Origin of the sequence: Aureimonas sp. ME7, assembly GCF_903970965.1 — a bacterium.
Taxonomy (GTDB): domain Bacteria; phylum Pseudomonadota; class Alphaproteobacteria; order Rhizobiales; family Rhizobiaceae; genus Aureimonas.
This window is the reverse complement of sequence record NZ_CAJCKW010000002.1, coordinates 555,720-604,596: the sequence shown is the minus strand read 5'-3', so window position 1 is coordinate 604,596 and position 48,877 is coordinate 555,720. Positions and strand designations below refer to the sequence as shown.

47 protein-coding genes and 1 riboswitch (1 of these 48 running past the window's edge) are annotated in these 48,877 nt (G+C 67.1%); of the genes, 22 read left to right on the top strand and 25 right to left on the bottom strand.

Annotated features, from left to right (window positions below):
• Window positions 1-444 precede the first annotated feature (444 nt).
• Window positions 445-1,638 (top strand): integrase, encoded by a 1,194-nt coding sequence (locus tag H7A85_RS06420; RefSeq protein ID WP_182085042.1) that lies wholly within the window; start codon window positions 445-447, stop codon window positions 1,636-1,638.
• 456 nt (window positions 1,639-2,094) lie between these two features.
• On the opposite strand, the gene H7A85_RS06415 is transcribed toward H7A85_RS06420, so the two are convergent.
• The 12 genes from H7A85_RS06415 to H7A85_RS06360 all read right to left on the bottom strand — a co-directional run bounded on the left by H7A85_RS06415 (window position 2,095) and on the right by H7A85_RS06360 (window position 13,080).
• Window positions 2,095-2,862, bottom strand: coding sequence for an SDR family oxidoreductase (locus H7A85_RS06415; protein ID WP_182085041.1), 768 nt, complete (start codon window positions 2,860-2,862; stop codon window positions 2,095-2,097).
• 427 nt (window positions 2,863-3,289) lie between these two features.
• Complete coding sequence (locus tag H7A85_RS06410) at window positions 3,290-5,215, bottom strand: methyl-accepting chemotaxis protein (protein WP_182085040.1); 1,926 nt, start codon at window positions 5,213-5,215, stop codon at window positions 3,290-3,292.
• A gap of 115 nt (window positions 5,216-5,330) precedes the next feature.
• Complete coding sequence (locus tag H7A85_RS06405) at window positions 5,331-7,520, bottom strand: chemotaxis protein CheA (protein ID WP_244631008.1); 2,190 nt, start codon at window positions 7,518-7,520, stop codon at window positions 5,331-5,333.
• 48 nt (window positions 7,521-7,568) lie between these two features.
• Window positions 7,569-7,931 (bottom strand): response regulator, encoded by a 363-nt coding sequence (locus H7A85_RS06400; protein ID WP_210270221.1) that lies wholly within the window; start codon window positions 7,929-7,931, stop codon window positions 7,569-7,571.
• Window positions 7,932-8,039: 108 nt separating this feature from the next.
• Window positions 8,040-8,384 (bottom strand): hypothetical protein, encoded by a 345-nt coding sequence (locus tag H7A85_RS06395; RefSeq protein WP_182085038.1) that lies wholly within the window; start codon window positions 8,382-8,384, stop codon window positions 8,040-8,042.
• Window positions 8,384-8,947 carry a chemotaxis protein CheD gene (locus H7A85_RS06390; RefSeq protein WP_182085037.1) on the bottom strand — a complete coding sequence of 188 codons (564 nt, stop codon included), beginning with the start codon at window positions 8,945-8,947 and terminating at the stop codon, window positions 8,384-8,386. Before H7A85_RS06390 ends, H7A85_RS06395 begins: the two co-directional genes overlap by 1 nt.
• Complete coding sequence (locus H7A85_RS06385; RefSeq protein ID WP_182085036.1) at window positions 8,944-9,333, bottom strand: response regulator; 390 nt, start codon at window positions 9,331-9,333, stop codon at window positions 8,944-8,946. Before H7A85_RS06385 ends, H7A85_RS06390 begins: the two co-directional genes overlap by 4 nt.
• Window positions 9,334-9,422: 89 nt before the next feature.
• Window positions 9,423-10,442: a chemotaxis response regulator protein-glutamate methylesterase gene (locus H7A85_RS06380; protein ID WP_182085035.1), complete on the bottom strand. Its 1,020-nt coding sequence runs from the start codon at window positions 10,440-10,442 to the stop codon at window positions 9,423-9,425.
• Window positions 10,443-10,470: 28 nt separating this feature from the next.
• The gene (locus H7A85_RS06375) at window positions 10,471-11,343 is read right to left on the bottom strand and encodes a protein-glutamate O-methyltransferase (RefSeq protein ID WP_182085034.1); all 873 of its coding nucleotides are present in this window, start codon (window positions 11,341-11,343) and stop codon (window positions 10,471-10,473) included.
• A 34-nt stretch (window positions 11,344-11,377) separates the two neighbouring features.
• Window positions 11,378-11,845, bottom strand: coding sequence for a chemotaxis protein CheW (locus H7A85_RS06370; protein ID WP_182085033.1), 468 nt, complete (start codon window positions 11,843-11,845; stop codon window positions 11,378-11,380).
• A 53-nt stretch (window positions 11,846-11,898) separates the two neighbouring features.
• On the bottom strand, window positions 11,899-12,699 hold the full coding sequence (locus tag H7A85_RS06365; RefSeq protein ID WP_280514907.1) for an Hpt domain-containing protein: 801 nt from the start codon (window positions 12,697-12,699) through the stop codon (window positions 11,899-11,901).
• Window positions 12,700-12,759: 60 nt separating this feature from the next.
• Window positions 12,760-13,080 carry an STAS domain-containing protein gene (locus H7A85_RS06360; RefSeq protein WP_182085031.1) on the bottom strand — a complete coding sequence of 107 codons (321 nt, stop codon included), beginning with the start codon at window positions 13,078-13,080 and terminating at the stop codon, window positions 12,760-12,762.
• Window positions 13,081-13,538: 458 nt separating this feature from the next.
• Between H7A85_RS06360 and H7A85_RS06355 the strand changes: the two genes are divergently transcribed.
• Window positions 13,539-13,943 (top strand): diacylglycerol kinase, encoded by a 405-nt coding sequence (locus tag H7A85_RS06355; RefSeq protein WP_182085030.1) that lies wholly within the window; start codon window positions 13,539-13,541, stop codon window positions 13,941-13,943.
• Here the strand turns inward: H7A85_RS06355 and H7A85_RS06350 are convergent.
• A complete protein-coding gene (locus tag H7A85_RS06350; RefSeq protein WP_182085029.1) occupies window positions 13,918-14,103 on the bottom strand; it encodes a DUF2256 domain-containing protein in 186 nt (61 codons plus the stop codon). The two genes, H7A85_RS06355 and H7A85_RS06350, sit on opposite strands and share 26 nt — an antisense overlap.
• Window positions 14,104-14,194: 91 nt before the next feature.
• Here H7A85_RS06350 and H7A85_RS06345 point away from each other — a divergent pair, with 91 nt between their 5' ends.
• A complete protein-coding gene (locus H7A85_RS06345; RefSeq protein ID WP_182085028.1) occupies window positions 14,195-14,887 on the top strand; it encodes an SDR family NAD(P)-dependent oxidoreductase in 693 nt (230 codons plus the stop codon).
• A 4-nt stretch (window positions 14,888-14,891) separates the two neighbouring features.
• Here the strand turns inward: H7A85_RS06345 and H7A85_RS06340 are convergent, their stop codons facing one another.
• From H7A85_RS06340 to H7A85_RS06320, 5 genes are all read right to left on the bottom strand, one after another.
• On the bottom strand, window positions 14,892-16,274 hold the full coding sequence (locus tag H7A85_RS06340) for a deoxyribodipyrimidine photo-lyase (RefSeq protein ID WP_182085027.1): 1,383 nt from the start codon (window positions 16,272-16,274) through the stop codon (window positions 14,892-14,894).
• Between the two features lie 44 nt (window positions 16,275-16,318).
• The gene (locus H7A85_RS06335) at window positions 16,319-17,431 is read right to left on the bottom strand and encodes a L,D-transpeptidase (protein ID WP_244630980.1); all 1,113 of its coding nucleotides are present in this window, start codon (window positions 17,429-17,431) and stop codon (window positions 16,319-16,321) included.
• Window positions 17,432-17,505: 74 nt separating this feature from the next.
• Entirely contained in the window at window positions 17,506-18,237 is a 732-nt protein-coding gene (locus tag H7A85_RS06330; protein WP_182085026.1) for an ABC transporter permease, read from the bottom strand.
• Entirely contained in the window at window positions 18,234-19,172 is a 939-nt protein-coding gene (locus H7A85_RS06325; protein WP_182085025.1) for an ABC transporter ATP-binding protein, read from the bottom strand. The genes H7A85_RS06330 and H7A85_RS06325 overlap by 4 nt, the downstream gene beginning before the upstream one ends.
• A complete protein-coding gene (locus H7A85_RS06320; protein WP_182085024.1) occupies window positions 19,169-20,380 on the bottom strand; it encodes an ABC transporter permease in 1,212 nt (403 codons plus the stop codon). Before H7A85_RS06320 ends, H7A85_RS06325 begins: the two co-directional genes overlap by 4 nt.
• A gap of 214 nt (window positions 20,381-20,594) precedes the next feature.
• Between H7A85_RS06320 and H7A85_RS06315 the strand changes: the two genes are divergently transcribed.
• The 15 genes from H7A85_RS06315 to H7A85_RS06245 all read left to right on the top strand — a co-directional run bounded on the left by H7A85_RS06315 (window position 20,595) and on the right by H7A85_RS06245 (window position 38,888).
• Window positions 20,595-21,728, top strand: coding sequence for an efflux RND transporter periplasmic adaptor subunit (locus H7A85_RS06315; protein ID WP_182085023.1), 1,134 nt, complete (start codon window positions 20,595-20,597; stop codon window positions 21,726-21,728).
• Window positions 21,725-24,874, top strand: coding sequence for an efflux RND transporter permease subunit (locus H7A85_RS06310; RefSeq protein ID WP_182085022.1), 3,150 nt, complete (start codon window positions 21,725-21,727; stop codon window positions 24,872-24,874). Before H7A85_RS06315 ends, H7A85_RS06310 begins: the two co-directional genes overlap by 4 nt.
• A 128-nt stretch (window positions 24,875-25,002) precedes the next feature.
• Window positions 25,003-25,944 carry a choline ABC transporter substrate-binding protein gene (gene choX, locus H7A85_RS06305; RefSeq protein WP_182085021.1) on the top strand — a complete coding sequence of 314 codons (942 nt, stop codon included), beginning with the start codon at window positions 25,003-25,005 and terminating at the stop codon, window positions 25,942-25,944.
• An 83-nt stretch (window positions 25,945-26,027) separates the two neighbouring features.
• Entirely contained in the window at window positions 26,028-27,548 is a 1,521-nt protein-coding gene (gene betC / locus H7A85_RS06300; RefSeq protein ID WP_182085020.1) for a choline-sulfatase, read from the top strand.
• Between the two features lie 163 nt (window positions 27,549-27,711).
• Window positions 27,712-29,022 (top strand): sn-glycerol-3-phosphate ABC transporter substrate-binding protein UgpB, encoded by a 1,311-nt coding sequence (gene ugpB, locus H7A85_RS06295; protein WP_182085019.1) that lies wholly within the window; start codon window positions 27,712-27,714, stop codon window positions 29,020-29,022.
• A gap of 77 nt (window positions 29,023-29,099) precedes the next feature.
• Window positions 29,100-29,984, top strand: coding sequence for a sn-glycerol-3-phosphate ABC transporter permease UgpA (gene ugpA / locus H7A85_RS06290; protein ID WP_182085018.1), 885 nt, complete (start codon window positions 29,100-29,102; stop codon window positions 29,982-29,984).
• Between the two features lie 4 nt (window positions 29,985-29,988).
• Window positions 29,989-30,837 carry a sn-glycerol-3-phosphate ABC transporter permease UgpE gene (ugpE, locus tag H7A85_RS06285; RefSeq protein ID WP_182085017.1) on the top strand — a complete coding sequence of 283 codons (849 nt, stop codon included), beginning with the start codon at window positions 29,989-29,991 and terminating at the stop codon, window positions 30,835-30,837.
• Window positions 30,837-31,904, top strand: coding sequence for a sn-glycerol-3-phosphate import ATP-binding protein UgpC (locus tag H7A85_RS06280; RefSeq protein WP_182085016.1), 1,068 nt, complete (start codon window positions 30,837-30,839; stop codon window positions 31,902-31,904). Before ugpE ends, H7A85_RS06280 begins: the two co-directional genes overlap by 1 nt.
• A gap of 80 nt (window positions 31,905-31,984) precedes the next feature.
• Window positions 31,985-32,074, top strand: a riboswitch (glycine riboswitch).
• Window positions 32,075-32,219: 145 nt separating this feature from the next.
• Window positions 32,220-33,533 carry a D-amino acid dehydrogenase gene (locus H7A85_RS06275; protein ID WP_182085015.1) on the top strand — a complete coding sequence of 438 codons (1,314 nt, stop codon included), beginning with the start codon at window positions 32,220-32,222 and terminating at the stop codon, window positions 33,531-33,533.
• A 107-nt stretch (window positions 33,534-33,640) separates the two neighbouring features.
• Window positions 33,641-34,255, top strand: a complete 615-nt coding sequence (locus tag H7A85_RS06270; protein WP_182085014.1) for an N-acetylmuramidase family protein — start codon at window positions 33,641-33,643, stop codon at window positions 34,253-34,255.
• Between the two features lie 52 nt (window positions 34,256-34,307).
• On the top strand, window positions 34,308-35,063 hold the full coding sequence (gene otsB / locus H7A85_RS06265) for a trehalose-phosphatase (protein WP_244630979.1): 756 nt from the start codon (window positions 34,308-34,310) through the stop codon (window positions 35,061-35,063).
• Window positions 35,064-35,065: 2 nt separating this feature from the next.
• Complete coding sequence (locus H7A85_RS06260) at window positions 35,066-36,517, top strand: trehalose-6-phosphate synthase (RefSeq protein WP_182085013.1); 1,452 nt, start codon at window positions 35,066-35,068, stop codon at window positions 36,515-36,517.
• 90 nt (window positions 36,518-36,607) lie between these two features.
• A complete protein-coding gene (gene eda / locus H7A85_RS06255) occupies window positions 36,608-37,249 on the top strand; it encodes a bifunctional 4-hydroxy-2-oxoglutarate aldolase/2-dehydro-3-deoxy-phosphogluconate aldolase (protein WP_182085012.1) in 642 nt (213 codons plus the stop codon).
• A 101-nt stretch (window positions 37,250-37,350) separates the two neighbouring features.
• Window positions 37,351-38,220, top strand: coding sequence for an alpha/beta hydrolase (locus H7A85_RS06250; protein WP_182085011.1), 870 nt, complete (start codon window positions 37,351-37,353; stop codon window positions 38,218-38,220).
• Window positions 38,217-38,888 (top strand): GNAT family protein, encoded by a 672-nt coding sequence (locus H7A85_RS06245; RefSeq protein WP_182085010.1) that lies wholly within the window; start codon window positions 38,217-38,219, stop codon window positions 38,886-38,888. Before H7A85_RS06250 ends, H7A85_RS06245 begins: the two co-directional genes overlap by 4 nt.
• Before the next feature lie 3 nt (window positions 38,889-38,891).
• On the opposite strand, the gene H7A85_RS06240 is transcribed toward H7A85_RS06245, so the two are convergent.
• The 5 genes from H7A85_RS06240 to H7A85_RS06220 all read right to left on the bottom strand — a co-directional run bounded on the left by H7A85_RS06240 (window position 38,892) and on the right by H7A85_RS06220 (window position 43,298).
• Complete coding sequence (locus H7A85_RS06240; protein ID WP_182085009.1) at window positions 38,892-39,332, bottom strand: hypothetical protein; 441 nt, start codon at window positions 39,330-39,332, stop codon at window positions 38,892-38,894.
• Between the two features lie 163 nt (window positions 39,333-39,495).
• Window positions 39,496-40,560, bottom strand: coding sequence for a hypothetical protein (locus tag H7A85_RS06235; protein WP_182085008.1), 1,065 nt, complete (start codon window positions 40,558-40,560; stop codon window positions 39,496-39,498).
• A gap of 149 nt (window positions 40,561-40,709) precedes the next feature.
• A complete protein-coding gene (locus H7A85_RS06230; protein ID WP_182085007.1) occupies window positions 40,710-41,693 on the bottom strand; it encodes a 2-hydroxyacid dehydrogenase in 984 nt (327 codons plus the stop codon).
• A 19-nt stretch (window positions 41,694-41,712) separates the two neighbouring features.
• Window positions 41,713-42,747: a LacI family DNA-binding transcriptional regulator gene (locus H7A85_RS06225; protein ID WP_182085006.1), complete on the bottom strand. Its 1,035-nt coding sequence runs from the start codon at window positions 42,745-42,747 to the stop codon at window positions 41,713-41,715.
• An 80-nt stretch (window positions 42,748-42,827) separates the two neighbouring features.
• Window positions 42,828-43,298 (bottom strand): MarR family transcriptional regulator, encoded by a 471-nt coding sequence (locus H7A85_RS06220; RefSeq protein ID WP_244630978.1) that lies wholly within the window; start codon window positions 43,296-43,298, stop codon window positions 42,828-42,830.
• Between the two features lie 92 nt (window positions 43,299-43,390).
• Here H7A85_RS06220 and H7A85_RS06215 point away from each other — a divergent pair, with 92 nt between their 5' ends.
• Genes H7A85_RS06215 through H7A85_RS06205 form a run of 3 tightly spaced genes read left to right on the top strand, consistent with a single transcriptional unit; the run spans window position 43,391 to window position 46,355 of the window.
• Window positions 43,391-44,197 carry a creatininase family protein gene (locus H7A85_RS06215; RefSeq protein WP_182085004.1) on the top strand — a complete coding sequence of 269 codons (807 nt, stop codon included), beginning with the start codon at window positions 43,391-43,393 and terminating at the stop codon, window positions 44,195-44,197.
• 44 nt (window positions 44,198-44,241) lie between these two features.
• The gene (locus tag H7A85_RS06210) at window positions 44,242-45,378 is read left to right on the top strand and encodes a GTP-binding protein (RefSeq protein WP_182085003.1); all 1,137 of its coding nucleotides are present in this window, start codon (window positions 44,242-44,244) and stop codon (window positions 45,376-45,378) included.
• Window positions 45,378-46,355: a WD40 repeat domain-containing protein gene (locus tag H7A85_RS06205; protein ID WP_182085002.1), complete on the top strand. Its 978-nt coding sequence runs from the start codon at window positions 45,378-45,380 to the stop codon at window positions 46,353-46,355. Before H7A85_RS06210 ends, H7A85_RS06205 begins: the two co-directional genes overlap by 1 nt.
• 33 nt (window positions 46,356-46,388) lie before the next feature.
• On the opposite strand, the gene H7A85_RS06200 is transcribed toward H7A85_RS06205, so the two are convergent.
• Both H7A85_RS06200 and odc2 read right to left on the bottom strand, forming a co-directional pair.
• Window positions 46,389-46,979 carry an N-acetyltransferase gene (locus H7A85_RS06200; protein WP_182085001.1) on the bottom strand — a complete coding sequence of 197 codons (591 nt, stop codon included), beginning with the start codon at window positions 46,977-46,979 and terminating at the stop codon, window positions 46,389-46,391.
• Window positions 46,980-47,126: 147 nt separating this feature from the next.
• On the bottom strand, window positions 47,127-48,260 hold the full coding sequence (gene odc2, locus H7A85_RS06195) for an ornithine/lysine decarboxylase (protein ID WP_182085000.1): 1,134 nt from the start codon (window positions 48,258-48,260) through the stop codon (window positions 47,127-47,129).
• A gap of 528 nt (window positions 48,261-48,788) precedes the next feature.
• On the opposite strand from odc2, the gene H7A85_RS06190 reads away from it, so the two are divergent.
• Window positions 48,789-48,877 carry the 5' portion of a LysR family transcriptional regulator gene (locus H7A85_RS06190; protein ID WP_182084999.1) on the top strand. The gene runs 838 nt beyond the window's last position, so only the first 89 of its 927 coding nucleotides appear in the window; it begins with the start codon at window positions 48,789-48,791; its stop codon lies off the right edge, out of view.

The window sequence follows — 48,877 nt, the reverse complement described above, 5'->3', positions numbered from 1 at the left end:
ACACGTCCACCTGCCGAAGTTTGGCGACGATCTCTTCCGGCTTGTGCTTCTTCTGTCCCATTCTCGTGTCCTCCATCAGCTCGAAAGCCTACTTCAGGGAGGACCACTTTTCAGGGGGCAGACCACTCGTCCGGCCGTGCCCCACGCCCATGGCGCCGCCGCCCGCGTTGCCGGTCTTGGACCTCTGGTGATGCAGAACACGCCGCCCCGCGGGGGCGAGATGTTCCAGCTCGTCGTCGACGTCATCGATCTGCGCCCGGGGTACATCGACAACGCCTCGGCCGACACGCTCATACCGCTGCAGGACGCCTTCTGGCTCCCGCAGCTGGAAAACGTCCCGGAGAAAGCCGTCTACGCGGCCATCCACTCCGGCTCCCTTATCGCCTCTCGGATCGGCCGCACGTTGTACGTGACGAAAGCCGATGTCCTCTCATGGAGTATCGCTTGCCGCGTCCAACCCTGCCAGCCCGCCTTGAGTGGGAACCGCCCAGGTACAACGCAAAGACGGGGCAGCTCACTCACAACGGCAATTGGGTCATCACCGATCGCGGCAAGCGACGTCGGACTGGATGCGGCAAGGAGGACCTTGCTGGGGCTCAGGCAAAGCTTGCCGACTACCTCGCGGAGCAGCACCAGGAGGCCGAGCCCGAGCCCAACTTAGCCGCGAGCCAGATCCTGGTCGCGGACGTCGTCGCATACTACGCCAAGGAGGCCGTGGTGGACGTCGCCAGGCCGAAGGAATTCCTCGCACGCCAGGAGCGCCTTCTGGCGTGGTGGGGGAGCCGCAAGCTGTCGGCCGTCAACGGCTTCACCTGCAAGGCTTATGCCCGCGCCCGCGGATCGCAGAGCGCGGCCCGTCGCGAGCTCGAGGATTTCAGGGCGGCGATCCGGCTCTACGCCGAGAATGGTCTCCTGCGCGAGAACGTGGTCGTCGTCCTGCCGTCGAAGCACCGGAGCCGCCTGACCTACTTCGATCGGGGACAGATGGCGACGCTCCTGTGGTACTGCTGGCGGGCCCGCGAGGTTCAGAAGGGCGTCGTCACGGACAAGCGCCACCGTCGCCACCTCGTCCCGTTCATCCTGACCGCTCTCTACACCGGATCGCGCTCGGCGAAGATCTGGAACGCCAGCTTCACGGTCCAGGAGGACGGTCCCTGGGTCGATCTGGAGCACGGTGTCTACCACCGGCTCGGAACGAAGGAGGTCGAGCAGTCGAACAAGAGGGCGGGCACCGTCCGCATCCCTGGGCGCCTCCTGGCTCACATGCGGAGGTGGCGCCGCGGCTCGTTGAAGGACGGCCGACGCGTCCAGCGCGAGTGGCTCGTGGAGTATCGCGGGCAGCCGGCCGACCCCCGGAAGGCCTTGTCGAAGGCGATGGACCATGTCTTCGGAGAGGGGCACCCCTACGTCCGCCACACTTTCCGGCACACGTGCGCGAGCTGGCTCCTGTGGGCAGGCGAGGACCTGAACGAGGTCGCGGGCTACATGAGCATGACCGTCGACGTCTTGATATCGACGTACGGCCACGACCATCCCGAGGCTAACATGGCCGTCGGGAAGGCGTTCACGGAGGGGCGCGCCGGCCATCGTCGCGGCCGCTCCCGGCGCGAGCGCGGCGCGGAGAGCGCGGTCGCCTGAGAGGGAACCGCGGAGGTTTCCGGTGGAAACACCGGGAACAAACCGGCATTCAGGGGGTCTCGACAACGGCCGGACCCCCTATGCTACAAGGGTTCGGGCTTGGCGGCGTCACGTTCGGGACGAGGGGGTCGCAGGTTCAAATCCTGCCACTCCGACCATTCTTCCGGTCACCAATCTGATTTCCTTCGCTAGTGTGACGCGTGCCGTGCCGGATCGGGCTTTACGCGGTCGGTATTCGTCGGACCGAGGTTTTCCGACATTCGCGCTTGTGGTGGCGGGTTTGCGCCTTCGGCCGCGATCGTGCCGCCGGTGGGGCAAGCCGAGGTTCGAAACCGACTGTGGTGGCGGCGTCGATGCGAACGGCGCGTGGGGATACGAGCGTTCGAACGGAGGGACGATTCGCAACGCGAGCCGCTGCGCTCGATATTTCGAGGAAGCAGCTGGAGAAAGGGACGATCAAAGTGTCGCGAGGACGCCGCCGTCGACGTAGAGGATCTGTCCGTTGACGAAGTCGGAAGCCCTGGAGGCGAGGAAGATCGCTGCGCCCTGCAACTCCTCGACCTTGCCCCAACGACCGGTCGGGGTGCGAGCCTTCAGCCATTCGGTGAACTTCGGATCGTCCACCAGAGCCTGGTTCAACGGGGTCTCGAAATAGCCCGGCCCGATGGCGTTGATCTGCAGTCCGTGCCGCGCCCAGTCCGTGCACATGCCCTTGGTCAGGTTGAGGACGGCACCCTTGGTGGCGGTGTAGGGGGCGATGGAATAGCGTGCGGCCTGCGCTTGGAGACTGGCGATGTTGATGATCTTGCCGTGGCCGCGGGCGATCATGTGCCGGGCGGCGGCCTGACCCGCGAAGAACACCGAATCGACGTTGGCGCGCATGATCTCGTGCCAGGTCTCGGGCGGATAGTCCTCCAGCGGCGAACGCCTCTGGATGCCGGCATTGTTGACGAGGACTTCGATCGGGCCGATGTCCCGTTCGACCCGGTCGATCCCCCCCGATACGGCCTTGTGATCGGTCACGTCGAAGACGGCGGTTTCGGTTTCGATCCCTTCCCCGCGTAGGGCCTCGGCCGCCGCCACCACGGCATCGGCGCGGCGCCCGTTCAGGACGATGCGAGCGCCGGCCCGCCCCATTCCCTGCGCCAGCGAGTAGCCGATCCCCTGGCTGGAGCCGGTAACGAGGACGATGCGCCCGGTCAGATCGAACAGTTTCAGGGACATGGAAAACCTCCGATACGCTTCCGGGCGCTCAGGCCGGCCCTGGGGCTGGGTCGTGTGCGGTTCCCGACCCCTTTTCATCTATCGGCACCGGCACGAGCGGTCCATCCGGTGCGGACGGATCCGAGCTTTCGTTTCCTTGGTTTGCCTCGCCGACGCGATCCGCTTGGAAGAGAGGCGCTTCGCCGGTGGGCGTCTCATTCCGATGCGGAGAGGACGACGAAATGCAGGTTCGGGCATCACGATCGGGCTCGCATGGCGCGAAACACCTCGCGGTCGCGATGGGGATGGATAGCGAACGCTCCAGCGGGAGGACGAGAAGGCTCGTTCCTCACATCCCGGTTTCATAGGGCTTCGAAACGAAAAGAGCCGGATCCCAACTGGGGATCCGGCTCCTTCGATGGTTCGAGAGGGGAAACGGGGGAGGGGATCAGAACTCTTCCCAATTGTCCGTCAGGGTCTTCAAAGCCGCGTTGCCCTGCGCGACCGGTCGCATCTGCACGGACGCACGCGGACGGGCCGAGGGGGCGGACGGAGCGTTCGCAGCGGGCCTGGCGCGCGAAGGGCGCTGGCTCGTCGCCAGTTTGAACTCGGAGATGAGACGGGCGAGTTCGTCGGTCTCGGTGGCAAGCGACTGCGCGGCGGCCGTCGCCTGTTCCACCATCGCGGCGTTCTGCTGGGTGACCTTGTCCATCTGGTCGGCGGCGGTCTGCACTTCCTTCAGCGACACGGCCTGCTCGCGGGCTCTGCGGGCGATCTCGGCAACGGTGCGGCTCATCTCGCCGACCTCGGCGATGATCTCGTCCAGCGAATGGCCCGAAGCCGACACCAGCTCGACGCCTTGTGCGACCTGGCTTCCCGACATCGAGATCAGTTCCTTGATTTCCTTCGCAGCCTCCGCCGAGCGCTGGGCGAGCCCACGCACTTCCTGCGCCACTACCGCGAAGCCACGCCCCGCCTCGCCAGCGCGCGCCGCCTCGACACCGGCGTTGAGCGCCAGGAGGTTAGTCTGGAAGGCAATCTCGTCGATGACACCGATGATCTTGCCGATCTTCTCGGACGACTGTTCGATCGTGCGCATCGCGCCGACGGCCTGGGCGACGATCTCGCCGCCCTTGGCGGCGTTGCGGTTGGCGCTTTCGGCGGTTGCCTGGGCGCGGCTGGCGTCCTGCGCGGTGTCGTTGACGGCGCGCGTCACTTCCGCGAGCGCGGCTACGGTCTGTTCGAGGCTCGCGGCCTGCTGCTCCGTGCGCTGGGCCAAGTCGTTGGAGGCGACGCTGATCTCGCCGAGACCGGTCCGGATCGAGCCGATGGAGGTGACCACGGAGCCGAAGGTGGTTTCGAGCTTTTCCACCGTGCCGTTGAACTGGTTGCGGATCGGCTCGTACTGGGCGGCGACGTTCTCTTCGATGCGCACCGTCATGTCGCCGTCCGACAGGCGTTGGAAGCCCGTTTCGATGGAGGATACGAAACCCTGCAGTTCCGCCGAGTTGCGACGTTCGATGACCGAGAGACGCTCGCGCTCGGCCGCCTGCTCGGTGCGCAGGGCGGCTGCCTCTTCCTCCACGCGAACCCGCTCGATCGCGGCCTGGCGGAAATTCTCGACCGTTGCCGCCATCTGGCCCACTTCGTCGCCGCGCTCCAGCGAGGGGACGATGACGTTGCGATCGCCGGCCGAGAGTTTTTTCATCGTATCGCGCAAGCGCATGATGGGAGCTGCGATGCTGCGCGTCAGCAACCAGCCCAGGAGCAGGCCGGCCAAGAGCAGCGCGACGACGCCGCCCATCATCTTGATGACGCCGCTCTTGAACTTGTCCGCCTGGGCCTGCGCTTCCGCATCGGACTGCGCCAAGAGTTCATTGATGTTGGCGTCCAGGGCGTCCTCGGCCGGGTCGACGAAGGCGTCCGATCGCTTCGAGGCGACAAGGTCGATGCCCTGCTGACGCGTATCGGGGGATGCGGCGAGTTTGATCACGGTGTCGGCGATCTCGCTCCGCCAGCCGTTCATGCTGTTCTGGACGACGCGCAGGCGCTCGACCCGGTTCGGATCGGTTTCCTGGCTTTCCATCTCCGCGAGCTTCTTGAGAAGGTTGCCGTTGTGAAGCTGCACGCGCTCGACGTAGTAGGGGGTGTTGAACAGGAGAACGCCGCGCAGCGAGTTTTCCTGCCTCGCCATGAGGACCCGCGCCGCCTGCGCGTTGCGCAGCTGAAGGTTGGTCTCGATGCTGGCGCGGCGCACGGTTTCGCTGGTCGAGGTCTGATAGTAGACCGACGCGCCCATGGCGGCGGAGCCGACGATCATGATCGCGAAGGATGCCATGATCTTCTTGCCGAGGCTGATATCCGGAAGGCGCATGCTCGAAAATTCCTTTTGAAAAAATCTAGGGAGGAGATGCGGTCCCACGCATTTCCGGGCATGTCGGCGGCGGAGCCTCGATCGGCCGGCTCCGCCGATGCGGACGGGAATGACCCTATTCAGCCGCGATCGCCACCGGCGCCACGTCGAAGCGCGATGTCGCGGCCACGACGTCCACGTCGAGGATGAGCGCGACGCGCCCGTCGCCCAGGATGGTCGCAGCGGCGATGCCGGGAACGTGGCCGTAGTTCGCCTCGAGACTTTTGATGACGACCTGGCGCTGGCCCTGGATCGCGTCCACCAGCAGCGCCGAGCGCTGGCCGTTCTCGGCTTCCACGAGAATGGCGACGCCGTTCAAGGCATCGGTCGGGCGCGAGCGGTAGCCGAGCTGGCGGGCGACGTCGATGAGCGGAAGGAAGCGGTCGCGCACGTTCATCACGTACTCGCCGTCGCCGAAGGACTTCACGTCGTCGGGCTTGGGCTTCAGCGTTTCCACGATGGCCGTCAGCGGAACCACGAGGGTGTGGTCGTCGCAGGACACGATCATCCCGTCGAGAACCGCCAGCGTCAGCGGCAGGCTCATGGAGAAGAGCGAGCCCTTGCCCGGCGTCGAGGTGATCGACACGCGCCCGCCGAGCGACTGGATCGAACGCTTCACGACGTCCATGCCGACGCCGCGGCCCGACAGTTCCGATACTTCCGACTTGGTGGAGAAGCCGGGCAGGAAGATGAGGTTGTCCATCTCCTCGTCCGACAGCTGCATGTCGGGCGCGATCAGGCCCTTGGACACGGCGATGTCGTAGACCGCCTTGCGGTTGATGCCCGCGCCGTCGTCCGAGATCTCGATCACGATGCGGCCCGAGCGGTGCATGGCGGCGACGCGCACCACGCCTTCCTCGGGCTTGCCGGCGGCCACGCGCTTTTCCGGCGATTCCAGACCGTGGTCGATCGCGTTGCGGATCATGTGGGTGAGCGGGTCGGACAGGCGCTCGATGACGGTCTTGTCGACCTCGGTGTACTCGCCCTCCGTCACCAGGCGAACGCTCTTGCCGGTGCGCTCGGCGACTTCGCGCACCAAGCGCGGCAGCTTCTGGAAGACCGACTTCACGGGCTGCGCCCGGATCGCCATGACGCTGTCCTGCATCTCGCGCGTCAGTTGCTCGAGTTCCTCGAGGCCGATGGCGATGTCGGACGCGCGCGCGAGGCCTGCCTGGAGAAGGCGCTGCGACAGCATGACCTGATGGATCACGAGTTCGCCCACGAGATCGATCAGGCGATCGACACGCACGAGATCGACGCGGATGGTGGCACCGGCACCCTGGCTTGCGCCGCCGCGCCCTTCGCCGCCCGCTTCGCCGCCGGCAGCTTCGCCTTCGTTGGCGGCTGCTCGTGCGGGGCGGGGCTTGAGCGCGCCTTGCGCCGGCGCCTCCGGCTGGGCTTCGACCGAGGATCCAGCATCAGGGCCGGCGGAAACGCTCGATAGAAGCGCCAGCATCTCGGCCTGGAGGTCTTCCGCCGAGGGACCGGCGGTCTCGTCCACGATCTCGCGGATTGTCAGTTCGCAGTCGCCGTCGACGAACTCGAAGATTTCCTGGATCGCCGCTTCGTCCTGCGAGGTCGACAGGTCGATGGTCCAGGACAGCGCCGCGCCTTCGGGATCGAGCTCGGCGAGATCGGGGAGGTCGTCGGCTTGGGCTCGGACCGTGCCGGTTCCGAGCTTCAGCGTTTCGCGGATCAGGCGCGCCGCTTCGTTCGCCTTCTCGTAAAGCGAGGGATGGGGGGCGAAGCGGACCTCGTAGCGCTTCTCGGCATCGGAAGCGACGAGAAGGTCCGACAGGTCGATGGCGATCGGCGCGAATTCCGGCTCCTCGTCGGCCGCGGTTTCGAAATGGCCGTCCGCCAACTTGGCGCCGGCCGGCGCATGACCGCCGCCGCCCGCCAGGACGACGAGCTCGCCCGAAACCTCGGCCACGCGCTGCGGATCGACGCTGCCGCCGTCGCGCGCCACGGTGACGAGGTCGGTGAGGACGTCGGCCGAGCGCAGGAGAACGCGCATCACGCCCGCATCCGGGTCGAGCCTTTCGGAGCGAACCAGATCGAGCGTGGTTTCGAACACGTGCGCGAAGGACACGAGGTCGTCGAGATTGAAGGCGCCCGCGCCCCCCTTGATCGAATGGACCGCGCGGAAGACGGCGTTCACCGTCTCGCTATCGGTTTCCCCGCCCTCCATGGCCAGAAGGCCGCTTTCCAGTTCCTGCAACCCTTCGGCACATTCTTCGAAGAATGTCGCCCGGATTTCCTCCATGACGTCCACGGTGCAGGTCCTTTCAGGAAAGTGTTCGGTGCTTCGAGATCAGGGCGCGACGCGGTTGATCGCGTCGACGAGCTTGCGAGCGTCGAAGGGCTTCACGATCCAGCCGGTGGCGCCGGCGGCCTTGGCGCGCGCCTTCTTGGCGGCGTCGTTCTCGGTGGTGAGGACGAGGATCGGGATGGCCCGGCGGCCGGCATCGGCCCGCAGGCGCTCGATGAAGGTGAGGCCGTCCATGCGCGGCATGTTCACGTCGGTGACGATCACGTCGGGCTCGCAGCCTTCGAGAACTTCCAGACCGTGGACGCCGTCCTCGGCCTGCACCACCGAGAAGCCCGCGTCGCTCAAGGCGCCGTTCAAGAGTTGGCGCATGGTGCGCGAGTCGTCGACTGTCAGGATCGTCTTCACTTGTGTCTTCCCTCTCGCGCGGAGTGGATGATTAAAGATAAATCTTACACGAATTACTTACGCTTCGATGAACGGCCGGACGGCCGGGACCTTGGCCGGGCGAAGCGATCAGAAGAAGTCGATGTCGCCGGAAGTTTCCGGCGTAGCGGCCAAGCAACCAGTCAAGCTTTGCGCAAGTTTCGCGAGGCGAACCTCGGACAGCGGACCCGACAAGTCTCGTCGGGTCTCGGCGTCGAAATGGGGCGCGCTGGCATGGAGGAAGGCCGAAAGCTCCCGAAGCGTCTGCTCGGCGAGATCCTGGTCCTGGGCCTTCGCCAGCGCGGCGGCGTCGAGGGAGCCGCCGGGGGAGGGGAGATCCCGAACCAGCTGGGCGAGCGCGGCAAGTTCCGTTGCCACGCGCGCCAGAAGCTGCGCCGAGGTCAGCGCCGTATCGCTGGGAAACGGCGCGTTCATCAGAAGAGCTCAAGATCGCCGCCGCTGACGGGCGCGGCCGCGCGCGGAGGGGGCTTGGCGAAGGCGGCGCGGTCGGTCGGCTCCATCAGGATCTGGCGCGCCCGGCCCGAGACCGGCCAGAACTCGATGCGCCGCCCTTGCGCGCCGCCGGTCGAGCCGCCGAGAAGCGTAATGCCTTCCATCTGAAGGAAGCGCGTGGCGAAGTCGATGTTCTTGGCGCCGATGTCGGACAGCCCGCCGACGGTGCGCGCACCGCCGAAGATCTTGGCTTCCAGCGCGTGGCGCCGGGCGCCCTTCTTGAGAAGGCCGTTGATCAGCACTTCCATGAGATAAAGGCCGTAGCTCTCGACGCGGCTGCCGCCGTCCCCCCCGTCGCCGGGAAGGAGGAAGTGGTTCATGCCGCCGACGCCGGCTCCGGGATCGCGGATGCAGGCGGCGACGCAGGAGCCCAGAAGCGTGGTCAGGACGACATCCGGACGGTCGTCCACCAGGGCTTCGCCCTGGATCAGGTTGATGCGGTGGCGCTCCGGGGCGCGAGCCGCCGATGCAACCGAAGGGGTCATTGCAGGCGCCCGACCACGGCTTCGATCGTCTTGCGCAGCATCGGCGCGGAGATCGGCTTGGCGAGGATGTTGTTGGCGCCGAAGGTCGCCGCTTGTTGGACGAGGGCGCGGTCGCCCTTGCCGGTCAGCATGATGAACGGCGTCTTCTTGGTCGGCGCATAGGAACGCAGGGCGCGAAGCAACTGGATGCCGTCGAGCTTGGGCATGTTGAAGTCGGAAATGACGATATGGCACGGCGTCGACATCATCAGCTTCAGCGCCTCCTCGCCGTCGCAGGCGTAGACGACGTTCTTGATGCCGATCTCGGTCAAGGCTTCGTAGGTCAGCATCCGGCTCGTGCGATGGTCGTCGACGATCATCACCTTGAGTTGTTGTGCTAGGCTCATGGGAACGAATGCCTTTCTGAAATGCTGGTGCCGCTAGTATTGGTGTGCAGGAGCGAAGATTTCGTCAACGCTCCATAGAAATTCGTTCGTCAGCCGAAGATTTCGTCGGCGATCCGCGACAGGGGAACACGCTTCTCGGCAGCTCCGATCTCCCAGGCGACGCGCGGCATGCCGTAGACGAGCGATGTGGCCTCGTCCTGCGCCAGCGTGTGGAAACCCCTCTGGCGCATCTCCAGAAGCCCCTGTGCCCCGTCGCGGCCCATGCCGGTCAGGATCGCGCCCGTGGCACGGCCTTCGAACACGCGCGCGATGGAGGCGAAGAGGACGTCGACGCTCGGGCGGTGCCCCTGCACCGGATCGTGCTCGTCGAGCGCGCAGGCGAGCGAGCCGCCGAGACGGCGGATCGTCAGATGCTTCCCGCCGGGTGCGAGATAGATGTGGCCGGGCTTTAGAACCTCGCCGCTGCGCGCTTCAACCACGTGGGCCGGGGAAGCGTTGTCGAGGCGCGAGGCGAAGGAGGAGGTGAAGGTTCCCGGTAGATGCTGAACGATCATCACCGGCGGCGTGTCGGCGGGAATCTTGGCGACGACCTGGAGCAGCGCCTCGACGCCGCCGGTGGACGATCCGATGCCGACGAGTTCGGGGCCGTTTTCCCGGACGCGCCGAGGCGTGGCGACTGGGCGCCCGGCCAGCCGGTTGGTGCCTGCGCCGATCATGGCGCGCGCCAGCTTGGCTTCGCGCACGAGGCCGGGAAGGGTTGCGAGCGTATCGACCCCGCCCGCCGTCGGCTTGGCGACGCAGTCGAAAGCGCCGAGTTCGAGTGCCGCGAGCGTCGCTTCGGCGCCGGGGCGCGTCAGGGTGGAGACCATGATCACCGGCGTCGGGCGCAGGCGCATGATCTTTTCCAGGAACTCGATCCCGTTCATTCCGGGCATCTCGACGTCGAGCGTCACGACGTCGGGGTCGAGGGACTTGATCTTCTCGCGCGCCTCGTGCGGCTCGGACGCTTCGCCGACCACCTGGATCGCGTGGTCCTTGGAAAGCGCATGGCGCACCAGCGCGCGCATGGTGGGCGAATCGTCGACGATGAGGACGCGGGTCGGCGTCATGGAGGCGTCTCCGCGACCTTATGAGTGTTCAGTTGAGTTGGTAGATCGTGTTGCCGACGAGCGTGGTCTGCTCGGCGGCCGCGCCCGCCATCCGCTCGGAATGGCCGATATAAACGAAGGCGCGGGGCTCGAGGAGCTGGGTGAAGCGACCCCAGATGCGCTGGCGCGTCGGCTCGTCGAAGTAGATCGTGACGTTGCGGCAGAAGATGGCGTCGAAGCGGCCCTTCATCGGCCACTGACCGATGAGGTTCAACTCGCGGAAGGCGACGAGCGCCTTGAGTTCGTCCGCCACCCGGAACTCGCCGCCTTCGCGCGTGAACCACTTGCGCTTCAGCTCGCTCGACACGGGCTTGAGCGCCTCGTCGTCGTAGAGGCCCTCGCGCCCGAACTCGACGACGTTCGGGTCGATGTCGGATGCGAGGATGCGGATGTCGTAGTCCGCCGCGTTCGGCATCATGTCGAGGATAGTCAGGCCGATCGAGTAGGGCTCGTGCCCCTTGGAACAGCCGGCCGACCAGATGCGCACCCGTCCGCCGCGCCTGGCGTTATCCAGAAGCGGGGGAAGCAGCGTCTTGCGCAGATGGTCGAAGTGGTGCGGTTCGCGGAAGAAGTGGGTGACGTTGGTGGTCAGCGCCGCCAGCATGGTGACGCGCTCGGAAGCGCCGGCATGGCTGGTGATCAGCGAGCAGTAGTCCTTGAAGCTCGCGAGCCCGAGCGCGCGCAGGCGCTTGGCCAGCCGCGAGTAGACGAGGGCCGACTTCGACGAGGGCAGGGCGATGCCCGAATCCTCGTAGAGGACCTTGGCGATCAGGAGGAAGTCCTTGTCCGTCATCCGGAACTCGCCGTCCACCGAAGCGTCGGCGGAGGACGAGGCGATCGAGGCGCCGAGCGGTTGTGCCATGGGAGGACCGACTTCTCGAGAAGCGAAAGGCGCTTTAGGCAGCCATGCTGCGGGCGGCGGGCAGGATGTTCTCGATGCCGATCAAGGAGATCATCCGCCCGTCGAGCGGGATCACGCCGCGCACGAAGGTACGGGCCATCTCGGAGGCGACTTCGGGCGTCGGCTGAACCGACTCGTCCATGACCGTCAGGATGTCGGAGACCGCATCCACCAGAAGGCCGACGAGCTGCTGATCGACGATCACGACGATGATCACCGAGCGCTCCGTCGGCTCCGTCGCATCGAAGCCGAGGCGCATCGACAGGTCGATGATCGGCAGAACCGTGCCGCGCAGGTTGATGACGCCGGTCACGTAGCGCGGGGCATGGGGCAGGGGGGTGGCGGCGGTGAAGCCGCGGATCTCGCGCACCGAGATGATGTCGACGCAGAATTCGCGATCGGCCACCCGAAAGGCGATGAGTTCGCGAGCGCCTTCCCGATCCTGCGGTTTGGTAAAGGTCATGTGGGGCCTCGGCTTGGGTCGTGGGATGGGACGGTGCGGTGCGGTTCAGGTCGTCAGCGGGTCGCGGCCGCCAGGAGCGCCGCGAAGACGTCCTCCGGGCTTTCGCCGTCGATGGTATGCTCGTCTGGGGATTCGAGGCGCGTGATCTCGAGCTCGCAGTCGTCCTCGACGAACTCGAAGATCTCGCGAATGGCCTCTTCGCCCTCCGCCGTTTCGAGCTCGATGCGGAAGGCCAGTGCGGCGCCTTCCGGCTCCATGGCTTCCAGGGAGGGAACATCGTCGGTGATGGCGACGACGCGGCCCTCGCCGAGCGCCAGGACCTGGCGGATCAGACGGCTCGCCTCGTTGGCGCTGGCATAGAGCGAAGCGTGCGGGCGGAACACGATGTCGAAGCGACCGCCCCCGTCGCCGACCAGCGTCGAAAGATCGAAGGCGACCGGCTGGAAGCCGAGCCGCTCGAAATCGGAAAGACCGGTGGCCTCCTCGACCGGGGCGGGCTCTTCGGCCGGAACATAGGCGCGGATCTCGTCGCCGATCTCGCAGGTTTCCCGAGACAGCGCGACCTGACCGCGCAGAGTCTTGGCGGAACGGGCGATCAGGTCGGCCACGGCTGCATCAGTGGCGAGGTTGCCGGAGCGGATCTCGCCGAGAAGGCTTTCGAACGTCTTGGCGAAGCCGGTCAGCTCGGCCAGCTTGAACGAGGCTGCCCCGCCCTTGATCGAATGAACCGCCCGGTAGGCGACGCCGATCGTCTCGGCATCCGGCGTGCCGCCTGCAAAAGCCGGCAGGGTGCCGTCCAAGGCCTCGAGCCCTTCGGCGCACTCTTCAAAGAAAGTGGCTCGTATCTCGACCATGGCGTCCACGGGGGCGGTCCTTCTCGATGCGGTGTCGCGGATGAAGACGAAGCTCGGCGGTTACTCGGACGCCGCGAAGTCGAAGGCGAAGGCCGGCTCGTCCTTGCGAAGCTCGGCCATGTCGAGGCCGAGGAGCTGCCAACCCTCCTCGAAGCCTTCCGAGGCCTCCGTCAGCTCGAAGTCCTGGCCGTCGCCGCGCCAGCTTCGCGCCGCCGACAGGAGAACCGCCGCGCACTGGCCGCCGATGCGCTCCACCCCTTGCGCGTTGACGACGATCGGCTGCCCGCGCAGGTCCGAAAGCTCGCGGTGAAGCGGCGTGGCCGCCCGCACGTCGAGCACGGGGCCGAGCGTGACCACTTGAGCCGGCGATTGGTCTTGCATCGGTCGGATCTCCATCGGGCTGCCATAGCCTTCGGGTGCTGGGACCGGGCGGTGGGAACCAACCCGGTAGAGGTATGCGGTCGGGTTCGATGCAGCCTCGCGTGCTCGGCGGAACGGGCGGGGCGGACTTTCAAACCTTCGTCATTCGAAGGATTACTCTGCAAGATTTACAGAAACCTTGATGCGCGACCGTTCGACCGTATTTTTCGAAGGTGCCAACTTCGGCTGGAGGCAGCGGGCGAGTTCGCGACCGGATGCGGACTGAATTCCAAGGCAGGCGAACTTTCCACGAAAAGGCTTTGCGCGGCGCTTTACTTGGAACCACCCGGACCGGTCGGTTCGCTGGCGAAGGCTCGGCCGCCCTTGTGGTCGCAGAGGCTCTGCCGTATCGGAACGCCCTTTCCCATGCCGTGTTTGCGACAGATGGGAGAGGGTTCGAAAACGCGAAGCGATCAGCGATGACACAGGATATACGCCCGGGCGGCCCGGCCCCGCGCAAGCTCAACGGCTTCGAGCACCTCGTGGCGGCGGCCGGCTACTCCGTCGACGGCCTGCGGCGGCTTCTGCGCGAGCCGGCCTTTCGGCACGAAATCCTGTTCGCCGCCGTGCTGCTCGGCGTTCTGGCGATCGACGGCGCCTCGGCCGCCGCGCTCCTCATCCAACTCGTCCTTCTGGCGATCCTCGGCGCGATCGAGGCGGTGAATACGGCGATCGAGCTGATCGTGGATCGCGTGTCGCCCGAATTCTCGGCCTTCGCCAAGCACGCGAAGGACCTCGGCTCGTTTGCGGTGTTCTCGCTTGTGGTCGCCAACGCGGCTTTCTGCGCCGCCGTTCTGTTCAAGGATTCGGCGTCGTTTCTCTAGGCGCTTCGTGCCGATGGCGCTTCGCCTCCGCCCGGCAGCGGTCCGAGCAATACAGGACTTCGTCCCAGGTTCGCGCCCAGGCGCGGCGCCACACCATCGGGCGCCCGCAATGGGCGCAGGGCTTCGAAGGCAAATCGCCTTTTCGGCGCATCTTCGGCATCGCATCCCATCCCGATCCTGATGGGCCGGGAACTTGCGATGTCCGGTCCCAGTTCCGCAAGCGGATGCACCCATAGGCGGAACGGACCGGAATGCTCACCTCGCTTCGCAGGGGATACCAAGCCCTCGTGTTCGGCGCGACGGGCGGAATCGGCGGTGCCGTCGCGGCTCGGCTGGAGGCGGACGCCACATGCGGGCGCGTCGTCGCCCTGTCGCGCCGCGACGGGTTCGATCTGGAGGACGAAGGCTCGATCGCAGCGCAGGCAGCACGGCTGGCGGATCAGCGGTTCGACCTCGTATTCGACGCGACGGGCGCGCTGCAGATCGACGGCTACGGGCCGGAAAAGGCCCTGCGCGCGATCGACCCCGCCGGCATGGCGAGCCAGTTCGCGGTGAACGCGATCGGCCCGGCGTTGATCCTCAAGCACTTCGCGCCGCTCCTGCCGCGCGACCGGCGGGCGATCTTTGCCACTCTCAGCGCGCGAGTCGGCTCGATCGGCGACAATCGCCTCGGCGGTTGGATCTCCTATCGGGCGGCCAAGGCGGCGCTCAACCAGATCCTGCGCACCGCCGCGATCGAGATCGCCCGCACGCACCCGCGAGCCGTCGTCGCTGCGCTGCATCCCGGGACGGTCGCGACCGCTCTGTCCGACCCGTTTGCCAGCGCGCGGGACCGCTTGACGCCGGAGGCGTCCGCCGAGGCGCTTCTTGCCGTGCTCGATGGCCTGCCACCGGAGCGAACGGGCAGCTTTCTCGCCTATGACGGCTCGCCGATCGAATGGTGAGCGGTCAGTCGGCGTTCTCCGCCTTCGCCAGCTTGTCCACCGTCGCGACATAGGCGTCGGCGTCGAACTTCTTGAGGCTGGCCGGGCCGAGATAGCGGATGCTGCCGAACACCGGCCGACGGCCCCAGGGACGGTCGTGCAGGCCGAAGAGCCAAGCGATGTTGGTGAAGGAATTGGCGTCCCGCCCGTCGAGGAAGTAGCGGTTGTTGAGCGCCAGCGCCGTCTTGAACGCGGCTTGCGGAGAGCGCGACCATTCCACGATCTTCTTGCCCCAGTACATGCGCATATGGTTGTGCATGAAGCCGGTTTCGCGCATCTCGCGCATCGCGGCGTTCCAGTATTCGTCGTGCGTTTCTCCCGCCGCGAGCTTCTTCTCCGTGTAGACGTGCTCGCGCTCGTCCCCCTCGTGTTCGCCCAGCGTCTTGCGGCACCAGTCCGGCAGGCATTCGTAGCTGTCGTAGCGTTCCTCGTAGAAGACGTGATTGATCGCCAGCTCGCGGCGAACCAGCAGTTCTTCGAGATAGGCCGCCTTGTCTTCGTCGCCGCCCTTGCGCGCCGCGCGCACGGCCAGCGCGATCTCCAACGGCGCGATCTGGCCGAAGTGAAGATAAGGACTCATGTGCGAGGCCGCGCCCGCTTCCGGATGGTTGCGGTCCTCGCCGTAGGTCGCGAAGGGGCCGGACAGAAACGCCTTCAGGCGCTTCTGTGCCTCCGCCGTGCCGCCCCGGAACCGGCGCACGGAGCCGATCGAGTGGTCGAGCTTCATGGAAGCCACGAGTTTTGCCACGTCCGACAGGTCGAGCGTGTCGCCGAGCTCCAGCCGGTTGCCGTGGCGCTTCAGGTCTCGAGTCTTTAGGGGAACCATGAACTCGTCGCGCAACCGCACGACCTTCGGGCGAAGGGTGCGGGCGGCGTATTCGTGCTTGGGCGAGGCGGTCTCGATGGGGACCACCACCTCCGTCTCGATCTGGATCAACGGGCATTCGATCCGGTCGGCAAGACGCTTGCGCCAGAGCTTCTCGATCTTCAGATATCCGCGGTCGCAGATGGCGAGCGCGGCGTGTTCCGACAGGGCGAGCGCCACTGCGTCCGGGTCGCCGAGCCGCAGGACGAAGCGCACGTGGCGCTTGGCCATTTCCTTCTCGACCTCGGCCAACCCCTCCACCATGAAATGGTAGTGCCGCGCGTTGCCGTCGGGGAAGGCGTCCGTCATGCCGAAGACGCAGACGAGCGGCAGGTCGAGTTCGTTGGCCCGCTCCACCGCGTATTCCAGCGCGTGGTTGGTCGATACGCGCTTGGCCGCCTGCATCCAGTAGAGAACGTATCGCTTGTCTTCGAGCGGTTCGCCGTCCTTCAAGACCATGATGCGCTGCGGCTGGATCGTCATGCGGCTTTCCGTTTCTCGTCCGGGAATCGGGTGGCGAAACGGTATCAGTCCCGGAACGTGACCACAGTCTTTTTCGGCTCCACCAGCCGCGACAATGTGGCTGCGTTCCAGTTCGTCAGCCGCACGCAGCCGTGGCTTTCGGTCTTGCCGATCTGGGAGGGCTCGGCGGTCCCGTGGATGCCGTAGGTCGGACGTGACAGGTCGATCCACATGGAGCCGACCGGGCCGTTGGGACCGGGCGGGATGGTCAGGACGTCCTTGTTCTTGCCCTGCTGGAAGTTCTTGTCGGGATTGTAGGTGTAGTTCGGATCGGGCGCGACCACCTCGACCGTCGCCTCGCCGGACGGGGAGGGCGTATCCTCCGAGCCGATCGAGGCGGGATAGGCGAGAACGAGGCTCCCGTCCTCGGCATAGGCGAAGACCTCGCCTGCCGACTTGTCCACCTCGATGCGCGTGACCTTGGAGCTCGGCTCCTCGCCGATGCGCGGCACGAGGATCGTCTGCCCCGCCTTCGCAAAGTCGGCGTTCGGGTTCAGCGTTTCCAGAAGCTTCTCGTCGATGTGGAAGCGCTCGGCCAGCATCTCGCGGGGCCCGCGAAAGCCGAGATACTTCATTTCCGCCATCTCGGCGTAGTCCTTTGGGATCGATTTGACGTAGCGGCCGTCCACGTCCTTCTCGGTGATCTCGTAGGTGGTCATCGCCTCGCCGCCGTCGACGGACAGAACAGCCCAGAGATCGGCGTCGGGCTCGCCGTCCACCGGCAGGTCGCGCATCGTCTCGTAGGCCCGGACGGCGCGCACCGTGTTGTCGCCGAGAAAGCCGTCGACCACGCCGGGCGAGGCGTTGGCCCGGTCGAGCAGCACCTGCATGCGGATCAGGAACGGGTCGGGCCGGTCGAGCTTGGGCTCGTTCGCTGCCGGCGCCTCGGCCAGGGTTTCCTCGTCGTCGGCCGGGGCGTCGTCGTCCGACGGCGCGGAGGCATCCGCGGGGTTCTCCGCGGCTTCCTGCTCGGCCTTCACACGCGCTTCGTCCAGGCGCTGGCGATATTCGTCGGGCGTCGCCCGGTTGATCGCGTCGGCGGTAAGCTCCTGTGCGCCGGCCGGAAAGGCCACGGTGATCACAAGAAGGGGAAGGATGGTGCGAAGGCCGGAATGCATCGGAGCCGCCATGGTCTGGAATGGTGCGGAACAACGCGGGAAACAGGACCCGAGTTGCCCTCGATCGGCAAAGTTCATTTCGGGTGCGAGAACCTTCGTTCCAGGAGCGTCAACGCGTCGAAGGACAGGATGGCGAGCAGCCCGACGATCGTGGCCCCTTGCACGACGAAGGCCAGATTGTTGGACAGGAGCCCGGCGATGATGACCTCGCCGAGCGTCGGCGCCCCGACCGTCGAGCCGATCGTCGCGGTTCCCAGGCTCACCACCACCGACAGGCGCAGGCCCGCGATCATCAAGGGCAGGGCCAAGGGAAGCTCGACCTGCCACAGGCGCTGCAGCGGGGTCAGCCCTACGCCGCGAGCCGCCTCCACGACGGCCGGCGCGACGCCGCGAAGACCGGCCGTCGTGTTCTCGAAGATCGGCAGCAGGGCGTAGAGGAACAGCGCGATCACGGTCGGCACCGCGCCGAAGCCGACGGCGGGCACCGCCAGCGCCAGGACGGCGACGGGCGGAAAGGTCTGCCCGATGTTCACGAGGCTTCGCGACAAGGGCAGGAACTCGGCGCCGAAGCGCCGGGTCACCACCATCGCGAACCCCGCAGCGACGACGAACGCGGCTGAAATGGCGATCGCGACGAGTTCCAGATGTCGAAGGGTGAGCAACGCGAGGCTCGTCTGCGTGTAGATCGGCGAAGCATTGTTGCCGGCCAGCGGGCGAAGCAGGGGTGCGAAGGTTTCTGGCGCGAGAAGCGCGACCGCCAGGAAGCCGAGCGCAAGAAGGCGCAACCAGGGCGCAAACCCTCTCATGCGGGCCGCGCTGCGCTGGCGATGAGGGCATCACGGCGGATCGTGCCGACAACGCTGCCTTGGCTATCCGCCACCGGCGCTTCCTCCCGGCCCGACCACAGGAGTTCGGCCAGCGCGTCGCGCCGGTTGGCCTCGAACGCGATCGGCGCGCCGGAGGCGTCGCCGGGGCTCACGAGATCGCCGATCCCTTCCACCGAAAGGAGGCGCAGGGCGCGGTCGGAACTGCCGACCATGTCCTCCACGAACGGGTCGGCCGGCCGGGCCAGGATCTCGGCGGGGCTCGCACATTGCATCATGCGTCCGCCGCGCATCACGGCGATGCGATGGCCGAGGCGAAGGGCTTCGTCCATGTCGTGGGTGACGAGGACGATGGTCGTCTCCGTCGCCTTTTGCAGCGCCTGAAGATCGGCCTGCGCCTTGGCGCGGATGATCGGGTCGAGCGCGCCGAAGGGCTCGTCCATCAAGAGAATGTTGGGCCGGGCGGCGAGCGCCCGGGCGACGCCGACGCGCTGCTGCTGGCCGCCCGAAAGCTCGTGCGGGTAGCGGGTGGCGAAGTCCCGGGCCGGCATGCCGAAGAGTTCGAGAAGCTCGCTCACACGCGCGTCGATCTCGCGCCGTTTCCAGCCGATGAGGCTCGGCACGGTCGCGATGTTCTCCGCCACCGTTCGGTGCGGGAACAGGCCGTGGTTCTGAATGACGTAGCCGATGCGGCGGCGAAGCTCGGGGCCGGAAACGCTGCGGATATCGTCGCCGTCGATGCGGATCTCGCCGGCGCTCGGTTCGATCATCCGGTTGATCATGCGCATCAGCGTCGTCTTGCCCGACCCGCTGGTGCCCACGATCGCCATCACCGTTCGCGGCTCGATCGTCAGCGTCACGTCGTTCACGACGGGCTCGGCGCCGTAGCGCTTGGTGACGTTTCGGATCTCGATCATGACGCGAGACGGCCTTTGGCTGGCGAGGAAACCTCGATCGCCGCGTCCAGGACCACGGCGGTGGCAAACGCGAGGATCACGGTCGGAAGCGCGCCCAGGAGCACAAGGTCGGTGGCGTTCTGTCCAAGCCCCTGGAACACGAAGACCCCGAAACCCCCGCCGCCGATCAGGGCGGCGATGGTGGCCAACCCGATGTTCTGAACGAGAACGATGCGGATGCCGACGAGGATCACCGGCAGGGCGAGAGGCAGTTCGACCCTGAGGAGGCGCTGGCGGCGCGTCATGCCGATGCCGGTCGCCGCGTCCTTGGCGGCGGGCGAGACGCCGGCAAAGCCGGCCAGCGTGTTGCCGACCACGGGAAGCAGCGAATAGAGCGTCAGCGCGACGAGAGCCGGGGCGATGCCGATGCCGCGCACGCCGATCGCGGCGGCGCCCGGCACGTGGAGCGCGATCCAGCCGAGCGGCGCGATCAGGAGCCCGAACAGGGCGATGGACGGAACGGTCTGCACGATGTTGAGGGCGTTGAGGACGGGGCCGCGAAGGACCGGCCAGCGCTCGGCCAGGATCGCAAAGGGAATGCCGATGGCGATCGCGATCCCCATGGAGCCGAAGGCGAGCGACAGATGGCGCGCCCCTTCCGCCCAGAACGTGTCCGCCCGCGCCGCGAACTCCTTCATCACCGAAAGGCCGTCGAAGAAGCCGGTGCCGAGGAAAAGGAGGGAAAGTGCCCCGACGCCGGCCAGAAGGGCCAGCCGGAAGGCGGGTCCGGGGCGCTTGCGCGTCAAGGCGTCGGCGAGCGCCAGCGTCATCAGGAAGAAGGCGGTCCAGAATCCGGAAGCCGGGGACACGCGCGCATAGGGGTTGTCCGACGGGGCGAGATGGTCCGGCGCCAGCCCGATCGCCAGGCACAAACCCGCGGTCCCGGCCAGCGCGCCGATCAGCCGCAGGGTGGAGGGAAGGCGAAAGGCGAAGGCCGCCGCGGTGGCGAGGATCGCGAGAAGCAGCATCATGCCGCTTCCCGGAGGCAGCGCGTCCAGAAAACCGTGCGCTTCGCCGGCGACGATTCGGTTGGCCTTGAGGGTAGCGAAGGGGAGCACCCAAAGGGCAAGCGCGATGCCGAGGCCGATGGGCAGGCCGACCTTGTCCGCCTGCAGGCTCCATCCCGTCGCGGGCCCCGGCGACGCGGAGGCCGACGGCGATATGGTCATTCGAACGGTCTCCGAAACTCGGGTCGTGCGGCTGCCCCGCGTCTTCGGGTCGGACGACTAGGGGTTCCCATGTTATGGGGCGCAGGGCGGTTTCGTCACGAAACGTAACAAAACGTCCGGTTGACCCGGGGCCCGCGAGACCCGATGTCAAACTCGCGACACGCTTGTCGGCTGTGGTCGCGCGGACTTCGTCACGAACGGGAATCATTCAGGAATGGCCTTTGGGCTTCGAAGGGTCGTCGCGGTTCTTTTGGCTGTGGGAGCGGGAGCCGGCATCTACGCGGCAGTGCAGGGCGGCGCCGAGCCTTCCGGCGCGGCGGTGATCGACCGCGCCCGCCCGCCCGCCGGCCCGACCGAGCTGGCAAGCTTCGAGGTCGCCACCGTGGAACGGCGCGCCTTCACGCGCGACCTGTCCGTGTCCGGTCCGGTTCAGCCCGTGCGCCGCGCCGTCATCACCGCCGAGGTTTCCGGGCGCATCGCATCGCTCGGGTTCGACGTCGGGCAGCGGGTCGAGGCGGGCGACGTTCTCGCGCGCTTCGACGAGACGCTTCTGCGCTCGACCCTGTCGGCCCGCGAGGCGACGCTGGAAGCGCGGCGCGCGCAGATCGAGCTCGCGCAGTCGGTTCTGGAGCGGCGTCGCAAGCTCGGCACGGCCGGCATCTCGTCGGAGGCCGATCTCTTAAGCGCCCAGTCCGATCTTCTGAACCTTCAGGCGCAAGCCCGCGCTCTGGAGGCTGAGGTCGCCGACGCGCGCAAATCCGTGGGTGATGCCGTGGTCGTCGCGCCCTTTGCCGGCACCATGGCCAAGCGCGAGGTGGAGGCCGGCCAGAGCGTTCCGGTGAACGCCGAGCTTCTCCAGCTCGTGGATCTGTCGAGCGTCGAGATCGCCGCCGCCGTACCCACCAGCCGGATCGCCGAAGTGGCGATCGGACAGGCGGTGAACCTGCGCATCGAGGGGCTCGGGGGCCGGACGCTGATCGGACGCGTCTCTCGCATCGCGCCCGAAGCCGTTGCCGGCTCGCGCACGATCTCGGTCTTCGTCACGGTGGACAATGCGGACGGCGCCATTCGCGGCGGCATGTTCGCGGTCGGCGAGATAGCCGTTCAGACCATCGCCGACGCCGTCGCCCTGCCGCCCGCCGCGATCCGGCAGGACGAGGCGGGAACCTATGTGCTGGCGGCCGAGGGCGGAAAGCTCGTGCGCCGGCCGGTGCGTACCGGCGAGACCCTCCCGCAAAGTGGGCTCGTGGTCGTCGCCGAAGGGCTGGAAGCCGGCGAGGTCGTGGTCACCGCGCCCTTGCCGGACCTCAAGGCCGACACGGCGGTGGTGATCGAAGGCGCGGCATGATCCTCACCCGCATCAGCGTCGCCCACCCGGTCTTCGCCACGATGATGATGGCGGCGATCGTGGTGATCGGGCTGTTTTCCTACAACCGGCTCGGTCTCGACCAGTTTCCCGACGTCGACGTGCCCGTGGTGGTGGTCGCGACCACCTATGACGGTGCTTCGCCACAGGCGGTCGAATCCGAGATCACCCGCCCCATCGAGCAGGCGGTGAACACGATCGGCGGCGTCGACCGCGTGACCTCGCAGAGCTACGAAGGGCGCTCCCTCGTGATCGTCGAGTTCACGCTGGAGACCAACTCGCAGAGCGCCTCGCAGGAGGTGCGCGACCGCGTGTCGCGGGTCCAATCGAGCTTTGCCGACGGCATCGACGCGCCGCAGATCACCCGCTTCAACCCCGACGACCAGCCGATCCTGTCGCTCGCCGTGTCGTCCGCGACCAAAAGCCTGCCGGACCTGACCTCGCTCGCCGATCAGGTGCTCACCAAGCGGCTCAACGTCGTGCCGGGCGTCGGGCAGACGTCGATCCTCGGTGGGGCCGAGCGGCAGATCCAGATCCTGCTCGACCCCGCGCGGATGGAAGCCTTCGGCGTCGGCACGGCCGGCGTGATGGACGCCATCCGCCGCGAGAACAAGGACATCGCGGCGGGAACGCTGACCTCCGGCATTTCCGGCCAGAACGTCACGGTGGAAGGGCGTATCGCGGATGTGCCGGGCTTCGAGCGCATCATCGTCGCCACCGACGGGGGCGCCGCGATCCGTCTGACTGATGTCGCCAGCGTTCGCGAGGGCGGGGCGGAGCTGACGAGCCGCGCCGCCTACGACGGCGTACCGGCGCTCGGCATCGACGTCGTGAAGGTGCAGGGCACCAACACGGTCGCCGTGGCGCGCGATCTTCAGGCCGAGGTCGTCAAGCTCCAGTCCGAGTTCGCATCCCAGGGAGTGCAAATCGCCGTGTCGCGCGACAATTCGCGCGCGATCGCCGCGCAGGTGTCCGACGTGCAGCGCACGCTGATCGAGGGCGCGGCGCTGACCGTCGTCATCGTGTTCCTGTTCCTGAACTCCTGGCGCTCCACCGTGATCACCGGGCTGACGCTGCCGATCTCGGTGATCGGCACCTTCGCCGTGATCCACTTCCTCGGCTTCACGCTCAACACCATGACGCTTCTGGCGCTGTCGCTCGCCATCGGCATCCTGATCGACGATGCGATCGTGGTGCGCGAGAACATCACGCGGCATCTCCACATGGGCAAGTCGCACCGGCAGGCCGCGATCGACGGAACGGAGGAGATCGGGCTCGCCGTTCTGGCGACGACGCTCTCGATCGTCGCCGTGTTCCTGCCCGTCGCCTTCATGGGCGGTATCATCGGCCGCTTCTTCCTTCAGTTCGGCGTGACCGTGTCGGTCGCCGTCCTGATCTCGCTCTTCGTGTCGTTCACGCTCGACCCGATGCTGTCCAGCGTCTGGTACGATCCGGCCTCGCGGCCAAACGCCAAGCGTGGGCCCATCGGCCGGATAGTCGCCGCCTTCGATCGCGGCTTCGAGGGCTTAGCGGCGAACTATGCCAGCGTCATCCGTTGGACCTTCCGGCATCGCCTCGTCACGCTCGGGCTGATCCTCGCCACCTTTGTCGCCAGCCTCATGCTCGTGCCGCGCATCGGCGCCGAGTTCGTGCCGGTCGGCGATCTCGGCGAGTTCACCGTGTCGATCGAGACCCCGGAAGGCTCGTCCCTCGACTACACCGCGCGCAAGGTGTCGCAGGTCGAGCGCGTGCTCGAGGCGATGCCCGAGGTGGCGACGACCTATTCCACCGTCAACGCCGCCTCCGCACGCGGCTACAACTCGGCAAGCGTCGCGGTGACGCTGGTACCGATCGCCGAGCGATCCCGCTCGACGCTCGACCTCTCCACCCCCTTGCGCGAGCGCCTGTCGCGCATCGCGGGCCTGACCGTTTCGGTGAACCAGCCCTCGCTCGGCGGCGGCGGGAGCGGGGCGAACGCCAAGCCCCTGCAGGTTTCGGTGCTGGGCGAAGGCGAGGGCGAGCTGAAGCGCCTGTCCGATGAAGTCATCGCGCGGCTCGGCCGCATTCCGGGCGCCGTCGAAATCGAATCCTCCATCGACGACCGGCAACCGACGCTTGCCGTTCGCGTGCGCCAGGAAGCGGCCAGCGATCTCGGCGTTTCGCTCCAGTCGATCGGCGACACGCTCTATCCGCTGGTCGCCGGCAGCGCGATCTCGGTCTGGAACGCGCCGGACGGGGAAACCTACGACGTCCTCGTCCGATTGCCCGAGGAAGGGCGCGAGCGCGCAGGCCAGCTGCGCGAGCTGCGCATCGCCACCGACCGCCGGGATGCGGACGGGCGCGCGGTGCTCGTCGCGCTCGATCAGGTGGCCGACGTGGTGGATAGCGCCGCGCCCTCCTCGATCGACCGCCGCGATCTGACCCGCGAGGTCCGCATCTCCGCCAATGTGGAAGGGCGCGCGCTCGGCGAGGTGGTGAGCGAGCTTCAGCGGCAGATCCCCGAGATCGCCGTTCCCGCGGGCTACCGTATCTCGTTCGGGGGCGACGCGGAGAACATGGCCGAAAGCTTCGGCTACGCAGTGCAGGCGCTAGCGCTCGCGGTGATCTTCATCTACCTCATCCTCGCCTCGCAGTTCGGCTCCTTCCTTCAGCCGTTGGCGATCATGGTCTCGCTGCCCCTATCGCTGATCGGGGTTCTTCTTGGGCTTCTCGCCACCGGCTCGACGCTCAACATGTTCTCCGCGATCGGCTTCATCATGCTGATGGGCCTCGTCACCAAGAACGCCATCCTCATCGTCGACTATTCCAACCAGGCGCGCGGGCGCGGGCTGACGCTGCGCGAGAGCCTCGCGGAAGCCGGCCAGGTGCGCCTGCGCCCGATCGTGATGACGACGCTCGCCATGATCTTCGGCATGGTGCCGCTGGCGATGGGGCTCGGCGAAGGGGGCGAGCAGCGCGCGCCGATGGCCCATGCCGTGATCGGCGGGCTCCTGTCGTCCACCGTCCTCACATTGATCTTCGTGCCGGTGGCGCTCACCTATCTCGACGGGTTCGCCCGCCGTACCCGCCGCTTCCTCCCGCGCGCGGCGGACGATGTGGCGGCGGAAGGGCGGACGCCGGCCGAATGAAACGAGGCGTGGACGGCGGCGCCCGAGCGATTGCCTTGCCAAGATCGCTCGTCTACCCCCTGATAGCGGAGCCATCCCGGGCGAAAGCCCCGCCCAAGCGCCTCACGGCGACTGATCAGGAGAGTGTCATGACCCCTACGGTTTCCCGACTCGCGATCTCGCTGGCGCTCGCCGCCTGCGTCGGCGGCGTCGCCCAGGCCGCCGATCCCGCATCCTGCGCCACCGTGCGCATGTCGGATCCCGGCTGGAGCGACATCACCTCCACCAACGCGGTGGCCGGCGTCGTGCTCAAGGGGCTCGGCTACGGGCAGAAGGTCGAGACGCTCGGCGTTCCCGTCGGCTACCAATCGCTCGCCAACAGCCAGATCGACGTGTTCCTCGGCAACTGGATGCCGGCGCAGACGAAGTTCCGCGAGGAGCTCGACGCCAAGAAGGCGGCCGAGGTGCTGACGCAGAATCTCGCCGGCATCCGTTTCACGCTGGCCGTGCCGAACTACGTGGCGGAAGCCGGCGTCAAGGACGTGAAGGATCTGGCCGCCAACGCCGACAAGTTCAAACGAGAAATCTACGGCATCGAGCCCGGCGCGCCGGCCAACCAGAACATCCAGTCGATGATCGACAAGAAGGACTACGGCCTGTCGGGCTGGAAGCTCGTCGATTCCAGCGAGCAGGGCATGCTGAGCCAGGTGCAGCGCGCCTCGCGCGCCAAGGACTGGATCGTGTTCCTCGGCTGGGAGCCGCACCCGATGAACAACATGGGCCTGACCTACCTGTCGGGCGCGGACGAGTTCTTCGGCAAGAACTTCGGCGCCGCCGAGGTCTTCACGCTGGCGCGCGCCGGCTACTCGGCCGAATGCCCGAACGCCGCCAAGTTCTTCACCCAGCTCCGCTTCAACGTGGAGGGCGAGAACCAGATCATGGCGCAGCTCGCCGACGGCACCGATGCCTCCAAGGCGGCGACCGACTGGCTCAAGGCGAACCCCGGCGTCCTCGACGGCTGGCTCGCCGGCGTCACGACGCTCGACGGCAAGCCGGGGCTGGAAGCCGTGAAGGCCGAAATCGGCAGCTGATCCGCTTCGCCGGTTTCTTCTATCTGCTGCCGCGGCCGATGCCGCGGCAGTTTTCGTGACACCATCCCGTTCGAGCCCGCGCCATGATGAAGAGCCGCCCCAATTTTCTGATCGTCATGGTGGATCAGCTCAACGGGACGCTGTTTCCGGACGGGCCGGCGAGTTTCCTGCATGCGCCGAACCTCAAGGCGCTGGCCGCCCGCTCGGCCCGCTTCGTCAACGCCTATACGGCAAGCCCCCTTTGCGCTCCGGCGCGCGCGTCCTTCATGAGTGGTCAGCTGCCCTCGAAGACGCGGGTCTACGACAACGCCGCCGAGTTCGCCTCCGACGTGCCCACCTTCGCGCACTACCTGCGCCGGGCGGGCTATCGCACCGCCCTGTCGGGCAAGATGCACTTCGTCGGCCCGGACCAGCTCCACGGCTTCGAAGAGCGCCTGACGACGGACGTTTATCCCGCCGACTTCGGCTGGACGCCGGATTATCGCCGGCCGGGGGAGCGCATCGACTGGTGGTATCACAATCTCGGCTCGGTCACCGGGGCGGGGGTCGCCGAGATCACCAACCAGATGGAATACGACGACGAGGTCGCGCATCTCGCCGGCGCCAAGCTCTACGACCTGTCGCGCGGTCACGACGACCGGCCGTTCTGCCTCACCGTCTCCTTCACCCATCCGCACGACCCCTATGTCGCGCGTCGGCGCTATTTCGACCTTTATCGCAACTCGCCGGCGCTTCTGCCGGCCGTGGAGCGGATCGAGTTCGCCGACCAGGACCCGCATTCCCAGCGCCTGATGATGGCGTCCAACGACCACGAGTATAAGATCACCGACGAGATGATCGCCCGCTCGCGGCAGGCCTACTTCGCCAATATCAGCTATGTCGACGACAAGGTCGGCGACCTCATCGACATCCTCGACCGGACGCGCATGCTGGAGGATACGATCATCCTCTTCGTCTCCGACCACGGCGACATGCTGGGCGAGCGTGGGCTGTGGTTCAAGATGAACTTCTTCGAGGGCTCGGCGCGCGTTCCCCTGATGGTCGCCGCGCTCGGCCTGCCGCCGGGTCCCTACATGCAGCCGGTCTCGACGCTCGACGTCCTGCCGACGCTGGCCGAGCTTGCCGGCGTCGATCTCGGCGAGGGCGCCGAGTGGATCGACGGAAACTCCCTTCTCGACACCGCGCGGCGCGGTGAGCGCGCCCGCCCCGTGCCGATGGAATACGCGGCGGAGGGCACGATCGCCCCGATGATCGCCATCCGGCGCGGTCGCTGGAAGTTCACGCGATGCGCGGCCGACCCGGACCAGCTCTTCGATCTGGAGGCCGACCCCGCCGAGCTTCACGACCTGGCGGGAGATGCGGCGCACCGGGAAGTTCTGGCGAGCTTTGATGCCGAGGCGAGGGCGCTTTGGGACCTCAAGCGTTACGATCGGGAGGTGCGCCAGAGCCAGGCCCGCCGCCTCGTGACCTACGACGCCTTGCGCAACGGTGCCTACTACCCGTGGGACTACCAGCCGCTTCAGAAAGCCTCCGAGCGCTACATGCGCAATCACATGGATCTGAACATCCTGGAGGACGCGCAGCGCTTCCCGCGCGGCGAGTGATGAGCGTCGGAAAGGCGGGATAAGTCGAAATGCTATGCCCGGCAGACCTTTGCCTCGTCATCGAACTGTCATAGTCTCGTCACGCGACTGTAGGTTCGCGCCGCTAGGAGGGCGGTGACGGACCGGGGCCATCAAGGCCCGGCGCTGGGAGCGATTCTTCGACATGACCAAGACAACGACCGCCACGGCGTGCCTTCTCGCCGCCCTTCTGGCCACCACCGTCCACGCCTCGGCGCAGACCGAGATCCAGTGGTGGCACGCCATGAACGGCGCCAACAACGACGTGGTCGACCAGTTGGCCAAGGAGTTCAACGAGAAGCAGTCGGACTACAAGGTGGTCCCCGTCTTCAAGGGCACGTACCCCGAGACGCTGAACGCCGGTATCGCCGCCTTTCGCGCCCGCCAGGCGCCGGCGATCATCCAGGTCTTCGACGCCGGCACCGGCGTGATGATGGGCGCCGAGGGCGCGATCAAGCCGGCAGCCGAGGTGCTGGAGGAGAGCGGCTTCTCCTTCGACAAGTCGAAGTACCTGCCGGGCATCGTATCCTACTATTCCAAACCCGACGGGACGATGCTAAGCTTCCCGTACAATTCCTCCTCGCCGATCCTCTACTACAACAAGGACGCCTTCCAGAAGGCCGGCCTCGATGCGGAGAACCCGCCCAAGGCCTGGCCGGAGGTCTTCGACGCCGCGAAGAAGATCAAGGCGTCCGGCGCCAGCCCCTGTGGGTTCACCTCCACCTGGCTGACCTGGATCCAGACGGAGAACTTCGCCGCCTGGAACAACGTGCCCTACGGCTCGAACGAGAACGGTTTGGCGAGCCTCGACGTCAAGCTTGAGTTCGACGCGCCGATCTTCGTCGATCACTTCCAGGCCATCGCCGATCTCGCCAAGGACGGCACATTCCGCTACGGCGGGCGCACGGCGGAGGCCAAGCAGCTCTTCCTGTCGGGCGAATGCGCCATGCTGACCGAATCGTCGGGCGGCCTCGGCGACGTCGTGAAGTCGGGCATGAACTACGGCACCGGCCAGCTTCCCTACGACCCGAAGGGCAACGGCGCGCCGCAGAACACGATCCCGGGCGGCGCCAGCCTTTGGGTCTTCGCCGGCAAGTCGGACGCCGAATACAAGGGCGTCGCCACCTTCTTCGACTTCCTGTCGCAGACCGACATCCAGTCCCGCCTGCATCAGGTCTCGGGCTATCTCCCGGTGACGCTCGCCGCCTACGAGGCGACGAAGGCCTCCGGCTTCTACGAGAAGAACCCGGGCCGCGAGATCCCGATCCAGCAGATGCTGGGCAAGGCGCCGACGGAAAACTCGAAGGGTGTTCGCCTCGTCAACCTGCCGCAGGTCCGCGACATCATGAACGAGGAGTTCGAGGCCATGCTGAACGGCAGCCAGGACGCCAAGACGGCTCTGGCCAAGGCCGTCGAGCGCGGCAACGCTGCGATCGCCCAGGCCGTTGGCCGCTAACCCGCGCTTCGCCGCTTGCCTCCAGCGTTCCGCCGACCCGGCGGAACGCTTGTCTGTCTTGAAGGACGAGCCACTCGTTGAACACTCGCGTCATCTTTCCCAACAAGTTCCTGCCCTATCTCCTGCTGGCGCCTCAGGTCGCGGTGACGCTGGTTTTCTTCTACTGGCCGGGCGCCCAGGCGCTCTATCAGTCCGTCCTGCGCGAGGACGCGTTCGGGCTGAAGACCGAGTTCGTCGGGCTCGCCAACTTCCGGCAGGTCCTGAGCGACCCGTCCTATCTCCACGCGTTGAAGACGACGGTGTTCTTCAGCCTGTCCACGGCCGTCCTTGCCATGGGGCTCGCGCTGCTCCTCGCGACCTCGGCGGAAAAGGTGCTGCGAGGCCGCGCCTTCTATCGCACTCTTCTGATCTGGCCCTATGCGGTGGCGCCGGCCGTCGCCGGCATGCTGTGGCTTTTCATGTTCAACCCGACCATGGGGACCTTCGCCTATATGCTGCGCTCGGCCGGCTTCGGCTGGGATCCGCTCCTGAAGGGCGAGCAGGCGATGCTGCTCGTGGTGGTCGCGGCGGCCTGGAAGCAGATTTCCTACAACTTCCTGTTCTTCGTCGCCGCGCTCCAGTCGATCCCGCGCTCGCTGATCGAGGCGGCCGCGATCGACGGGGCGAGGGGGCCGAAGCGCTTCTGGACGATCGTGTTTCCCTTGATCGCGCCGACGACGTTCTTCCTGCTCGTCGTCAACACCGTCTACGCCTTCTTCGACACGTTCGGCATCATCGACGCGGTCACCGGCGGCGGACCGGCCAAGGCCACCGAGACGCTGGTCTACAAGGTCTATACGGACGGGTTCGTGAACCTCAATCTCGGCGCCTCCGCCGCGCAGTCGGTGATCCTGATGGCGATCGTCGTGGCGCTCACCGCCTTCCAGTTCCGCTTCGTCGAGCGGCGCGTCCATTACGGTTGAGCCGATGATCGAGAACCGACCCTTCGCCACCGCGATCGCCCACGGCGTCCTGATCCTCGGCGTCCTCGTCGTCGCCTTTCCGATCTACTACACGTTCGTCGCCTCCACCCTTTCGGTGCCCGAAATCCTGCGCCCGCCGCTGCCGCTCGTGCCGGGAGACCGGTTCGCGGAGAACTACGGGCAGGCGCTCTTCGGCGGCGTCGGGCGGATCGGCGGCGTCGACGTCTGGACGCTCCTCTTCAATACGAGCGTGATGGCGCTCGGCATCGCGCTCGGCAAGATCGTGATCTCGCTCCTGTCGGCCTTCGCCATCGTCTTCTTCCGCTTCCCCTTCCGCATGGCCTTCTTCTGGCTGATCTTCATGACGCTGATGCTGCCGGTCGAGGTGCGCATCCTGCCGACCTACAAGGTGATGGTGGATCTTGGGCTGATCGACACCTATGCCGGGCTGATCCTGCCCCTCGTCGCATCCGCCACGGCGACGCTCCTGTTCCGGCAGTTCTTCCTGACCATTCCCGGCGAGCTCGTGGAAGCGGCGCGGGTGGATGCGGCCGGGCCGATGCGCTTCTTCCGGGACATCCTCCTTCCCCTGTCGAAGACCAACATCGCCGCGCTCTTCGTCATCCTCTTCATCTACGGCTGGACGCAGTATCTCTGGCCGCTCCTCGTCACCAACGACAACTCCATGAACACGATCGTCATCGCGCTGAAGAAGATGGTTTCCTTCGCCGATGCCGACACGCCCTGGAACCTCGTCATGGTGACGGCGATCCTCGCCATCCTGCCGCCCGTTCTCGTGGTGGTGCTGATGCAGCGCTGGTTCGTCAAAGGTCTCGTGGAATCGGAAAAGTAATGGCCTCGATCACCCTCCAAGACGTCGCGAAGACCTATCCCAACGGGCAGGAGGCGGTGAAGGGCATCTCGCTCGACATCGCGGACGGCGAGTTCGTGGTGCTGGTCGGTCCGTCGGGCTGCGGCAAGTCCACGCTTCTGCGCATGGTCGCGGGGCTGGAATCGATCACGTCAGGCGAGGTGCGGATCGGAGACCGGCGGGTCAACGACCTCGAGCCTGCCGACCGCGACATCGCCATGGTGTTCCAGAACTATGCGCTCTATCCGCATATGAGCGTTCGCCAGAACCTCGCCTACGGCCTGAAGAACCGCAGGATGCCGGCGCCCGAGATCGAACGGCGCATCGGGGACGCCGCCCGCGCCCTCGAGATCGAAGCCTATCTCGACCGCAAGCCGGGCCAGCTTTCCGGCGGCCAGCGCCAGCGCGTCGCCATGGGCCGGGCGATCGTGCGCGAGCCCTCCGCCTTCCTCTTCGATGAGCCCCTGTCCAATCTCGACGCCAAGTTGCGCGTCTCGATGCGCGCCGAAATCCGCCGGCTGCAGAAGCGCCTGGCGACCACCAGCCTCTACGTGACGCACGATCAGCTCGAAGCCATGACGCTGGCCGACCGGCTGGTGGTGTTGAACGGGGGGCAGGTGGAGCAGGTCGGAACGCCGATCGAGGTCTACGAACGGCCGGCCTCGCTTTTCGTCGCGAGCTTCATCGGGTCGCCCGCGATGAACCTCGTCTCTCTACCCGAAGCGATGCGGATCGAGGGCATGGAACGGGCGATCGATGTCCGGGGTGCGGGCGCGGAGCGCATGCTCGGCATTCGGCCCGAGCATATCGCGATCGTGGACGGCGAGACGGCGGGTCGGCCCACGGTCGAGGTTACCTTGAGCGCCATCGAGCGCGTGGGGGCGGAAACCTATCTCTACGGCACGCTGCCATCCGGGAGCGCCGACATCGCCCTTCGCACGCCCGGCCATGTGCGCAAGGACCTCGGCGAGCGCGTGCGCGTCACCTTCGATCCCGCCGCGCTGCATCTGTTCTCGTCGGAAACCGGCCGGCGCATCGACGCTGCGTGAGGCGAATGCTCACGATTTCATCGGTGGATGCGGATTCTTTGCGCTTGCCCACCGGGCGGCAGCGGCATATCTCAAAGGGATCGCCGCTTGCGGGAGAGACCGGCCGAAAGGCCGGCGCCGAAGGAGCAACCGCCCCGGAAACTCTCAGGCAAAAGGACCGCGCGGCGCAAACCATATCCGGAGAGTGACGTCCCGTTTCGGGCGTCCGCCGAAGGAGAAAGCGGGCGAGGGAATGCCTCCCACCCCGTGAAACTCTCAGGCCAGTGACGGAGGGGCACGAAGCCAGACCCGCGACAAGCGGGGAAAGGATTTATCGTGACCTCAGTCGCCGTGATCGGCGCCGGCATCACCGGTATCACCACCGCCTACAAGCTGCTTTCGCAAGGCCTCGACGTGACGGTCTTCGACCGCAACGCCTATTCGGCCATGGAAACCTCGTTCGCCAACGGCGGCCAGCTGTCGGCCTCCAACGCCGAGGTCTGGAATTCGCCCGCGACCTTCCTCAAGGGTCTGAAGTGGATGCTGAAGAAGGATGCGCCGCTGCTCGTGCATCCCGCGCCCTCCTGGCACAAGCTGTCCTGGATGGCCGAGTTCATCCTGGCGGCGCGCTCCTACGAGGAAAACACGGTCGCCACCGTCAAGCTCGCCATCGCGGCGCGGCGCCACCTGATCGAGATGGCCGATCGCGAAGGCTTCGGGTTCGATCTCGTCAAACGCGGCATCCTCCATGTCTACGAATCGAAGGCCGAGTTCGAGCATGCGGGCCGCGTCAGCCAGCTCTACGCCAAGGGTGGGCTCCAGCGCCGCTCGCTCAACGATGCCGAAATCCACGAGATCGAGCCGGCGCTCGCCGGTCGTTTCCATGGCGGCTACTTCACCGAATCCGATTTCACCGGCGACATCCACAAGTACACGCGCGGCCTTGCCGAGGCGGTTCTGCGCCGGGGCGGCCGGATCCGCTACGAGGCGGACGTGACCCGGCTTGCCGCACGCGCCGAAGGGGGCGCCACCGTGTTCTCGAAACCGCTCGGCGAGGCGGGAGAGCCGACGCGCGAGGATTTCGACGCCGTCGTGGTCTGCGCAGGCGTCGCCAGCCGCCGCTTCGCGGCCGAACTCGGGGACCGGGTCAACATCTATCCCGTGAAGGGCTATTCGATCACCGTGAACCTCACCGACGAAGCGAGCCGCGCTGGCGCGCCCTTCGTGTCGCTGCTTGACGACAAGGCCAAGATCGTCACCAGCCGGCTCGGCGAGGACCGCCTGCGCATCGCGGGCACCGCCGAGTTCGCCGGCGAGAACCGCGATATCCGCATGGATCGCATCAAGCCGCTGGTGGACTGGTGCCGTCATCGCTTCCCCGGCGTGTCGACTGCTTCCGTCGTGCCCTGGGCGGGTCTTCGCCCGATGATGCCGGACATGCTGCCACGCGTCGGACGGGGAAAGGCCAAGGGCGTCTACTACAACACCGGCCACGGCCATCTCGGCTGGACGCTGTCGGCCATCACCGCCGACACGATCGCGGCGGAAGTCGCGGGAGACTTCGCGGCGCCCGGCGTCTTCGTCGCGCCCGAGTTGAAGCCCGTGCCGGCCGTGCGCGCCGAGGCGGAGCGCATCACGCAGGCCGCCTGATCCTTCGCCGGATCGCCATCGCGGGGAGGCGGCTTCTCAACGCTTCCTCCCCGCTTGCCCGTCTCGCCCGATCCTGTTCGCTCCTCGATCCCGGAGCGAACGCCATCATGACCATCACCCCCGAAGTCCTGGCGGCCGCGCGCCGGGTGGAAGCCACGGAGCGCGTGCCCGCGCCCGTTCTCCTGGCGATCGCGCTGGTGGAAACGAGCGGTCGCGCCACCGCCAAGGTCGGCACGCGGAGCGAGCCGTTGATCCGCTTCGAAGGGCATTATTTCGACCGTCGGCTCGACGAGCCCTCGCGCCGCCTCGCGCGCACGGCAGGGCTTTCCAGCCCGAAGGCCGGCGCCGTTCGCAACCCGGTCGGGCAGGAAGCGCGATGGCGCTTGCTGGAGCGCGCCGCGGCGATCGATGCGGGCGCCGCCTACGAATCCACGTCCTGGGGCCTTGGCCAGGTCATGGGCGCGCATTGGCGCCGCCTTGGCTTCGACTCGGTGAACGAGATGGCGGCCTTGGTTCGTGCTTCGATCGACGGGCAACTCGTCGTGGTCGCCCGGTTCCTGCGAGCCGAGCATCTGGAAAGCCTGCTCCCGGCTGGCGATTGGAAGGGGTTTGCCCGTCGCTACAACGGGCCGAACTTCGCCGCCAACGGCTACGACGGCAAGATCATGGAAGCCTACCGCAAAGCCGAACGAGCGGTCGCCGCGTCTATGACGAAGGCATGAAAAGGACCGTTTAGCGGTGGCATTGTGGCGGGGGAGGGCTATCTTGAGCCCCATGAACCTCCCCCCGATGCTCGATCCCGCCCGCCACGCTCTTTTCCTCGACTTCGACGGAACCCTGGTCGAACTGGTGGACCGGCCGGAAAATGTTCGGATCTTGCCGGAAGCCATTTCGCGGCTCGGCGAATTGCAGTCCGGGTGCGACGGGGCCTTCGCGGTGATCAGCGGCCGGCGGATCGGCGATCTCGACGGTTTCCTTCGCCCGCTCGGCTTTGCGGCGGCCGGTGTCCACGGGTTGGAGCGGCGCGAGGCGCCGGGCGCCGAGATCACCTCGCTCGCCGGCGCCGAGGCGCTCGATCCTGTGCGCATCGTTCTCGCGGACGGCGTCGTCGCCGAACCCCGGCTGCGGCTGGAGGACAAGAAGACGGCGCTTGTCGTGCATTATCGCGGCCATCCCGAACTGGAGGCGGCGGCCATTGCGCTCGTCTCGCACGCCGTCGGCGACGAGCCGGGTTATGCGGTGATGAAGGGCGACCACATCGTCGAGGTGCATCTGGGTGGCATGGACAAGGGCAAGGCGATCGCCGCCTTCATGACCCACGAGCCGTTTCGCGGGCGCATCCCGGTCTATCTCGGAGACGACACGACGGACGAGTTCGGCTTCCAGGCCGTCAAGGCGCTGGACGGCGTCGCGATCAAGGTCGGAGAGGGCCCGAGCGAGGCGGACTATCGCCTCGCCTGCGTCGATTCCGTGCATCGCTGGCTCGGCTGCCCGAGCCTCGACGCGGTCGAGACTGCGGAGGCATCCTGATCATGGCGGGAAACAATCATCGCCTCGTCGTCGTCTCCAACCGCGTCGGTCCGCTGTCGGACGAGGGGCGCGCCGGCGGGTTGGCGGTCGGTCTCGCCGATGCCCTGCGCCGGCGGGGCGGGCTCTGGTTCGGCTGGAGCGGGTCGATCTCGGACGAGGGGACGGGAAGCGAGATCCGCACGGAGGAACACGGCAGCACCGCCCTGAAGACGATCGACATGAGCGAGTCGGAGATCGAGGGCTTCTACTTCGGCTTCGCCAATCGCTCGCTCTGGCCGCTGCTTCACTACCGGCTCGACATCGCCGCCTTCGATCGCAAGTCGGCGCAGGTCTACCGCGCGGTCAACCGCCGCTTCGCCGAACGCCTGATGCCGCTTCTGGAAGCGGACGACCTTGTCTGGGTCCACGACTACCATTTCTTCTATCTCGGCAGCGAGTTGCGCCGGGAAGGCTATGACGGGCGGCTCGGCTTCTTCCTCCACATCCCGTTCTGCCCCCCGGACATGATGGCGGCGCTGCCGACCAGCCACGACCTCGTGCGCGCCATGCTGGACTACGACGTCGTCGGCTTCCAGACCGAGAACGACCGGCGCAACTTCGTGGACTTCTGCGTTCAGGAACTCGACGCGCACGACATCGACGGCGACCGGGTGCGCACCGCCGACGGGCGCATCGTGCGCGCATCCGCCTTTCCCATTGGCATCGACGCGGAAGGCTTTGCCGAGTTCGCCCTGTCGGACGAGGCGAAGGAGCACGAGGCGATGGTGCGCGAGATTTCGCGCGGGCGTCAGCAGATCGTCGGCGTCGACCGGATGGATTATTCCAAGGGCATCGTGGAGCGCTTTCGCGGCTTCGAGCAGCTTCTGGAGGACTATCCCGATCTGCGCGGGCAGACGCAGTTCCTGCAGGTCGCGCCCGTTTCGCGCGGCGAAGTCGAGGCCTATGCCGACCTGCGCGTCGAGCTGGAAGGGCTGGCGGGCAACATCAACGGGCGCTTCGCGACGCTCGACTGGAATCCGATCCAGATCATGGTGAACGGCTTCACGCGCCGTGCGCTCGCCGGGATCTACCGCGCGGCGCAGATCTGCATGGTGACGCCATTGCGCGACGGCATGAACCTCGTCGCCAAGGAGTTCGTGGCGGCGCAGGATCCCGACGACCCGGGCGTTCTGATCCTGTCGCGCTTCGCCGGCGCCCGGGCGGAGCTGAACGAAGCGTTGATCGTCAACCCGTATTCGCCCGACGACCTCTCGCGCGCGCTGCATCGCGCCGCCTCCATGCCGCTGGAAGAGCGGCGCGAGCGCCATGCCGCGATGCGGGCCAAGGTCTTCGCCAACACGGCGCACAATTGGTGCGAGACGTTTCTCGCGGTTCTGGACGCGCCGGCCGAGCGCGATCTTCAGCCGCGCTCCTGGTGGTCGCGCCTGCGCTTCGGCACGGCTTCGATGTGGTAGCCAATCGATTGAAATCGGCGGTTTCGGCATGTCGAGGGATCGGCTAAACCGTCGGGCACGATCCGCGACGCGCCGAAAGGACACCGATCCATGACCCAGAAGACCCATGCTCTCCTCGAGATCCTGACCGGACAGCCGGTCATGCCGGTGGTCGCCGTTCAGAGCGCGGCGGAAGGGGTCGAACTGGCGCGCGCGCTGAGCGCCGGCGGCCTGCCGGGCATCGAGGTGACGCTGCGCACGCCCGCCGCGCTCGACGCGATCCGGGCGATCTCGGCTGAGGTCCCCGAGGCGTTGTGCGGCGCCGGGACGATCCTGACGCCGCGCCAGTTCGACGAGGCCGTGGATGCCGGCGCTCGGTTCATCGTCTCCCCCGGCACGACGCACGAAGTGCTTGATGTCGCCAAGACGGCCGACGTGCCGCTTCTGCCGGGCGCGGCGACGCCGAGCGAACTCATGGCGATGATCGAGGAAGGCTACGAGATCCTGAAGTTCTTTCCGGCCGAGCAACTCGGCGGCATTCCCTATCTGAAGGCGCTCGCCCCGGTGTTCCAGACCGTCCGCTTTTGCCCGACGGGCGGCGTTTCGCCCAAGAACGTGTCCGAGTATCTAGCGCTGCCCAACGTGATCTGCGTCGGCGGCTCCTGGGTCGCGCCGAAGGAGTTCCTGGCCGAGCGTCGTTTCGACGAGATCACCGCGCTCGCGCGCGAAGCGGCATCGCTCGGGCGGGCTTGAGGCGGGAAAAGAAGCGCAGCCGCGACGAAGAGTGGCTGGTCCGGGCGGCCGCCCGTTCCATCTGACCGGAGACTTTCCCTTCGGATGCGGGGCGGCTCCTCTTGCGTTTTCTTCTGCGTTTCCTGTCGCTCGCCGCCGTGGCGAGCGTTCTGGCCGCCTGCTCCGGCGCCGCCGTTCTGAACGCCGTCACCAGCCGGTCCGGTTTCGAGACGGTGCGTGGCCTCAGATACATGCCGGGCGATCGCGGCACGTTCGATCTCTACGTGCCGAACGGCGCCACGGCGAGAACGCCCGTGGTCGTGTTCTTCTACGGCGGCAGCTGGGATTCTGGTTCGAAGTCGATCTACCCCTTCGTGGGGCAATCCCTTGCCTCGGCGGGATACATCGTCGCCATCCCGGACTACCGGGTCTATCCGGCGGTGCGCTTTCCCGGCTTCGTCGAGGACGGCGCGAAGGCTGTGGCCGTGGTGGAACGGCTGATGCGCGAAGGCGGCGAGGGCGTTCCGGCCGGGCGGCATCCCGTGTTCCTGATGGGGCATTCGGCGGGCGCCCAAATTGCGGCGCTTCTCAGCTACGACAAACGATACCTCGCGCGGGCGGGCGCAAACGCCGGCGATCTGCGAGGCTTCGTCGGCTTGTCGGGACCCTACGACTTCCTGCCCCTGAAGGAAGAGCGCTACAAACGGATCTTTCCGCAAGCCACGCGCGGCGACAGCCAGCCGGTGCGCTTCGTCACGCGCAGCGCGCCCCCGAGCTTCGTCGCGCACGGGCTGAAGGACACGACCGTCGATCCGGAAAACGCCCGCTCGCTGACACGGGCGCTGGAGCGCGCGAGGGTTCCGGTGACGCTCAAGCTCTATCCGAGCCTCGATCACGTGGGTACGGTCACCTCGCTCGCGACCGCGCTGCCGCTCGGCAATGCGCAACTGCGCGAGGATGTCATCCGCTTCCTGGGAGAGCGATCGAGGTGAGCGTGCAGGATCTGACCCATTGGAGCCCGCGCGAACTGCCGGGCCGCGCATCGATCGTCGGGGAGCACGTGCGCGTCGAGCCGATCCGCGACGCGCGCCGCTTCGCCGAGCTTCATGCCGCCTTTGCCGGGCACGACCGTCTGTGGGACTATCTCGCCTATGGCCCGTTCGGATCGCCGGAGGATTTCGGCCGCTTCGCCAACTCCACCTACCTGACGCCCGACCCGCTGTTCCACGCGATCGTGCCGGCTGCCTCGGGGCAGGCGGAAGGCGTCATGGCGCTGATGCGGCTCGACCCCGCGAATGGCGTCGCCGAGATCGGCCATATCTGCCTCGGCCCCAGTCTCCAGCAGACGCGGGCGGCCAGCGAGGCGTTCCTGCTTCTCTTCTCGCGGGTGTTCGACGAGCTCGGCTATCGGCGGCTGGAATGGAAGTGCAACGACCGCAACGCACCTTCGAAGAGGGCGGCCGAGCGCCTCGGCTTCACCTTCGAGGGCCTGTTTCGCCAGCACATGGTGGTGAAGGGGCACAACCGGGACACCGCATGGTACTCGATCGTGGATCGCGAATGGCCGCGGGTGAAGGCGGGCTTCGAAGCCTGGCTGGCTCCGGAAAACTTCACCGCCGACGGACGCCAGATCCGCTCGCTCGCCCAGGCGCGGCGCTAGAGGTCAGCTGCGCGCGGGAACGATCGTGATCAGCGCGTTGGACGGATAGACGGATTCGTAGAGGACGCCGTCGCCGGGAATGAACTCCAGGACGGTTTCGCCGCCGCCGTCCGCCATGATCAGCGAACCGTCCTGCATCGTCTTCCAATAGGCGACGCGGGCGAGGTCGGGCGAGGAGGCGCAGGCCGGCCCGACGGGGATGCGACGGAAGCCTTCGTCGGCTTCGGCCGGGCCGGCGAGCTTGCAGGTCGCACCCGAGCGCAGGTCGATCAGCCGCACGGCGGCCAACGGCTCGTGAGAGGCGGGCGCCACCGAGCCGGTGATCTCCATCGACGGGCGCATGGCCGCCACGAGGCTTTCGGCAGCGGCATCCGAATGGGTGGGCAGGTTGGCGAGGAGCGTACCGACGAACCCGACGCCGAGCGCCACGGCTGCAAATCTCATGACCCATCTCCGAATGCGCCGCGTTGCCAGGCGGCACGAACACCTTGATTGGCCCGCGGCCCCGAAGGAGCGACGGCTCCCGAACGAATGGGGGGCGGGCGAACAGGCTGGCAGTATCACATCATTAATCTTACCCGAAGGTTAACGAGCGGTCCGCGCGCGCTCAGAACGTCGCCTGCAGGCGCAGTTCCACGGCCCGCGTGTTCTCGACTTGGCCGAAGCGCGCGCGATGCTCCAGCTTCGCCGTCCAACCCGGTGCGAACTCGGCCCCAACCTCGGGCGCCACCAACCATTCCCGTTTGGCGTAGGCGCCGAAATGCTGGGCATTCGCCAGATCCTGCGAGACTTCCACGCGAAGGCTCGGGGAGAGCGTCGTGCCCCATTGCCTCCAGTCGGCGTCGGCCTTCAGGCCCGCAACTCCGAGGGTGCGGTTGGCCCAGACGCGGCCTTCCTCGCCATCGGCACCCGTGCCGAAGTCGGCCCGGACCAGTGTGGATTCCAGGCGGCCATATCGAAACAGCGTGATCGCGCCCAGCCGATCGCGATTGCCGAAGGTCGCCGTGGCAAAGCCGACTTCGCCGCCTGTCAGCGAACCCTCGTCCGGGCGCGCGTCGTTGCGCAGGACGCCGAGCCCGGTTGCGAGATCGAGATAGCCCGTCTCGCCGATCGCGAAGGTGCCGTAGCCCGAGACGCTGGGAAGGCTCAAGGCGCCGACGCCTGCGTCGAAGGCTCGGTTGACCGCCAGCGAGGCGCCGGCCGCGCGCGTCTTCGATAGGGAAAGATCGACGCCTGTCGCCAGATCGGCGTTGGAGGCTGCGGCTGCGAGCATGCCGTCGAGGCTGCGGCCGAACTCGATCTCGCCGTTGCCCCAAAGGTCCACCGATCCCTTGCTTTCGCGCTTTCGCCGTACCTCCAACTCACGGGCCGGATGGGGCCGGCCCTCGAAGGCGTCGTCGAAGAACAAGGGGGGAAGAGCGAGGATCGGCTCTTCCAGAAAGGGATCCAGGGTCCGGTCGGCCTCGACCTTGGCCAAACGCAGGTCGAAATCGACGCCGGACATCTCGACGATCGACGGATCGCGGATCGCCTCGATGCGGCGGTTGATGCGCGCGCCGGCACGGCTGGCGAGGTTTCCGGCCAATGACAGGCTGGCCTCCACCGAAGCGGAGGACGCGGACCAGGAAGGGGAAGGCGCGAAAGCGAACCCGCTGGAAAGGAGAGCGGACAAACCCGCTCCCCAGCGAAGGGAACGCCATCGTTTCGAGCGCCAGAGATCGGACATCGGCCGTCTCCTCGAGTTTCGAACGAAGGGCGTTATCGCAGTGCAGCGTAACGCGAGGCTGGATTACGCCGTCGCGAAGGTGGAGGAAACCCCGCTCAACTTTTCTTGCGCTGGGTGAGGCCCGCCTTGTCGCTTTCGGGCACCGTCGTCGGCAGCGCGTCGCCGGCGAACCACGCCGACAGGTTGTCGGCGACGAGTTGGCCCATGGCCCGGCGCGTATCGCGCGAGGCGGAGGCGACATGCGGCAGGAGAACGACGTTGTCGAGCTTGCGCAGGGCTTCGGGAATGCGCGGCTCGTCGGCAAAGACGTCGAGCCCGGCGCGCGCGATCGTGCCCTTTTCGAGCGCCTCGATCAGGGCCGGCTCGTCCACCGTCGAGCCGCGGCCGATATTGATGAAGATCCCGTCGGAGCCGAGCGCGCCGAGCACGGCGGCATTCACCGCCTTTTCCGTGGACGCGCCGCCGGGCGCGGCGACGATCAGGATGTCCACCGCCTTCGCCAGACCTTCCAACGTGTCGTCGTAGCCATAGGTCACGTCGGTGCGCTGTGAGCGGTTGTGATAGCGGATCGTGACCCCGAAGGCCTCGAGGCGCTTGGCGATGGCGAGCCCGATGCGCCCGAGGCCCATGATGCCGGCGGTCTTGCCGCGCAGGCTGAAGCGGGTGAGCGGGTAGGCGCCGTCCGTTTCCCAGCGGCCGGACCGGGCGTGCTCCTCGGCCCGACCCAACTCGCGCACGGTCATCAGAAGGAGGCCGAGCGTCGTGTCGGCGACTTCCTCGGTCAGGACATCCGGCGTGTTGGTCACCGCGACGCCGCGCGTCGCGGCATGGGCGGCGTCGACCCCGTCGTAGCCGACGCCGAAATGGCCGATGATCTCGAGATGGGGCAGGGCGTCGATCGCCGAGTTGGGAATGTGGCCCGCCACCGCCACCGCGTTCACCTCCGCCCGCTCGGCCTCGCTCAACCCGGAAAGATCGCGTGTTTCCAGCTTGCGCACCGTGAAGCGCTTTTCGAGCTCGGCGATCCCGTCGCCGTTGTAGGGGCCGAAGACGAGAACGGTGGGAGAACTGGAGGTCACGGCGTTTCCTTGGGATCTGTCAGGCGGGTGAGGACGGGTCCGCCCCGCGAAGGACGCTGGAGGAGCGGATGCGCAGTTCGGGCTTGATCAGTTCCAGCCGCTCCTCCGCCGGCTGGCCGGCGAGGCGCGCCAGAAGCGCGTCGGCCGCGCGCTGACCGACTTCGGTCTGCCCGTTGGCGACGGTGGTAAGGGGGGGCATGGCGATGGCGGCCTCGTCGATATCGTCGTAGCCGCACACTGCGATATCGACGCCGGGCCGCACGCCGGCGCGCGACAGGCCGTACATCAGACCCAGCGCGACGAGATCGGAAAAGCAGACGACGGCATCCGGCCGGCCAGGAAGCTGGAGGAACTCGGCCGCCGCGTCGAAGCCGGAATGGCGCGAGCGCGGGCCCTGGATCCACCATTCCGGGCGGAAGTCGATGCCGGCTTGACGCAGCGCATCGCGATATCCTTGCGCGCGGTCGCGGCCGGTTGAGGTCTGCTCCGTGCCGCCGACGAGGGCAATGGAGCGGTGGCCCTCGTCGATCAGGTGGCGCACGACGAGCGACATGCCGTAGGCGTCGTCGCCGCGAAACGAAGCGACGCCCGAGCCTTCCACCGTGCGCGCGATCAGGGCGACTGGCAGGTCGTTGTCTTCGGCGAGGCGAATGTCGGAGGCGGGCGTGCCGATGGCGGGCGACATGATCAGCCCGTCGGCGCCGAGCTGCAGCATCGTGTCGAGAAACGAGCGCTGCTTCGACAGGTCGTCGTAGTGGTTGCATAGGACGAAGGTCTGGCGCTGGCGGTCGAGCTCGTCCTCCACCGCCTTCAGGATCTCGCCGTAGAACGGGTTCATGATGTCGTGCACGCAGACGCCGACGATGCCCGACTTCGACGTGCGAAGGCTGGCTGCTCGGCGGTTGTAGATATAGCCGGAGGTGCGCGCTTCCTCCTTGATGCGCTCGCGCGTGGCTTCGGCGACCAAAGGGCTGTCGCGCAGGGCCAGGGATACCGTCGCCGTCGAAAGGCCGAGCCGTTCCGCGATCGTCGATAGTTTGACCTTTTGCGCCACCTAAGCCCGTTCCATGTCCAAACCGCGCCTTGCCCCGTCGGGTGTAAGGACTGCCCCGCCGCAACGCAACCGGATGGGGTCTACGCCTCGAGATCGTCGCCCGCCGATTGCGGTGCGTCGGCGAAGTTGGCCTCGACACGGCGCAGGAGCTTGCGGAGCCGCTTGGCGTCCTTGCGCTTGATGCCGCGCAAAGCTCTTGCCTCGACGGCCTCCCGGCTGACGCGCACCTCCTCGACGAGGCCAAGCCCCTTCGGCGTCAGGTGGACGACGCTCTGGCGCGCGTCGCCTGGCGATGGGCGGCGCTCGACGATCTCGTGGGCGGAAAGGCGGGTCATCGTCTTGGTGATCGTCGGCGGGCGCACGCTGAGCTTGCGGGCGAGATCGCTCAAGGAGATGCCGTCCTCCTCGGCAATCGCCAGAAGCACGGCGTCCTGGCCGGGATAGAGACCACGCCCGCCAAGCTCCTGCGACAGGGCGTTGCGCACGGCGCGTGCGGCGAGGGCAAGATGGGTGCCGACGGGCGCTCCCTTGATCTTCTTCGGCCCGCTCATGGGTCGTCGCTCCGTTCGCGCGGGTCGCATCGCGGCCTTTTCAGCCGGGGCGCCGGACCCTAAAGGTTGCCGCATCGCTGCGGAGGCATAGCATGGTTCTCGCCCGTCGATTCGAGGATTTGACCAGCGCGACCTTGCGCGAGCGGGCGGGAGCGATGGCGCGCGCGGTGGCCGTCCTGCCGATCGCAGCCGTCGAGCAGCACGGCGAGCACCTGCCGCTCGGCACCGACGCGATGATCGCGGATGCGATGGTGGCGCGTACGATCTCGCGGCTGGCGGGCGATCTCGAAGCGGTGTTCCTGCCGGTCCTGAGAATCGGCACCTCGGACGAGCACCTGAACTTCCCCGGCACCCTGTCGCTGGATTGGCGAACGGGTGCCGAGACGCTGATCCGGCTTGGCGAGGGCGTCGCGCGCGCCGGGTTCACGCGCATGGCGATCGTCTCGTCCCACGGGGGCAACACGCAGGTCATGGAGATCGCGGCGCTCGACCTGCGCCGCCGCTTTGGAATGCTTTGCGCCACGGCCTCCTGGAGCAGGTTTGGGCTCCCGCCCGGCCTCGTCGAGGAAGGGGAGGCCGCGATCGGCATCCACGGGGGGCTCGTGGAAACCGCCTTGATGATGGCGTTCCGCCCCGATCTCGTGCGCCTCGAGCGGACGGTGCCGCGCGCCTCGCTCCAGTCCCGGCTGATCGCGGAGCGCACGCATCTGCGCGCTCACGGGCGGCTCGGCTTCGGCTGGCTCGCGGAAGATCTGAACCCCGTCGGAACGGTCGGCGACGGGACGTCCGCCACGGCGGAGATCGGCGCGGCGATCGCGGATCACCAGTCCGCCGGCTTCGCGGCGCTGCTCGCCGATATCGCTGCTCTCAAATGGCCGCCGGCACCCGTGCAAAACTGAAACGATGGGCCTATATCGGGCGCTCCAGACAAGGAGGCATCCCGATGTCCGACACGAATCAAAGCGCCCAGATCCCCGTCACCGTTTTGACCGGCTATCTCGGCTCCGGCAAGACGACGCTCCTCAACCGCATCCTGTCGGAGGACCACGGCAAGCGCTACGCCGTGATCGTCAACGAGTTCGGCGAGATCGGGATCGACAACGACCTCATCGTCGAGACCGACGAGGAAATCTACGAGATGAACAACGGATGCATCTGCTGCACCGTTCGGGGCGATCTCGTGCGCGTCGTCGAAAACCTGACCAAGCGCTCCGGCCGCTTCGACGCGATCATCGTGGAAACGACGGGCCTCGCCGACCCGGTGCCGGTGGCGCAGACCTTCTTCATGGACGAGGACGTGCGCGCCAAGACCAAGCTCGACGCCGTGGTCGCGCTGGTGGACGCCAAGCACCTGCCGCTGCGCCTTAAGGATTCGCGCGAAGCCGAAGACCAGATCGCCTTCGCCGACGTCGTTCTTCTGAACAAGACCGACCTTGTGACCCCGGAGGAACTTGCCCGCGTGGAGGCGACGGTGCGCGCGATCAATCCCGGCGCCGTGATCCACCGCACCGAGCGTTCCGCCATCGCGCTGAGCAAGGTGCTGGGGCAGGGCGCCTTCGACCTTCAGCGCGTTCTAGATGGGGACCCGGACTTCCTGGAACAGGCCGCGCACGCCCATGACGACCATGTCTGCGGGCCGGACTGCGGCCACGATCACCACCATCACGATCACCACGGCCATGACCACGATCACCATGGTCACGATCATGACCACGGGCACGACCACCATCATCACCACGGCGAGGTCGCCGCGATTCACGACGTGACGGTGACCTCGATCTCGCTACGCGGCGGCGAGCTGGATCAGAACCGGTTCTTTCCCTGGATTCAGAACCTGACCCAGACGGAAGGGCCGAACATCCTGCGCCTCAAGGGCATCATCGCCTTCAAGGGCGACCCGGAGCGCTACGTGGTGCAGGGCGTCCACATGATCGTCGAGGGCGACCACCAGCGCCCGTGGCGGGACGGGGAGACGCGCGAAAGCCGGCTCGTCTTCATCGGTCGCGAGCTCGACGCCAAGCGCCTGGAAGCCGAGTTCCAGTCTTGCGCCGCCAAGTCGCGCGAGACGCAGCCCGCCTGATGCCGCAGATCGCCCCTTATTCGTTCGAAGGCCATGTCGAAACGGCGGGCTTCCTCAAGGACGAGCCCGTCTTCGCGTTGGCCGACGGCACGATCCGTTTTCCCGCCGGTGGGGAAACCGTGCTGGAAGGCCACGAGGGCGGGCTTCTCTGCGCCCGTTTCGACCCGTTCGCGCCGCGCCTCCTGTCGGGCGGCGAGGACGGGCGCGTGGTGGCGACCGGGGCCGACCGGCAGATGGCCGAGGTCGCGTCCGCCGGGCGCAAATGGGTCTCCAGCGTCGCTGGCGGGCCGAACGGGGCGATCGGCTACGGTGTCGGCCGCGCGGCCTTCGTGCGCGACGGGAAGGGGACCGTGCGCGAGTTCGTCCATCCGCGCACGGTGGAGGACGTCGCCTTCGCGCCCAAGGGGCTACGGCTCGCGACCGCGCGCTATGACGGCGCGTCGCTCTTCTTCGCCGGCACCGACGCCCTTCCCCAGAACCTCGAATGGAAGGGCGCGCATACCGGCGCCCTGTTCTCGCCGGACGGGCGCTTCCTCGTCACCGTGATGCAGGAAAACGCCCTGCACGGCTGGCGGCTCGACGACGGCAAGCATATGCGGATGACCGGCTACCCGCAGAAGGTGAAGAGCTGGTCCTGGTCTGCCAAGGGCAAGTTCCTGGCGACGTCCGGCGCGCCCGCCGCGATCCTCTGGCCTTTCTCCGGAAAGGACGGGCCGATGGGCAAGGGGCCGCTGGAGCTCGGCACGCGCGGCGACACGAGCGTCACGGCGGTCGCCTGCCATCCCGCCGACGATGTCGTGGCGATCGGCTACGGCGACGGCATGATCTTGGCGGTGCGCTTTGCCGATGCAAAGGAGGCGCTGCTGCGTCGTGGCGGATCGAGCCCGGTGCGAACGCTCGGCTGGGACGCGAAGGGCCGCTTCCTCGCCTTCGGCACGGAAGGCGGAGAAGCGGGCGTCGTCGATATCACGGGATAGGGAAAGGGCGCGTGGAGGGCGCCCTTCGCGTGTTCAGGCGGCGTTCGCCGCCAGCGCCGTCACGTCCGGCCGCCCGGTCGGCACGATCAGCCCGCCCGCGCCGCGCAAGGTTCCGCGCTCCAGTTCCAACCCGAGCAGGCGGTGGCGCTCGAACGGGCCGGGCATGGCGAGATCGGCGGCAACGTCGGCCCGGAAGCCGAAGCGCTCGTAGAAGGGCGCGTCGCCGACGAGAAGGATGGCGTCGTGGCCGCGAAACGCGGCTTCCGCCACCGCGCGCCGCATCAGGGCGGAGCCGAGCCCCAGCCCTTCGAAGCGCGGATGAACGGCGAGCGGGCCGAGAAGCAGCGCCGGCACATCCGCATCGCCACGCGTGCCCGCCGATACGTTCCACAGACGCACGGTGCCGGCGAGCGCGCCATCCTCGTCTTGCGCCACCAGCGACAGGCCTTCCGCCGGCAGGCGGCCGCGACGGATGGCCTCCGACGACTTGCGCACGCGGTTCGGTCCCATGGCGACGTCCAAAAGCTCCTCGCGCGCGGCAACGTCCGCCGCCGTCTCGGCGCGAAGCGCCAGGACGGGCTGGAAGGGCAAGAGGTCGAACGGGGAAACGGGATGCGCGGCCATGGGGGCGATCTCCGAAACGGGACGAGCGGAAGCGGCGACCGCGATGGGACCGCCGTGCGGATGGGAACGGCCGAGCGCGCGAGCGTCGGCCGGGCCGGTAGCGAAGAAAGGAAAGGCCGGCGCCGATGTGCGGCGCCGAGGGGATCGTCAGATGACGTAGGAGCGGAGCGGCTCGAACCCGTTGAACGCGACGGCCGAGTAGGTCGTCGTGTAGGCGCCCGTTCCCTCGATCAGAACCTCGTCGCCCACCGTCAGCGAGATCGGTAGGGGATAGGGCGTCTTCTCGTAGAGAACGTCGGCCGAGTCGCAGGTCGGGCCGGCGAGCACGCACGGCTCCTTACGGTCGGCGTCGCGCGCGGTCACGATCGGGTAGCGGATCGCCTCGTCCATCGTTTCGGCGAGACCGCCGAACTTGCCGATGTCGAGATAGACCCAGCGGTTCTCGTCGCTCGCGCTCTTGCGCGACACGAGCACCACCTCGGCCTTGATCACGCCGGCGTCGCCCACCATGCCGCGGCCCGGCTCGATGATCGTCTCCGGGATCTTGTTGCCGAAATGGCGACGAAGCGAGCGGAAGATCGAGCGGCCGTAGGCTTCCGCTGATGGCACGTCCTTCAGGTAGCGCGTCGGGAAGCCGCCGCCCATGTTGACGAGCGTCAGCTGGATGCCGCGCTCGGCAAGCTGACCGAACACCATCGAAGCGTCGGAGAGCGCCTTGTCCCAGGCCTCGGTGTCGCACTGCTGCGAGCCGACGTGGAACGAGACGCCGGTGGCCACGAGCCCGAGGTCGCGCGCATGGGTCAGAACGTCGATCGCCATCTCGGGAACGCAGCCGAACTTGCGCGACAGCGGCCATTCGGCGCCCTCGCCATCGGTCAGGACTCGGCAGAATACGCGCGCGCCGGGCGCCGCGCGCGCCACCTTCTCGACCTCCTCGACGCAATCCACCGCAAAGAGCGAGACGCCGTGCGCATGGGCGGCCGCCACGTCGCGCTCCTTCTTGATCGTGTTGCCGAAGGAGATGCGGTCCGGCGTCGCACCGGCATCCAGCGCCATCTCGATCTCGGCGACCGAAGCACAGTCGAAGGACGAGCCGAGCGAGGCCAGAAGACGCAGGATCTCCGGCGACGGGTTCGCCTTCACGGCATAGAAGATCGACGAATCCGGCAGGGCCTTGCGGAAGGCGCGGAAGTTGTCTTCGACGATGTCGAGGTCGACCACGAGGCAAGGCCCGGTGGGACGTCGGGTGGCGATGAAGTCGAGGATGCGCTGCGTAGCCATGGATCAAGCTCCGGTTAACCAAACGGTCGACGAGGAGCGCACGCGATCCGTCCCATGAGCGGCCGGTGGAGACCCCGCTCATGAAGCGAATGCGAAACGCGACAGGACTCGGCTCCTTCACGGCAGGGTGCCGCGAAACGATCCGAACGAAAGTCTGCCATGGCTTGGAGGGCTACGCCCGCCGCACTTCAGGCAAGGATGGTGTGCCTCTGCAGTATTCCCGGCTATGGAGACCGGGAGAGACCAGAAAGGCCCGCACCGTCGTTGCTTCAAGGCGTCCACGATTTCGCCAGCAGCGAAACCGACTGGAGGGATACTCCAGGTACCGTCCCGGCAACCCTCGCATTCGAGGACCGGGGGACGCCCACAGGCACGTGCGACTTTGGGCAAGGCGGATATAAGAAAGCGCTCTGTCATACACAACAGAAAAATTCACCCCCGTCTGCGTTTTGGCGAAAAGGCTGGACTTCCGCTTGACTTGTCGTCACAGGGCAACACCGGTCGGTCTCACGCAAGGAATCTATGCCGATGGACACCCTGACCCGCATGCGCGCCTTTCTGTCCGTCGTGGAGGCTCAAGGCTTCTCGGCGGCCGCGCGCAAGACGGGGCGGTCCAA

Bases quoted from the DNA above. Each gene is read 5' to 3' on its own strand.
- H7A85_RS06375 (WP_182085034.1), bottom strand. From the start codon at position 11,343: ATGGCACAACCGCTCGGCGCCTCGATCGCCTCGTCCTCCGCCGACGCT.
- H7A85_RS06360 (WP_182085031.1), bottom strand. From the start codon at position 13,080: ATGCAAGACCAATCGCCGGCTCAAGTGGTCACGCTCGGCCCCGTGCTC.
- H7A85_RS06340 (WP_182085027.1), bottom strand. From the start codon at position 16,274: ATGACGATCCAGCCGCAGCGCATCATGGTCTTGAAGGACGGCGAACCG.
- eda (WP_182085012.1), top strand. From the start codon at position 36,608: ATGACCCAGAAGACCCATGCTCTCCTCGAGATCCTGACCGGACAGCCG.
- H7A85_RS06315 (WP_182085023.1), top strand. From the start codon at position 20,595: ATGGCCTTTGGGCTTCGAAGGGTCGTCGCGGTTCTTTTGGCTGTGGGA.
- H7A85_RS06215 (WP_182085004.1), top strand. From the start codon at position 43,391: ATGGTTCTCGCCCGTCGATTCGAGGATTTGACCAGCGCGACCTTGCGC.
- H7A85_RS06240 (WP_182085009.1), bottom strand. From the start codon at position 39,332: ATGAGATTTGCAGCCGTGGCGCTCGGCGTCGGGTTCGTCGGTACGCTC.
- H7A85_RS06260 (WP_182085013.1), top strand. From the start codon at position 35,066: ATGGCGGGAAACAATCATCGCCTCGTCGTCGTCTCCAACCGCGTCGGT.
- H7A85_RS06390 (WP_182085037.1), bottom strand. From the start codon at position 8,947: ATGACCCCTTCGGTTGCATCGGCGGCTCGCGCCCCGGAGCGCCACCGC.
- H7A85_RS06335 (WP_244630980.1), bottom strand. From the start codon at position 17,431: ATGCATTCCGGCCTTCGCACCATCCTTCCCCTTCTTGTGATCACCGTG.
- H7A85_RS06270 (WP_182085014.1), top strand. From the start codon at position 33,641: ATGACCATCACCCCCGAAGTCCTGGCGGCCGCGCGCCGGGTGGAAGCC.
- H7A85_RS06320 (WP_182085024.1), bottom strand. From the start codon at position 20,380: ATGACCATATCGCCGTCGGCCTCCGCGTCGCCGGGGCCCGCGACGGGA.
- H7A85_RS06380 (WP_182085035.1), bottom strand. From the start codon at position 10,442: ATGACGCCGACCCGCGTCCTCATCGTCGACGATTCGCCCACCATGCGC.
- otsB (WP_244630979.1), top strand. From the start codon at position 34,308: ATGAACCTCCCCCCGATGCTCGATCCCGCCCGCCACGCTCTTTTCCTC.
- H7A85_RS06350 (WP_182085029.1), bottom strand. From the start codon at position 14,103: ATGCCGAAGATGCGCCGAAAAGGCGATTTGCCTTCGAAGCCCTGCGCC.
- H7A85_RS06385 (WP_182085036.1), bottom strand. From the start codon at position 9,333: ATGAGCCTAGCACAACAACTCAAGGTGATGATCGTCGACGACCATCGC.
- H7A85_RS06325 (WP_182085025.1), bottom strand. From the start codon at position 19,172: ATGATCGAGATCCGAAACGTCACCAAGCGCTACGGCGCCGAGCCCGTC.
- H7A85_RS06220 (WP_244630978.1), bottom strand. From the start codon at position 43,298: ATGAGCGGGCCGAAGAAGATCAAGGGAGCGCCCGTCGGCACCCATCTT.
- H7A85_RS06410 (WP_182085040.1), bottom strand. From the start codon at position 5,215: ATGCGCCTTCCGGATATCAGCCTCGGCAAGAAGATCATGGCATCCTTC.
- ugpE (WP_182085017.1), top strand. From the start codon at position 29,989: ATGATCGAGAACCGACCCTTCGCCACCGCGATCGCCCACGGCGTCCTG.
- choX (WP_182085021.1), top strand. From the start codon at position 25,003: ATGACCCCTACGGTTTCCCGACTCGCGATCTCGCTGGCGCTCGCCGCC.
- H7A85_RS06205 (WP_182085002.1), top strand. From the start codon at position 45,378: ATGCCGCAGATCGCCCCTTATTCGTTCGAAGGCCATGTCGAAACGGCG.
- H7A85_RS06405 (WP_244631008.1), bottom strand. From the start codon at position 7,520: ATGGAGGAAATCCGGGCGACATTCTTCGAAGAATGTGCCGAAGGGTTG.
- H7A85_RS06365 (WP_280514907.1), bottom strand. From the start codon at position 12,699: ATGGTCGAGATACGAGCCACTTTCTTTGAAGAGTGCGCCGAAGGGCTC.
- H7A85_RS06200 (WP_182085001.1), bottom strand. From the start codon at position 46,979: ATGGCCGCGCATCCCGTTTCCCCGTTCGACCTCTTGCCCTTCCAGCCC.
- H7A85_RS06330 (WP_182085026.1), bottom strand. From the start codon at position 18,237: ATGAGAGGGTTTGCGCCCTGGTTGCGCCTTCTTGCGCTCGGCTTCCTG.
- H7A85_RS06210 (WP_182085003.1), top strand. From the start codon at position 44,242: ATGTCCGACACGAATCAAAGCGCCCAGATCCCCGTCACCGTTTTGACC.
- ugpB (WP_182085019.1), top strand. From the start codon at position 27,712: ATGACCAAGACAACGACCGCCACGGCGTGCCTTCTCGCCGCCCTTCTG.
- betC (WP_182085020.1), top strand. From the start codon at position 26,028: ATGATGAAGAGCCGCCCCAATTTTCTGATCGTCATGGTGGATCAGCTC.
- H7A85_RS06345 (WP_182085028.1), top strand. From the start codon at position 14,195: ATGCTCACCTCGCTTCGCAGGGGATACCAAGCCCTCGTGTTCGGCGCG.
- H7A85_RS06310 (WP_182085022.1), top strand. From the start codon at position 21,725: ATGATCCTCACCCGCATCAGCGTCGCCCACCCGGTCTTCGCCACGATG.
- H7A85_RS06355 (WP_182085030.1), top strand. From the start codon at position 13,539: ATGACACAGGATATACGCCCGGGCGGCCCGGCCCCGCGCAAGCTCAAC.
- H7A85_RS06370 (WP_182085033.1), bottom strand. From the start codon at position 11,845: ATGACCTTTACCAAACCGCAGGATCGGGAAGGCGCTCGCGAACTCATC.
- H7A85_RS06395 (WP_182085038.1), bottom strand. From the start codon at position 8,384: ATGAACGCGCCGTTTCCCAGCGATACGGCGCTGACCTCGGCGCAGCTT.
- odc2 (WP_182085000.1), bottom strand. From the start codon at position 48,260: ATGGCTACGCAGCGCATCCTCGACTTCATCGCCACCCGACGTCCCACC.
- H7A85_RS06415 (WP_182085041.1), bottom strand. From the start codon at position 2,862: ATGTCCCTGAAACTGTTCGATCTGACCGGGCGCATCGTCCTCGTTACC.
- H7A85_RS06280 (WP_182085016.1), top strand. From the start codon at position 30,837: ATGGCCTCGATCACCCTCCAAGACGTCGCGAAGACCTATCCCAACGGG.